The 52,133-nt window shown below is 71.4% G+C and carries 53 protein-coding genes; 32 read left to right on the forward strand and 21 right to left on the reverse strand.

Going from position 1 to position 52,133, the window contains the following annotated elements; all coding sequences use genetic code 11:
* Positions 1 to 143: 143 nt before the first annotated feature.
* Together ACTT8P_RS21305 and ACTT8P_RS21310 are read right to left on the reverse strand one after the other, a co-directional pair.
* Entirely contained in the window at positions 144 to 452 is a 309-nt protein-coding gene (locus tag ACTT8P_RS21305) for a small hydrophobic protein (RefSeq protein ID WP_442833283.1), read from the reverse strand.
* A gap of 174 nt (positions 453 to 626) precedes the next feature.
* Positions 627 to 2,234, reverse strand: coding sequence for an MFS transporter (locus ACTT8P_RS21310; protein WP_442833284.1), 1,608 nt, complete (start codon positions 2,232 to 2,234; stop codon positions 627 to 629).
* A gap of 113 nt (positions 2,235 to 2,347) precedes the next feature.
* On the opposite strand from ACTT8P_RS21310, the gene ACTT8P_RS21315 reads away from it, so the two are divergent.
* The 3 genes from ACTT8P_RS21315 (at position 2,348) to ACTT8P_RS21325 (ending at position 5,231) form a co-directional block, all read left to right on the forward strand.
* Entirely contained in the window at positions 2,348 to 3,025 is a 678-nt protein-coding gene (locus ACTT8P_RS21315; RefSeq protein ID WP_442833285.1) for a TetR family transcriptional regulator, read from the forward strand.
* A 54-nt stretch (positions 3,026 to 3,079) separates the two neighbouring features.
* Positions 3,080 to 4,297 carry an alpha/beta hydrolase gene (locus ACTT8P_RS21320; protein WP_442833286.1) on the forward strand — a complete coding sequence of 406 codons (1,218 nt, stop codon included), beginning with the start codon at positions 3,080 to 3,082 and terminating at the stop codon, positions 4,295 to 4,297.
* A gap of 67 nt (positions 4,298 to 4,364) precedes the next feature.
* Complete coding sequence (locus ACTT8P_RS21325) at positions 4,365 to 5,231, forward strand: DUF4429 domain-containing protein (RefSeq protein ID WP_442833287.1); 867 nt, start codon at positions 4,365 to 4,367, stop codon at positions 5,229 to 5,231.
* Positions 5,232 to 5,241: 10 nt separating this feature from the next.
* On the opposite strand, the gene ACTT8P_RS21330 is transcribed toward ACTT8P_RS21325, so the two are convergent.
* Positions 5,242 to 5,709, reverse strand: coding sequence for a MerR family transcriptional regulator (locus ACTT8P_RS21330; RefSeq protein ID WP_442833288.1), 468 nt, complete (start codon positions 5,707 to 5,709; stop codon positions 5,242 to 5,244).
* A gap of 95 nt (positions 5,710 to 5,804) precedes the next feature.
* On the opposite strand from ACTT8P_RS21330, the gene ACTT8P_RS21335 reads away from it, so the two are divergent.
* Genes ACTT8P_RS21335 through ACTT8P_RS21355 form a run of 5 tightly spaced genes read left to right on the forward strand, consistent with a single transcriptional unit; the run spans position 5,805 to position 9,362 of the window.
* Entirely contained in the window at positions 5,805 to 6,275 is a 471-nt protein-coding gene (locus tag ACTT8P_RS21335) for a GNAT family N-acetyltransferase (RefSeq protein WP_442833289.1), read from the forward strand.
* 19 nt (positions 6,276 to 6,294) lie between these two features.
* On the forward strand, positions 6,295 to 7,113 hold the full coding sequence (locus tag ACTT8P_RS21340; RefSeq protein WP_442833290.1) for a serine hydrolase domain-containing protein: 819 nt from the start codon (positions 6,295 to 6,297) through the stop codon (positions 7,111 to 7,113).
* A gap of 50 nt (positions 7,114 to 7,163) precedes the next feature.
* Entirely contained in the window at positions 7,164 to 8,288 is a 1,125-nt protein-coding gene (locus ACTT8P_RS21345) for a DUF5954 family protein (RefSeq protein ID WP_442833291.1), read from the forward strand.
* Positions 8,289 to 8,296: 8 nt separating this feature from the next.
* Complete coding sequence (locus ACTT8P_RS21350; RefSeq protein ID WP_442833292.1) at positions 8,297 to 9,139, forward strand: helix-turn-helix domain-containing protein; 843 nt, start codon at positions 8,297 to 8,299, stop codon at positions 9,137 to 9,139.
* Entirely contained in the window at positions 9,105 to 9,362 is a 258-nt protein-coding gene (locus tag ACTT8P_RS21355; RefSeq protein ID WP_442833293.1) for a DUF397 domain-containing protein, read from the forward strand. Before ACTT8P_RS21350 ends, ACTT8P_RS21355 begins: the two co-directional genes overlap by 35 nt.
* On the opposite strand, the gene ACTT8P_RS21360 is transcribed toward ACTT8P_RS21355, so the two are convergent.
* Complete coding sequence (locus tag ACTT8P_RS21360; RefSeq protein WP_442833334.1) at positions 9,343 to 10,008, reverse strand: pirin family protein; 666 nt, start codon at positions 10,006 to 10,008, stop codon at positions 9,343 to 9,345. The two genes, ACTT8P_RS21355 and ACTT8P_RS21360, sit on opposite strands and share 20 nt — an antisense overlap.
* Positions 10,009 to 10,069: 61 nt before the next feature.
* Here ACTT8P_RS21360 and ACTT8P_RS21365 point away from each other — a divergent pair, with 61 nt between their 5' ends.
* The 5 genes from ACTT8P_RS21365 to fabF all read left to right on the forward strand — a co-directional run bounded on the left by ACTT8P_RS21365 (position 10,070) and on the right by fabF (position 14,987).
* Positions 10,070 to 11,275, forward strand: a complete 1,206-nt coding sequence (locus ACTT8P_RS21365; protein ID WP_442833294.1) for a PucR family transcriptional regulator — start codon at positions 10,070 to 10,072, stop codon at positions 11,273 to 11,275.
* Between the two features lie 89 nt (positions 11,276 to 11,364).
* Positions 11,365 to 12,288, forward strand: coding sequence for an ACP S-malonyltransferase (locus tag ACTT8P_RS21370; protein ID WP_442833295.1), 924 nt, complete (start codon positions 11,365 to 11,367; stop codon positions 12,286 to 12,288).
* Between the two features lie 16 nt (positions 12,289 to 12,304).
* Positions 12,305 to 13,306 (forward strand): ketoacyl-ACP synthase III, encoded by a 1,002-nt coding sequence (locus ACTT8P_RS21375; protein ID WP_442833296.1) that lies wholly within the window; start codon positions 12,305 to 12,307, stop codon positions 13,304 to 13,306.
* Positions 13,307 to 13,382: 76 nt separating this feature from the next.
* On the forward strand, positions 13,383 to 13,631 hold the full coding sequence (locus ACTT8P_RS21380; RefSeq protein ID WP_361174319.1) for an acyl carrier protein: 249 nt from the start codon (positions 13,383 to 13,385) through the stop codon (positions 13,629 to 13,631).
* 84 nt (positions 13,632 to 13,715) lie between these two features.
* A complete protein-coding gene (gene fabF, locus ACTT8P_RS21385) occupies positions 13,716 to 14,987 on the forward strand; it encodes a beta-ketoacyl-ACP synthase II (RefSeq protein WP_442833297.1) in 1,272 nt (423 codons plus the stop codon).
* A 130-nt stretch (positions 14,988 to 15,117) separates the two neighbouring features.
* Here fabF and ACTT8P_RS21390 read toward each other — a convergent pair whose 3' ends face one another.
* Entirely contained in the window at positions 15,118 to 15,612 is a 495-nt protein-coding gene (locus ACTT8P_RS21390; protein ID WP_442833298.1) for a DUF3145 domain-containing protein, read from the reverse strand.
* A 255-nt stretch (positions 15,613 to 15,867) separates the two neighbouring features.
* Between ACTT8P_RS21390 and ACTT8P_RS21395 the strand changes: the two genes are divergently transcribed.
* Complete coding sequence (locus ACTT8P_RS21395; RefSeq protein ID WP_442833299.1) at positions 15,868 to 16,779, forward strand: SGNH/GDSL hydrolase family protein; 912 nt, start codon at positions 15,868 to 15,870, stop codon at positions 16,777 to 16,779.
* 25 nt (positions 16,780 to 16,804) lie between these two features.
* Positions 16,805 to 17,791: an aldose epimerase family protein gene (locus ACTT8P_RS21400; protein WP_442833300.1), complete on the forward strand. Its 987-nt coding sequence runs from the start codon at positions 16,805 to 16,807 to the stop codon at positions 17,789 to 17,791.
* 37 nt (positions 17,792 to 17,828) lie between these two features.
* Here ACTT8P_RS21400 and ACTT8P_RS21405 read toward each other — a convergent pair whose 3' ends face one another.
* Positions 17,829 to 20,327 (reverse strand): glycoside hydrolase family 3 protein, encoded by a 2,499-nt coding sequence (locus ACTT8P_RS21405; RefSeq protein ID WP_442833301.1) that lies wholly within the window; start codon positions 20,325 to 20,327, stop codon positions 17,829 to 17,831.
* A 64-nt stretch (positions 20,328 to 20,391) separates the two neighbouring features.
* Here ACTT8P_RS21405 and ACTT8P_RS21410 point away from each other — a divergent pair, with 64 nt between their 5' ends.
* Entirely contained in the window at positions 20,392 to 20,973 is a 582-nt protein-coding gene (locus ACTT8P_RS21410) for a TetR/AcrR family transcriptional regulator (RefSeq protein WP_442833302.1), read from the forward strand.
* Positions 20,974 to 21,021: 48 nt separating this feature from the next.
* Entirely contained in the window at positions 21,022 to 22,281 is a 1,260-nt protein-coding gene (locus ACTT8P_RS21415; protein ID WP_442833303.1) for a pyroglutamyl peptidase, read from the forward strand.
* Here the strand turns inward: ACTT8P_RS21415 and ACTT8P_RS21420 are convergent.
* From ACTT8P_RS21420 to ACTT8P_RS21430, 3 genes are all read right to left on the reverse strand, one after another.
* On the reverse strand, positions 22,250 to 23,056 hold the full coding sequence (locus ACTT8P_RS21420; protein ID WP_442833304.1) for an EI24 domain-containing protein: 807 nt from the start codon (positions 23,054 to 23,056) through the stop codon (positions 22,250 to 22,252). The two genes, ACTT8P_RS21415 and ACTT8P_RS21420, sit on opposite strands and share 32 nt — an antisense overlap.
* Positions 23,057 to 23,095: 39 nt before the next feature.
* Positions 23,096 to 23,518: an organic hydroperoxide resistance protein gene (locus tag ACTT8P_RS21425; RefSeq protein ID WP_442833305.1), complete on the reverse strand. Its 423-nt coding sequence runs from the start codon at positions 23,516 to 23,518 to the stop codon at positions 23,096 to 23,098.
* 73 nt (positions 23,519 to 23,591) lie between these two features.
* Positions 23,592 to 24,614, reverse strand: coding sequence for an NADP-dependent oxidoreductase (locus ACTT8P_RS21430; RefSeq protein WP_442833306.1), 1,023 nt, complete (start codon positions 24,612 to 24,614; stop codon positions 23,592 to 23,594).
* 100 nt (positions 24,615 to 24,714) lie between these two features.
* Here ACTT8P_RS21430 and ACTT8P_RS21435 point away from each other — a divergent pair, with 100 nt between their 5' ends.
* A complete protein-coding gene (locus tag ACTT8P_RS21435; protein WP_442833307.1) occupies positions 24,715 to 25,170 on the forward strand; it encodes a MarR family winged helix-turn-helix transcriptional regulator in 456 nt (151 codons plus the stop codon).
* Positions 25,171 to 25,258: 88 nt separating this feature from the next.
* On the opposite strand, the gene ACTT8P_RS21440 is transcribed toward ACTT8P_RS21435, so the two are convergent.
* Both ACTT8P_RS21440 and ACTT8P_RS21445 read right to left on the reverse strand, forming a co-directional pair.
* Positions 25,259 to 25,801, reverse strand: a complete 543-nt coding sequence (locus tag ACTT8P_RS21440; RefSeq protein ID WP_442833308.1) for a GntR family transcriptional regulator — start codon at positions 25,799 to 25,801, stop codon at positions 25,259 to 25,261.
* 136 nt (positions 25,802 to 25,937) lie between these two features.
* The gene (locus ACTT8P_RS21445; protein WP_442833309.1) at positions 25,938 to 26,993 is read right to left on the reverse strand and encodes a hypothetical protein; all 1,056 of its coding nucleotides are present in this window, start codon (positions 26,991 to 26,993) and stop codon (positions 25,938 to 25,940) included.
* 525 nt (positions 26,994 to 27,518) lie between these two features.
* Here ACTT8P_RS21445 and ACTT8P_RS21450 point away from each other — a divergent pair.
* Positions 27,519 to 28,616 carry a helix-turn-helix domain-containing protein gene (locus ACTT8P_RS21450; RefSeq protein WP_442833310.1) on the forward strand — a complete coding sequence of 366 codons (1,098 nt, stop codon included), beginning with the start codon at positions 27,519 to 27,521 and terminating at the stop codon, positions 28,614 to 28,616.
* Positions 28,617 to 28,660: 44 nt separating this feature from the next.
* On the opposite strand, the gene ACTT8P_RS21455 is transcribed toward ACTT8P_RS21450, so the two are convergent.
* Positions 28,661 to 29,554 (reverse strand): SCO2400 family protein, encoded by an 894-nt coding sequence (locus ACTT8P_RS21455; RefSeq protein WP_442833311.1) that lies wholly within the window; start codon positions 29,552 to 29,554, stop codon positions 28,661 to 28,663.
* Between the two features lie 213 nt (positions 29,555 to 29,767).
* On the opposite strand from ACTT8P_RS21455, the gene ACTT8P_RS21460 reads away from it, so the two are divergent.
* From ACTT8P_RS21460 to ACTT8P_RS21495, 8 genes are all read left to right on the forward strand, one after another.
* Positions 29,768 to 30,934 (forward strand): mandelate racemase/muconate lactonizing enzyme family protein, encoded by a 1,167-nt coding sequence (locus ACTT8P_RS21460; RefSeq protein ID WP_442833312.1) that lies wholly within the window; start codon positions 29,768 to 29,770, stop codon positions 30,932 to 30,934.
* Positions 30,931 to 31,935: a zinc-dependent alcohol dehydrogenase gene (locus tag ACTT8P_RS21465; protein ID WP_442833313.1), complete on the forward strand. Its 1,005-nt coding sequence runs from the start codon at positions 30,931 to 30,933 to the stop codon at positions 31,933 to 31,935. The genes ACTT8P_RS21460 and ACTT8P_RS21465 overlap by 4 nt, the downstream gene beginning before the upstream one ends.
* Positions 31,936 to 32,083: 148 nt before the next feature.
* Positions 32,084 to 33,052, forward strand: coding sequence for a hypothetical protein (locus ACTT8P_RS21470; protein ID WP_442833314.1), 969 nt, complete (start codon positions 32,084 to 32,086; stop codon positions 33,050 to 33,052).
* A 96-nt stretch (positions 33,053 to 33,148) separates the two neighbouring features.
* Positions 33,149 to 34,261, forward strand: a complete 1,113-nt coding sequence (chvE, locus tag ACTT8P_RS21475; protein ID WP_442833315.1) for a multiple monosaccharide ABC transporter substrate-binding protein — start codon at positions 33,149 to 33,151, stop codon at positions 34,259 to 34,261.
* Positions 34,262 to 34,293: 32 nt separating this feature from the next.
* Complete coding sequence (gene mmsA, locus ACTT8P_RS21480) at positions 34,294 to 35,844, forward strand: multiple monosaccharide ABC transporter ATP-binding protein (RefSeq protein WP_442833316.1); 1,551 nt, start codon at positions 34,294 to 34,296, stop codon at positions 35,842 to 35,844.
* Positions 35,841 to 37,085 carry a multiple monosaccharide ABC transporter permease gene (mmsB, locus tag ACTT8P_RS21485; RefSeq protein ID WP_442833317.1) on the forward strand — a complete coding sequence of 415 codons (1,245 nt, stop codon included), beginning with the start codon at positions 35,841 to 35,843 and terminating at the stop codon, positions 37,083 to 37,085. The genes mmsA and mmsB overlap by 4 nt, the downstream gene beginning before the upstream one ends.
* 61 nt (positions 37,086 to 37,146) lie before the next feature.
* On the forward strand, positions 37,147 to 38,298 hold the full coding sequence (locus tag ACTT8P_RS21490) for an aldose epimerase family protein (RefSeq protein WP_442833318.1): 1,152 nt from the start codon (positions 37,147 to 37,149) through the stop codon (positions 38,296 to 38,298).
* A gap of 111 nt (positions 38,299 to 38,409) precedes the next feature.
* Positions 38,410 to 39,936 carry a pyridoxal phosphate-dependent aminotransferase gene (locus tag ACTT8P_RS21495; protein ID WP_442833319.1) on the forward strand — a complete coding sequence of 509 codons (1,527 nt, stop codon included), beginning with the start codon at positions 38,410 to 38,412 and terminating at the stop codon, positions 39,934 to 39,936.
* Positions 39,937 to 39,941: 5 nt separating this feature from the next.
* Here ACTT8P_RS21495 and ACTT8P_RS21500 read toward each other — a convergent pair whose 3' ends face one another.
* The 4 genes from ACTT8P_RS21500 to ACTT8P_RS21515 all read right to left on the reverse strand — a co-directional run bounded on the left by ACTT8P_RS21500 (position 39,942) and on the right by ACTT8P_RS21515 (position 44,359).
* Positions 39,942 to 41,378 carry a family 43 glycosylhydrolase gene (locus ACTT8P_RS21500; RefSeq protein WP_442833320.1) on the reverse strand — a complete coding sequence of 479 codons (1,437 nt, stop codon included), beginning with the start codon at positions 41,376 to 41,378 and terminating at the stop codon, positions 39,942 to 39,944.
* Positions 41,360 to 42,328 carry an arabinan endo-1,5-alpha-L-arabinosidase gene (locus ACTT8P_RS21505; RefSeq protein WP_442833321.1) on the reverse strand — a complete coding sequence of 323 codons (969 nt, stop codon included), beginning with the start codon at positions 42,326 to 42,328 and terminating at the stop codon, positions 41,360 to 41,362. The genes ACTT8P_RS21500 and ACTT8P_RS21505 overlap by 19 nt, the downstream gene beginning before the upstream one ends.
* A gap of 131 nt (positions 42,329 to 42,459) precedes the next feature.
* Entirely contained in the window at positions 42,460 to 43,872 is a 1,413-nt protein-coding gene (locus ACTT8P_RS21510) for a DUF3500 domain-containing protein (RefSeq protein WP_442833322.1), read from the reverse strand.
* A gap of 91 nt (positions 43,873 to 43,963) precedes the next feature.
* Positions 43,964 to 44,359, reverse strand: coding sequence for a GNAT family N-acetyltransferase (locus ACTT8P_RS21515; protein ID WP_442833323.1), 396 nt, complete (start codon positions 44,357 to 44,359; stop codon positions 43,964 to 43,966).
* 41 nt (positions 44,360 to 44,400) lie between these two features.
* Here ACTT8P_RS21515 and ACTT8P_RS21520 point away from each other — a divergent pair, with 41 nt between their 5' ends.
* Entirely contained in the window at positions 44,401 to 45,219 is an 819-nt protein-coding gene (locus tag ACTT8P_RS21520; RefSeq protein ID WP_442833324.1) for a DUF1963 domain-containing protein, read from the forward strand.
* Between the two features lie 10 nt (positions 45,220 to 45,229).
* On the opposite strand, the gene ACTT8P_RS21525 is transcribed toward ACTT8P_RS21520, so the two are convergent.
* Positions 45,230 to 45,688 carry an ATP-binding protein gene (locus ACTT8P_RS21525; RefSeq protein WP_442833325.1) on the reverse strand — a complete coding sequence of 153 codons (459 nt, stop codon included), beginning with the start codon at positions 45,686 to 45,688 and terminating at the stop codon, positions 45,230 to 45,232.
* Positions 45,689 to 45,808: 120 nt separating this feature from the next.
* Between ACTT8P_RS21525 and ACTT8P_RS21530 the strand changes: the two genes are divergently transcribed.
* Together ACTT8P_RS21530 and ACTT8P_RS21535 are read left to right on the forward strand one after the other, a co-directional pair.
* Positions 45,809 to 46,627 carry a helix-turn-helix domain-containing protein gene (locus ACTT8P_RS21530; protein WP_442833326.1) on the forward strand — a complete coding sequence of 273 codons (819 nt, stop codon included), beginning with the start codon at positions 45,809 to 45,811 and terminating at the stop codon, positions 46,625 to 46,627.
* Positions 46,624 to 46,929, forward strand: coding sequence for a DUF397 domain-containing protein (locus ACTT8P_RS21535; RefSeq protein WP_442833327.1), 306 nt, complete (start codon positions 46,624 to 46,626; stop codon positions 46,927 to 46,929). Before ACTT8P_RS21530 ends, ACTT8P_RS21535 begins: the two co-directional genes overlap by 4 nt.
* Here the strand turns inward: ACTT8P_RS21535 and ACTT8P_RS21540 are convergent.
* Together ACTT8P_RS21540 and ACTT8P_RS21545 are read right to left on the reverse strand one after the other, a co-directional pair.
* Entirely contained in the window at positions 46,847 to 47,104 is a 258-nt protein-coding gene (locus tag ACTT8P_RS21540; protein ID WP_442833328.1) for a hypothetical protein, read from the reverse strand. The genes ACTT8P_RS21535 and ACTT8P_RS21540 overlap by 83 nt on opposite strands.
* Before the next feature lie 15 nt (positions 47,105 to 47,119).
* The gene (locus tag ACTT8P_RS21545) at positions 47,120 to 48,301 is read right to left on the reverse strand and encodes an MBL fold metallo-hydrolase (protein ID WP_442833329.1); all 1,182 of its coding nucleotides are present in this window, start codon (positions 48,299 to 48,301) and stop codon (positions 47,120 to 47,122) included.
* A gap of 202 nt (positions 48,302 to 48,503) precedes the next feature.
* Here ACTT8P_RS21545 and ACTT8P_RS21550 point away from each other — a divergent pair, with 202 nt between their 5' ends.
* Positions 48,504 to 49,400, forward strand: a complete 897-nt coding sequence (locus ACTT8P_RS21550; RefSeq protein WP_442833330.1) for a LysR family transcriptional regulator — start codon at positions 48,504 to 48,506, stop codon at positions 49,398 to 49,400.
* Positions 49,401 to 49,775: 375 nt separating this feature from the next.
* Here the strand turns inward: ACTT8P_RS21550 and ACTT8P_RS21555 are convergent, their stop codons facing one another.
* Positions 49,776 to 50,270: a hypothetical protein gene (locus ACTT8P_RS21555; RefSeq protein ID WP_442833331.1), complete on the reverse strand. Its 495-nt coding sequence runs from the start codon at positions 50,268 to 50,270 to the stop codon at positions 49,776 to 49,778.
* A 437-nt stretch (positions 50,271 to 50,707) separates the two neighbouring features.
* On the opposite strand from ACTT8P_RS21555, the gene ACTT8P_RS21560 reads away from it, so the two are divergent.
* The gene (locus tag ACTT8P_RS21560) at positions 50,708 to 51,475 is read left to right on the forward strand and encodes an intradiol ring-cleavage dioxygenase (protein ID WP_442833332.1); all 768 of its coding nucleotides are present in this window, start codon (positions 50,708 to 50,710) and stop codon (positions 51,473 to 51,475) included.
* Here ACTT8P_RS21560 and ACTT8P_RS21565 read toward each other — a convergent pair.
* Entirely contained in the window at positions 51,466 to 52,044 is a 579-nt protein-coding gene (locus tag ACTT8P_RS21565; protein ID WP_442833333.1) for a TetR/AcrR family transcriptional regulator, read from the reverse strand. The two genes, ACTT8P_RS21560 and ACTT8P_RS21565, sit on opposite strands and share 10 nt — an antisense overlap.
* Between the last annotated feature and the right edge of the window lie 89 nt (positions 52,045 to 52,133).

Consider the following 52,133-nt stretch of genomic DNA (forward strand, 5'->3'; position numbering starts at 1 on the left):
GGCCCGGTTCACCCCCGTAACAGGCCGATTCCGCGCCGTTCCGAGGACGGACACCCCCCGCCCCGGCCCCGACCCACCACCCCACGAGTGGGCGCTACGCGCACCCCCACCGGGGCCGCGCGGGCCGCCGCAGGCGCCCCCGGTCAGACCAGCGCGACCAGCGCGACGACCGTGTCGATCGCTCCCAGGGCCACCGCGATGACGGCCGGGAGCGGCCGGGTGCCCGCCCAGGTCCGGCCCATCGCCAGCCAGCCGCAGACGACCGCCGCGGGGCCGAGGAGAATCCCCAGCACGAAGAACCCGGCGACCGCGCACACGACCCCGATGACGGCGAGTGTCGCGCGATCCGGCCCTCCCCCAGTGCTGAACGCCTGGGGGGACCCCCACCCTGACCACGTCCGGCCACGTGAGCGAGGGTGCCTGCGCGTTCCTGGTCCGAAGCTCGTCATCATCAACTCCCTGAACTCCTACTGGAGTTCGGGTACCCCCGAGGAGACGGCCAATCCTCCCGGCAAGGCGCGCTGCCCCCCTCCAGCAGCGCGCCGCAGCCGTCATCCCCCATGTCACCTGCGACACCCACCAAAAGGGGAGGCTTCGCCGGAATTGTCACCCTGATGAGGGAACCGTCAGATATGGCCGACGCCCGCGCCCGCCTCCGCGTTCTCGCCCTTCTTCGTCAGGAACGCCACGAACACCGCCACCACGGCCACCCCCGCCGCGGTCAGCGACGCCAGGCTCATCCCGGAGATGAACGTGTCGTGCGCGACGTCCGCGATCTTCTCGGCGACCGGCGCCGGCGTCCCCGGCGGCACCGGCGCGATCCCCTGCTGCACGCCCTCCGCCGCCGCGTCCAGCTGGGCCGGCGTGAGCTTCGGCAGCCCCGCCTCGGCCCAGTTGCCCGCGAAGTCGTTGTCCACCTTGGAGGCCATCACCGCGCCCAGCACCGCCGTACCGAGGCTGCCGCCGATCTGCATCGCCGCCTGCTGGAGACCGCCGGCCACTCCGGACAGCTCCAACGGCGCGTTGCCCACGATGACTTCGGTGGCGCCGACCATGACCGGGGCCAGCCCGAGCCCCAGCAGCGCGAACCACACCGACATCGCCAGGCTGCCGGTGTCCGTCTCCAGCGTCGACATGCCGTACATCGCGATCGCGGTGAGCGCCATGCCGCCGGCCAGCGGCACCCGCGGCCCGAACTTGGTGATCATCGCGCCCGCCGCCGGCGACCCGACGATCATCATCGCGGTCAGCGGCAGCAGGTGCAGACCGGCGTCGACCGGGCTCATCCCGTGCACGTTCTGCAAGTAGAAGGTGACGAAGAACAGGCCGCCCATGAAGGCGATGGCCATCAGCACCATCAGCACCACACCGGCCGACAGCGGCACCGAGCGGAACATCGCCAGCGGGATCAGCGGTTCCCTCACCCTCGTCTCCCAGAAGGAGAAGAGGCCGAAGCCGACCACCGACACCACGATGAACAGCCACGTCCGGCCGTCGCCCCAGCCCCACTCGGGCGCCTTGATGAGCGCCCACACCAGGCAGAACATCGAGGCCGACAGCAGCACGATGCCGACGATGTCGAAGGACCGCGGCGCGTTCTCCGCGCGGTGGTCCAGCAGGATCAGTACGCCGAGCACCAGGGCCAGCACACCCACCGGCACGTTGATGAAGAACACCGACTGCCAGTTGACGTGCTCCACGAGCACGCCGCCCAGGATCGGGCCGCCGGCCGTGGACGCGCCGATGACCATGCCCCAGATGCCGATCGCCATGTTCAGCTTCTCGGCCGGGAAGGTCGCCCGCAGCAGCCCGAGCGCCGCCGGCATCAGCAGCGCCCCGAACAGGCCCTGGAAGACCCGGAAGACGATGACCGCCCCGATGCTGCCGGACAGCCCGATCGCGCCGGAGGACGCGGCGAAGCCCGCCACGCCGATCAGGAAGGTCTGCCGGTGACCGAACCGGTCGCCGAGCTTGCCCGCGGTGATCAGGGTGACCGCGAGGGCGAGGAAGTACGCGTTGGTGATCCATTGCAGCTCGGACCAGCTCGCGCCGAGGTCCTTGCCGATGGCCGGATTGGCGATGGCCACGATGGTGCCGTCGAGGGCCACCATCATGACCCCGACGGCGACGGTTATGAGCGTGACCCACGGATGGCCGCGCAGCCCCTTGGCCGGCCCGGCGTCCGACGGCCCCCGGTCTCCCGGCCCCGTCGTCTCGATGGTCTGACTAGTCATGCTTTCGAGCTTAGTGACAGCCACTGACAATTGATGAATCAATTCACAAGTCGGTAACTGACATGACACTCCCCTATAGCCTGAGCTGGGGGAAGTGTTGAAGGAGAGGCCATTTGGACACGCTGCGCGAACGCAAGAAGCAGCGCACCCGGGACGCCCTGCTGCGGGCCGCCCTCAACCTGTTCACCGCGCGGGGCTACGAGGAGACGACCGTCGACGACATCGCCGCGGCCGTCGACGTCTCGCAGCGCACCTTCTTCCGTTACTTCGCGGGCAAGCAGGACGCGGCGTTCTACGTGGCCCGCCTCGCCGAGTCGCACTTCGTCGACGCGGTCCGGGCCCGCCCGCCGCACGAGGCGCCGCTGGACGCGCTGCGCGGCGCGCTGACGGACAGCTGGGACGGCATCGGCGCGGCCATCGAGCAGCTCGTCCCGCTCGACGTGCACCTGCGCTTCTACCAGGTGATCGAGTCGACGCCGGCGCTGCTCGCCGCCCATCTGCACCGGGCCACGGAGCTGGAGGAGGAGATCGCGCGGGTGATCGCCGCGCGCGAGGGCCTGGACGTGGACACCGACCCGCGGCCCCGCGTGCTGGTGGCCGCCTTCGGCGCGGTGATGCGGGTGACGGAACGGATCTGGACGACCCGCGGCGACGCCGGCCTCATGGCGCTGCGCGACCTGACGGCCGCTCACCTGGACCACCTGGGACCGGCCCTGACCGGAGCCTGGCGCACGACCCCGACCCCGTCCTCACCCCCACCCCCATCCCCATCCGCCACGACCGAAACGTGATCCGCGCCACTTGACGCACCCGAGACCGTCTCGTTCTCCTAGTGTGTCCTCCCAGTGACTTCTTTCGACACCTCCCCGCAACTGAATGTCTGGCGGGCGCTGCTCGCGCTGGCCGTCGTGTTCGTGATGCTGGCGACCACCGGCTGGACCGCCCTGCGCAACCAGCGGGAGGCGACGGCGCTCCAGGCGTCGGTCACCGCGTGGGAGCACGGCCGCGTCGACGGACGCCGGCTGCCGGACACCGGCGCCGGCCCCGTCCGCCTCGCGCGCTTCTTCGCCTCGCTCACCAAGGCCCAGCGCTCCGCCCTGGCCCGCCGCTATCCGCTCGCCGTGGGCAACATGAACGGCGCCCCCGTGGCCCTGCGCTACCGGGCCAACCGGACCGCGCTCGCGACGGCCCGGAACCAGGAGCGCCGGCGGCTGCACGACAGCCGGCTCTCGCCCGCCGGGCAGCAGGAGGCGGCCGCCCGCATGCACCGCTACGAGCAGTTGCTGCGCCCGGGACGGCACATCCTCGCCTTCGACCCGGACGGCTCCGGCCGGGTCGCCGAGGTGTTCGGCAGCCTGAAGCGGGCCGAGCGGGTGTCCGTCGTCGTGCCCGGCTCCGACACCGACCTGCTCACCTTCCAGCGCGCCGAGCGCGGCTACTCCGCGCCGGTCGGCATGGCCAGGGCGCTGTACCGGGCCGAGCGCGCGGCGCGCCCGGCGACCCGTACGGCGGTGATCGCGTGGGCCGACTACACCGCGCCCAGCGGGCTCGGCGTGGACGCGGCCACCGCGACGCTCGCCGCGCAGGGCGCGGACCGGCTGGACGCGCTGGTGCGCGCGCTGCCGGGCCGGACCCCGGTCTCCCTGTTCTGCCACAGCTACGGCTCGGTGGTCTGCGGTCTGGCGGCCCGTTCGCTGCCCGGCCGGGTCGCCGACGTGGCGGTGGCCGGCAGCCCCGGCATGCGGGTGGAGAGCGTCGCCCGGCTGCACAGCCCGGCCCGGGTGTGGGCGATGCGGGACGCCGACGACTGGATCCAGGACGTGCCGAACCTGGAGTGGGGCGGGCTCGGGCACGGCGCCGACCCGGTCTCCGCCGCGTTCGGCGCGCGGGTGCTGTCGGCGCGTGGCGCCCAGGGCCACAGCGGCTACTTCGCCCCGGGCACGGAGAGCCTGGCGAACTTCGCCCGGATCGGGGTTGGCGCATACCGCTCGGTGGACTGCGCCGGGCAGGACGACGGCTGCCGGGCCGGTTTGTCCGCAGCGGTCAAGGCCGGACGCGCGTAGAGACGGCGGAAACCGCGGCCCGCGCGGGGATAGGACGCGGCGACCGGTGCCGCATACGATGAGCCGCATGGGTGACGTACTGGCCGGATTTCATGCCGCCTGGGAGTTCGGGTCCGACTCCGTGCTCATCCGCTACGAACGGGGGATTCGGGCACCGAAGCTCTTTCAGGCACTGGGGGAACGCCGGGTCCCCCTCGACGCGGTCGCGGGCGTGACGCTGACGCCCGGCAGACGCGGCACGGTCGTGCTGCGCATCGAGCCGCGCGCGGGCGCCGACCCGCTGATGGAGGTGGCGGCGGGACAGCTGAAGGAGTCGTCCGACCCGTACCGGCTGGTGCTGCCGGCCGAGCGCGAGGTGCTCGCCGAGTACTACGCCGACGAACTGCGCGCGCACCTGCCCGGCCCGGACGCCGACCCCGGCCCCGCCGACCGGCATCTGGTCGCCGCTCCCGAGCCGCCGCTGCACTTCAAGGCGTACGACGCGAAGGCGTCCTTCGACGGGACGGCGGTGTCCTTCCGCTGGTTCTGGACCGGGGCGTCGTCGGCGAAGTGGAAGGCCGGCGACCAGACGTTCCCGGTGGCCGCGCTCAGCGGGGTGGAGTGGCGCTCCCCCGAGGTCTTCGAGGGGTATCTGCGGCTGACGCGCCGGGACGAGCCGGATGCGCCCGCGCAGGCCGACCAGGATCCGGCGTCCGTGGTGTTCGGGCTGGGCTACGGGGCGGTGCACGAGTCGCTGCCGTTCGCCGCGGCGGTACTGGCCGCGGTGCGCGAGGCCGGTCCGGCGGCGGGACCGGCCGCGCCGCCGGACCGGTCCCGCCGCGACCCGGCCGACATCGCCGACCGCATCCGGCACCTCGGGGAACTGCACCAGGCGGGACTGGTCACGGACGAGGAGTTCGCGGAGAAGAAGGCGGAACTGCTCGCGCAGCTCTGAGCGCCCAGGATCACGCCCGGTCGTAGAAGCCGATCTTCAGGTCGAGCACGGCCAGCGCGTCCTGGAGTTCCGTGATCCGGGTCAGGACGTCCTGGCGGGTCGTCTCCAGCAGGTCGCGGCGGTCGCCGTAGGTGCTGTCGCCCGCGCGCACCAGTTCGGCGTACCGGACCATGTCGGCGACCGGCATGCCGGTCAGCCGGAGTTTGCCGACGAAGTCGAGCCAGTCCAGGTCGCGGTTGCGGTAGCGGCGCTGGCCGGTGTGCGAACGGTCGATGTCCGACATCAGGCCGATCCGCTCGTACCAGCGCAGGGTGTGCGCGGTCAGTCCGGTGTGGGCGACGACCTCGCTGATGGTGTAGTAGTCCTGGCCGTCGGGGCGCGGGTGGCGCCGGGGCCCCGAGGAGCAGGTGCCGGTGCGGGTGCGGCTGCGGGGGGTGTTCGACCGGGAGGTCACGGCCGTGCTCTGCATCACCGTCATGGCGCCCACGCTATGACCTTGGAGTGCGCTCCAGGCAAGCGGCCCGGCCGAAAATCGCCGGACAGGGCACAGGGTGGATCATTACCGTCCGGTCCATGAGTCTCGTACGCCGGGCCGTGCCCGAGGACGCCGGGGAAGTACTGCGCCTGCGTCAGGTCATGATCGATTCGATGGCGGCCGGGCCCGGCCCCGCCGCCTGGCACGCCGAGTCGCTGCCGACCCTGCGCGGGCGGCTGGCCGCCCCGGACGGGGACTTCGCGGCGTTCGTGGTCGACCACCCGGACCGGCCGGGGGCGCTGGCCGCGCTGGTGGCGGGGACGCTGGAGTACCGGATCGGCCGGGCCGGCAATCCGCACGGCCTGGTCGGGTACGTCTTCAGCGTCGCCACCGACCCGGACGCCCGGCGCCGGGGCTACGCGCGGGCGTGCATGACGGAACTGCTGGCGTGGTTCCGGTCACGGGGCGTCCCGCAGGTCGATCTGAACGCCTCCGCCGACGCCGAGCCGCTCTACGCCTCCCTCGGCTTCGTCCGCAAGCCGGACCCCTCGATGCGGCTCCAGCTCTGAGCCGCCTAGGCTCGACGGCATGTCCCTGAACAGCCTCGCGTCGATCGAGAACTGGCCGGTCCGCACCGCCGCCGCGGGTGTCGTACGGGCGGACGGCACCGTGCTCGGCACCCACGGCCCCGCCGGACACCGCTTCCCGCTGGCGTCGGTCACCAAGCCGCTCGCCGCCTACGCGGCCCTCGTCGCCTACGAGGAGGGCGCCGTCGAACTGGACGAACCCGCCGGTCCGCCCGGCTCGACGGTCCGGCAGCTGCTCGCCCACACCTCCGGGCTGGCCTTCGACGAGCACCGCGTGACGGCCGCGCCCGGCGACCGGCGGCTGTACTCGAACGCCGGTTTCGAGCAGCTCGGCGACCACCTCGCCAAGGCGACCGACATCCCGTTCGCCGAGTACGCCCGGCAGGCGGTGCTGGCACCGCTCGGCATGACGTCGACCACCCTGGCCGGCTCGCCCGCCAAGGACGGCGTCTCCACCGTCGAGGACCTGCTCCGCTTCGCCGCCGAGGTGCAGGCGCCCCGGCTGCTCGACCCGCGCACCGTCGCCGAGGCGATGACCGTGCAGTACCCGGGCGTCAAGGGCGTGCTGCCGGGCTACGGGCACCAGAACCCCAACGACTGGGGCCTCGGCTTCGAGATCCGCGACGGCAAGTCCCCGCACTGGACGGGATCGGGCTCCTCCCCGCGCACCTTCGGGCACTTCGGCCAGTCGGGCACCTTCCTGTGGATCGACCCGGACGCCGGACTGGCCTGCGCGGCGTTGACCGACCGGGCGTTCGGACCGTGGGCGGTCCAGGCGTGGCCGCCGTTCACGGACGCGGTGCTCACCGAAGCGGGCTGAATTCTCCCGTTCCCCGGCGAAACCGCCCCGCTTTCGAGCACATTGAGTGCATGAGCGGTTACGCAGACAGAGTTCCCGGTTACCTGACCTTCCGGGTCGCCCCCCAGGAAGGCCCGATCGCGGCGTTCGCCGAGCAGGAGGCGTGGGAGGCGCGGGAGCGGTATCCCCGGCTGATGGGAGTGGGCCTCGGGGAGTTCTTCCACGCCCGCGCGCTGGACACCGGCGGCTGGGAGTTGTCCGAGTACGGCAACGACACCCCGCAGGGCGCCCGGGACACCATGGGCTCGCACTTCCGGATGCGCGCCAAGGCCGCCGAGGAGGCCGGGGACACCAAGGGCCACCAGACGTGGATGGCCGCCGCGCTGCGGATGGACCGGGAGGTGGTGAACGAGCTCACGGTCGACGGTGAGCGGTTCCGGATCGTCCGGGCCTCGAAGTTCATCCGGATGGGCAACGGCGGCCCCGAACCGCCCCGGCCCTCCGACCCCGACCCGGCCGAGGTCGGCGAGGGCCACAGCGTGCCCCGGCCCACCAAGGGTTTCGTGGTCGATCCGTACACCAGCACCGGGCTCTCCGACAGCCTGCTGAAGTTCGATCTGGTCCAGTTGGTCGGCGCGGGCGCCGGTGCGCCGGACGATGTGCGGGCCGACGCGCGCCGCGCCGCCCACGAGTATCCCGGCGGGGTGCTGCTGCCTGCCGTGTTCATGGTCGCGGAGCGGGAGGACGGGGAGTGGCAGTCGCACAATCCCGGCGCCTCGCACTCCTCGCCGCAGGGCGCGCGCGACGCGCTCGCCGGGTGGCTGCGGGTCATGGCGCCGTTCACGCTGCGGCTGTCGGACGAGAAGAAGGCGGAGTACGCGCGCGGGGCCGACAAACTCGACGACAAGCGCGGCAACAGCCTCACCGTCGACGGGACGCGGTACCGGATCACCCGGGTCGAGCGGCTGGTCCGGATCGGCCCGGACGGACCGGAGGGCCCCCGGCCCAGCGACTACGACCCGGAGGACCCGATCGACGTCCAGGTCCGGAAGCTGAAGGCACAGGGCCTGTGGAAGGAAGAGGACGAACCCCTCGAACTCGACGAACGCACCCTGGAGCTGAAGGCCCTGTGGGAAGCGGAGGAGAAACGCCGCCTGGCGGTCAAGGAACAGAAGAAGAAGCAGAAGAGGAGTTGAGGTGCCCCGTGGTCAACATCCAGACACTCGACCCGACCGCGTCCCCGCTCGACTACTACGGCTGGGAACTGCGCCGCCGTCGTGAGGCGGCCGGACTCACCCTCCAGCAACTCGGCGCGATCATCTTCTGCACGGGTTCGCTGATCGGCCAGATCGAGACCACGAAGAAGGTTCCCACCCGGGACTTCTCCGAACGCGTGGACGCGGGGCTCGGCACGGACGGCCAGTTCTCCCGCCTGATCGGCCTCGTCCTGCGCAGCCAACTCCCCACCTGGTTCCAGCCGTACGCGGAGATGGAGGCGAAGGCTTCTTATATCTCCACGTATCAGGCGCAGTTGGTGTACGGGCTCTTCCAGACGGAGGAGTACGCGCGGGCGGTCCTTGCGACGGGATCGCCGGACGACCTGGAGGGGCTGCTGTCGGCCCGGATGGAACGCCAGCGCATCCTGGAACGGTTGCAGCCGCCGCTGACGTGGGTCGTCCTGGACGAGGCGGTACTGCACCGGCCGATCGGTGGGGTGGGGGTGATGCGGCGGCAGCTGCAACGGTTGCTGGAGTTCAATCGGAGTCGGTGGATGCGTATCCAGGTACTGCCGTTCTCCGCCGGTGAACACCCGGGCCTCGCCGGGGCGTTCAACATCCTGCGCTTCGAGGACCACCCGGACGTCTTCTACACCGAGGACATGATGTCCGGCCACATGACGGCCAGCCCTGAGACCATCAAGGAAGCCAGCCTCCATTACGCTCACTTGCAGGCAGCCGCCCTGTCCGTGAGCGACTCGGCGACGCTGATCGCCCGTGTGATGGAGGAACGCTATGAAGATCGAAGCGAGCAGGACACAGTGGCGTAAGTCCAGCTACAGCGGACCGAACGGCGGCGATTGCGTCGAGTGCACCGTCACCGGCGGCGCCGCCTGGCGTACGTCCTCGTACAGCGGCAACACCGGCGGCGATTGCGTCGAGGTCGCCACCTCCGCCCATGCCGTCCCCGTCCGGGACAGCAAGAACCCCACCGGCCCCGTCGTCACCGTCGGCGGAGCCGCCTGGCGGGTGTTCATAGACGGTCTGCGGTAGTCATCTCCCACACCAAGACCTCCGCGTCCGTCACCCCCTCCGCCGCCAACCCCTCCGCCCCGGTGACGCGCGCCGCGTCGCCGGGGCGGAGCTCCGTTCCGGCGAGGAGCACCGTCCCGCGTACGACATGGACGTACACGTACGCCCCGTCCGGCACCGCCGTCCGCTCCCCCGCCGTCAGGCGCCGTACGTGCAGCAGGGCGCCGGCGGCGGGGAGGGCGTACGGCGTTGAGTCGGCGATGCCGCGGACGATCTCGTAGGAGGGGCTGCCGCCGGGCTCGCGCGGGGCCAGCCACATCTGGACGAAGACCAGCGGCACCGGGCCGTCGTTGCGCTCCACGTGCCGGACGCCGGACGCCGCGCTGAGCCGTTGGACGTCCCCGGCGCGCACCGCCGTCTCCCGCCCCGTGCTGTCCCGGTGGGTCAGCTCGCCCTCGACCACCCAGGTGACGATCTCGGTGTGGCTGTGCGGGTGTTCGTCGAAGCCGGCGCCGGGCGCGAGCCGCTCCTCGTTGCAGGCGATCAGCGCACCGAAGCGGAGGTTGTCCGGGTCGTAGTGCGGGCCGAAGGAGAAGGCGTGCCGGGAGTCGATACCGGCCGCCGGGTCACCTCCCGGGTAGCGCGTCTCGGCGCGGCGTACGTCCATCACGCGGTCCACCGTAGACCCGGCGGCACAGCCAACCATCCCGATAAGGCAGTCTTGTCCCGTGCCCGAACCAGAAGCCAGCAACCCCCCGCCCGCGCGGCGCCCCGCCCATCCGCACTCGGCGACCCTGAAGCGGCTGGAGCAGTCCGCCGGGTCGCTCGCCGCGCAGGCGATCACGCGGATGGACGAGACCCTGCCCTGGTACCGGGCCATGCCGCCGGAGAACCGGTCCTGGATCGGGCTGGTCGCCCAGGCGGGCATCGCCGCGTTCACCGAGTGGTTCCGGCGCCCGGACACCCCGCAGGCCATCTCCACCGACGTCTTCGGCACCGCGCCGCGCGAGCTGACCCGGGCGATCACGCTGCGGCAGACCGTGGAGATGGTGCGCACCACCATCGAGGTGATGGAGTCCGCGATCGACGAGGTCGCGGCGCCCGGCGACGAGTCCGTGCTGCGCGAGGCGCTGCTGGTGTACGCCCGGGAGATCGCCTTCGCCACCGCCCAGGTGTACGCGCAGGCCGCCGAGGCACGCGGTGCCTGGGACGCGCGCCTGGAGTCGCTGGTGGTCAACGCGGTGCTCAGCGGGGAGGCCGACGAGGGGGCCGTGTCGCGGGCCGCCGCGCTCGGCTGGAACTCCCCGGAGCATGTGTGCGTGGTGCTGGGCACGGCGCCGGACGGCGACTCGGAGCTGACCGTGGAGGCGATCCGGCGGGCCGCCCGGCACGCCAAGCTCCAGGTGCTGACCGGGGTGCTCGGGGACCGGCTGGTGGTGATCGCGGGCGGCAGCGACAACCCGCTCGCGGTGGCGAAGTCGCTGATCGGGCCGTTCGCGCAGGGCGCGGTGGTGGCCGGTCCGGTGGTGCCGGACCTGCTCGCCGCGACCCGGTCCGCGGGGGCCGCCGCCGCCGGGCTGAAGGCGGGTTCGGCCTGGCCGGACGCGCCGCGGCCGGTGCTCGCGGACGATCTGCTGCCGGAGCGCGCGATGGCCGGCGACCCGGCGGCCCGGCTCCAGTTGGTGGAGGAGCTCTACAGACCGCTGGAAGAGGCGGGTGCGGCGCTGCTGGAGACGCTCAGCGTCTATCTCGAACAGGCGAGCAGTCTCGAAGGGGCCGCCCGGATGCTCTTCGTCCACCCCAACACCGTGCGCTACCGGCTCCGACGTGTGACTGATGTCACCGGCTGGTCACCCTCGGATGTACGATCCGCCTTCACCCTGCGGATCGCGCTGATCCTGGGACGTCTGGCCGATGGAGATCCACAACTCTAGTCTTTTGTGGAGGGTCCACAAAACCCCTCCTTGTTCTTCGTCCCTGTCCCCACGGGCGGCCACGCCCGTCCCCAAGAGAGAGTGTGAGAGTGCTCGTACTCGTCGCTCCCGGCCAGGGCGCCCAGACGCCCGGCTTCCTGACTGACTGGCTTCAGCTGCCCGGTGCGGCCGACCGCGTCGCCGCGTGGTCGGACGCCATCGGCCTCGACCTCGCCCACTACGGCACCGAGGCCGACGCCGACGCGATCCGCGACACGGCCGTCGCCCAGCCGCTGCTGGTCGCCGCCGGCCTGCTGTCGGCCGCGGCACTGGGTGCCGTCTCCGAGATCGCGCCGGGCGCGGTCGCGGGCCACAGCGTCGGCGAGATCACCGCCGCCGCGTTCGCCGGCGTGCTCGACGACACCGCCGCGCTGACCCTCGTACGCAAGCGCGGCCTGGCGATGGCCGAGGCCGCCGCCACCGTCGAGACCGGGATGTCGGCGCTGCTCGGCGGCGACCCCGAGGTGAGCGTGGCGCACCTGGAGAAGCTCGGCCTGACCCCGGCCAACGTCAACGGCGCCGGACAGATCGTCGCCGCCGGGACGATGGAGCAGCTCGCCGCGCTGGCCGAGGACAAGCCGGAGGGCGTCCGCAAGGTCGTCCCGCTGAAGGTGGCCGGCGCCTTCCACACGCACCACATGGCGCCGGCGGTGGACAAGCTCGCCGCGGCCGCCGCGGAGCTGTCCCCCGCCGATCCCGCCGTGACCTACGTCTCCAACAAGGACGGCCGGGCCGTCAGCACCGGCGCCGAGGTGCTCGACCGGCTCGTCGGCCAGGTCGCCAGCCCGGTCCGCTGGGACCTGTGCATGGAGACGTTCAAGGAGCTGGGTGTCACCGCCCTGATCGAGGTGTGCCCCGGCGGCACGCTCACCGGGCTGGCCAAGCGCGCGCTGCCCGGGGTGAAGACGCTGGCCCTCAAGTCCCCCGCCGACCTCGACGCCGCCCGCGAACTGATCGCGGAACACGGTGCGTGAGAAGGAGCCCGAGAGCATGTCGAAGATCAAGCCAAGCAAGGGAGCCCCGTACGCGCGCATCCTCGGTGTCGGCGGCTACCGCCCGACCAGGGTGGTGCCCAACGAGGTGATCCTGGAGACGATCGACTCGTCCGACGAGTGGATCCGCTCCCGCTCCGGCATCGAGACCCGGCACTGGGCGGGCCCCGAGGAGACCGTCGCCGCGATGTCCGTCGAGGCGTCCGGCAAGGCGATCGCGGACGCCGGGATCGACGCCCAGCAGATCGGCGCGGTCGTCGTGTCGACGGTGTCGCACTTCGCCCAGACCCCGGCCATCGCCACCGCCATCGCCGACCAGCTCGGCACCGACAAGGCCGCCGCGTTCGACATCTCGGCGGGCTGCGCGGGCTTCGGCTACGGGCTGACGCTGGCCAAGGGCATGATCGTCGAGGGCTCGGCGGAGTACGTACTCGTCATCGGCGTGGAGCGGCTGAGCGATCTGACCGACCTGGAGGACCGGGCCACCGCGTTCCTCTTCGGGGACGGCGCGGGCGCGGTCGTGGTCGGCCCGTCCCAGGAGCCGGCGATCGGCCCGACGGTCTGGGGCTCGGAGGGCGACAAGTCCGAGACGATCAAGCAGACCGTGCCCTGGGACCAGTACGCCGCCGAGGGCCACACCAAGTTTCCTGCGATCACGCAGGAGGGCCAGGCGGTGTTCCGCTGGGCCGTGTTCGAGATGGCGAAGGTCGCCCAGCAGGCGCTGGACGCGGCCGGAATCACCCCGGACGAACTGGACGTCTTCATCCCGCACCAGGCCAACGTGCGGATCATCGACTCGATGGTGAAGACACTGAAGCTGCCGGAGCACGTCACGGTCGCCCGTGACATCCGCACCACCGGCAACACCTCGGCCGCCTCGATCCCGCTCGCGATGGAGCGGCTCCTGGCGACCGGCGAGGCGAAGAGCGGCGACACCGCACTCGTCATCGGCTTCGGGGCGGGTCTCGTCTACGCCGCGACGGTCGTTACTCTCCCCTAGGCACTCCGTGCCGGATCATGCGTCCGGGACGGAACGCACCGCCACACCCTCTGAAACACAACGAAGGAGCGCCGTCATGGCCGCCACTCAGGAAGAGATCGTCGCCGGTCTCGCGGAGATCGTGAACGAGATCGCCGGCATCCCGGTCGAGGACGTCGAGCTGGGCAAGTCGTTCACCGACGACCTGGACGTCGACTCGCTGTCCATGGTCGAGGTCGTCGTCGCCGCCGAAGAGCGCTTCGACGTGAAGATCCCCGACGAGGACGTCAAGAACCTCAAGACGGTCGGCGACGCGACCGAGTACATCCTCAAGCACCAGGGCTGATCCGCCGATCAGCGCACTGGGCTGACTGCCCCGCCACCCGGCGGTGGCGCCGTTCGAATCCTCGTATCTGGAGAATGAATTCCCGTGAGCTCGACCAATCGCACCGTGGTCGTCACCGGTATCGGCGCAACCACACCGCTGGGTGGCGACGCAGCCTCTACCTGGGAGGGCCTGGTGGCCGGCAAGTCCGGCGTCAAGCCCCTGGAGCAGGACTGGGCCGCCGAGCAGGCGGTCCGGATCGCGGCCCCGGTGGCCGTGGAGCCGACCGAGACCATTCCGCGGCCGCAGGCCCGCCGACTGGACCGCTCCGCGCAGTTCGCGCTGGTCGCGGCGCAGGAGGCGTGGAAGGACGCCGGTTTCGAGGCCCGCGCCGGTGAGGGCGCGGACGTCGACCCCGACCGGCTGGGCACGGTCATCGCCTCCGGCATCGGCGGCGTGACCACGCTGCTCGACCAGTACGACGTGCTGAAGGAGAAGGGCGTCCGCCGGGTCTCCCCGCACACCGTGCCGATGCTGATGCCGAACGGCCCGTCCGCCAACGTCGGGCTCGCGGTGGGCGCGCGGGCGGGTGTGCACACGCCGGTCTCGGCCTGCGCGTCGGGCGCGGAGGCGATCGGTTACGCCATCGAGATGATCCGCACCGGCCGCGCCGACGTCGTCGTCGCGGGCGGCACGGAGGCGGCGATCCATCCGCTGCCCATCGCCGCGTTCGGCAACATGATGGCGATGTCCAAGAACAACGACGACCCGCAGGGCGCGTCGCGTCCCTTCGACACCGGCCGGGACGGCTTCGTGCTCGGTGAGGGCGCCGGTGTCATCGTGCTGGAGTCCGCCGAGCACGCCGCCGCGCGCGGCGCCCGGGTGTACGCGGAGGCGGTCGGGCAGGGCATCTCCGCCGACAGCCACGACATCGTGCAGCCGGAGCCGGAGGGGCGGGGCATCTCGCACGCCCTCCAGAACCTGCTGGACCGCACCGACCTGGACCCGGCGGAGATCGTGCACGTCAACGCGCACGCGACGTCGACGCCGGCCGGGGACATCGCCGAGCTGAAGGCGCTGCGGAAGGTGTTCGGGGACGACACGGATCACATGGCCGTGTCCAGCACGAAGTCGATGACGGGGCATCTGCTGGGTGGTGCGGGGGGTGTCGAGACGGTCGCGACCGTGCTCGCGCTGTACCACCGGGTGGCTCCGCCTACGATCAATGTGACCGAACTGGACCCCGAGGCTGCGGCCAACGCGGACATTGTCACGGGTGAGGCTCGGAAGTTGCCCGTGGACGGGCGGATCGCGGCGCTGAACGACTCGTTCGGGTTCGGTGGGCACAACGTGGTGCTGGCGTTCCGGACCGTGTGACGCCGTTGGTTTGATGGCCCGGGCCCCTGGTGGGGTTCGGGCCATCGTCGTGTTCGGGTGCGGGTTTCGTTGTGGCTGGGCGCGCAGTTCCCCGCGCCCCTAGGGAGATATCCTCCCCGGCGTTGAAAAGTCAGACCACCTGATGGAGCCACCGCACCGGGGCGCCCTCTCCCGCGTAGCGGAAGGGTTCCAGTTCGTCGTCCCAGGGCTTGCCCAGGAGGTGGGTGAGGTCGGTGGCCAGGTCGGTTTCACCCTGTCGGGCTCGGGTGAGGGCGGCGCGCAGGCGGTCCTCGGGGATCAGGATGTCGCCGTGGATGCCGGTGACGGCGTGGAAGATGCCGAGGTCGGGGGTGCAGCTGTAGCGCTCGCCCTCGTGCCCGGCGCAGGGCTCGGCGGTCACCTCGAAGCGCAGCAGTTGCCAGCCGCGCAGCGCGGAGGCCAGCTTGGAGGCGATGCCGGGCTGGCCCTGCCAGGAGAACTCCGAGCGCCAGGTGCCGGGGGCGGCGGGCTGCCGGATCCAGTCCAGGCTGACGCGCGTGCCGAGTACGCCCGCGACGGCCCACTCGACGTGGGGGCAGAGCGCGCGCGGAGCGGAGTGCACGTACAGAACTCCACGTGTCGTCACCGGAACCTCCGGGCAGAGCGGGACATATCAGGCGGGCGGAACGGCAGCGGCCCGGTGGGCCGTGTTGAGGGCGAGGCTACCGTGCGGGGGCGGGCGGAGTGTGACGTACCGTCGGTCCCGGCAGGGGGAAACCCGTGCCATTCACCCGGCAGGACGCTTGTACGGGTCTGAGACGTTGCTTCGCGGGGCCCCGGGAACCTTGGCGCGGTCTCATGGGTTGGAGACCTTGGCGGGCCACAGGAGGCAGGAGGAGGGATGGGGCGCGGTGTGAGGGAGCGGACCTACCGGGGGCGACGGCGGGCGCGGGCCGGGTGTGCCGTGCTGGTGGCGGCGCTGCTCGGGGTGGGTGGGTGTGACGCGGGCGGTGGTTCGGACGCGTCCGGCGGGTCGTCGTCGCCGAAGCCGTCCCCGACGCCGACGCCGGTGTGGGACCCGAGTCCGGGGTCGGTCGCGGCGGTGGGCGACTCCATCACCCGGGGTTTCGACGCCTGTGCGGTGCTGTCGGACTGCCCGGAGGTGTCGTGGGCGACCGGTGACAGCGCGAAGGTCGACAGTCTCGCCGTACGGCTGCTGGGGAAGAAGGCGGCGGCGCGGAGCTGGAACCACGCGGTGACCGGGGCCCGGATGGCGGATCTGGCCGGGCAGGTCGCGCGGGCCGCCGTGCACCGGCCGGAGCTGGTGACGGTGATGGTGGGGGCCAACGACGCCTGCCGGTCGAGTGCGGCGGCGATGACGCCGGTGGCGGAGTTCCGGGAGCAGTTCGAGGACGCGCTGCGGGCGCTGCGGGCGAAGCTGCCCGAGGCGCAGGTGTACGTGTCGAGCATTCCTGATCTGAAGCGGCTGTGGGCGCAGGGGCGGACCAGCGCCCTGGGCAAACAGGTATGGAAGCTGGGCATCTGTCCGTCCATGCTGGGCGACGCGGACGCGGTGGACGCGGCGGCGACCTCGCGGCGGGCGCGGGTGGAGCAGCGGGTGGCGGACTACAACGAGGTGCTGGCGGAGGTCTGCGAGGCGGACGAGCGGTGCCGGACGGACGGCGGCGCGGTGTACGACTACCGGTTCGGGACCGGGCAGTTGAGTCACTGGGACTGGTTCCATCCGAGTGTGGACGGGCAGGCGCGGCTGGCGGCGATCGCCTACCGGACGGTCACGGCGAAGCAGGACTGATCTTCCGTTGTCCTAGAGTTCGCACATGAACGAACTCTTCGGAACACTTCCGGACAGCACTCCGGTCCACCGCTGGACCCTGGAGCGGGCGGGCGTACGGGTCCGGGTCCTGTCGTACGGCGGGATCGTGCAGTCCGCCGAGGTCCCCGACCGGGACGGGCGGAGGGCGGACGTGGTGCTGGGGTTCGCGGAGCTGGACGGCTATCTGACGCATCCGGGGCCGTACTTCGGCGCGCTGGTGGGGCGGTACGCCAACCGGATCGCGGGCGGCCGGTTCACGCTGGACGGGCAGACGTACACCCTGGCCCGCAACAACTGGCCGAACGCGCTGCACGGCGGGGAGCGCGGCTTCGACAAGTACGTGTGGGACGCGGCGCCGGTCGAGCACGGGGTGCGGCTGCGCCGGGTCTCCCCGCACGGCGAGGAGGGCTTCCCGGGCCGCCTGGAGGTGGCGGCGACGTACACGCTGGACGCGGCGGGCGCGCTGCACATCGCCTACGAGGCGGTCACCGACGCGCCGACGGTGCTGAACCTGACCAACCACAGCTACTTCAACCTGGGCGGCCGGGGAGCCGGGCACGCGGGCGGCCACGAGCTGCGGCTCGACGCGTCCCGGATCACTCCGGTGGACGCGGACCTGATCCCGACGGGTGAGCTGGCGGACGTGGCGGGGAGCCGCTTCGACTTCCGGGCGGCGCGCAAGGTGGGGTCCGGGTACGACCACAACTTCGTGCTGGACAAGGGGGTGACCGGGGCGGCCGAGCAGGTCGCGGAGCTGTACGACCCGGCGTCCGGGCGGGTGCTGACGGTGGCGACCACCGAGCCGGGGCTCCAGCTGTACACCGCCGACCATCTGGACGAGCCGTTCGCGCCCGGGGACGGGATCGCGCTGGAGACCCAGCACTTCCCGGACTCCCCGAACCGGCCCGGCTTCCCGAGCACCGTGCTGGCGCCGGGTGCGGTGTTCCGGTCGGAGACGGTGTACGGGTTCGCGACCCGCCAGCGGTACTGAGCCCCGGCCCGGTCGTCAGGTCCGGGCCGGGGCTGTCTCAGACGGTAATCGGCGCGGTGATGCGCCGGTCCGTGATCGAGCGTCCGGCCTGGAGTTCGTACGAACCCTTCACAAACGACCAGGTGCCCGTCGTCTCGTCCCAGACCTCGAAGGCGCGGCGGGGCAGTTCGACGGTGGCCTCGGCGCGTTCGCCGGGGGCGGCCTCGACGGTGGCGAATCCGGCCAGCCAGCGGGCCGGGCGGGTGGGGTCGGGGGTGGCGGGGGCCAGGTAGAGCTGGACGACCTCGCGGCCGGGGCGGTCGCCGGTGTTGCGCAGCCGGACCTGGACGGTGGCGCCGGTGACCTGGAGGGAGTCGTAGGTCCAGTCGGTGTAGCCGAGGCCGTGGCCGAACGGGTAGGCGGGGGTGCGGCCGGCCTGCTCCCAGGCGCGGTAGCCGATGAATACGCCCTCGGTGTACGGGAGTTCGCCGTCCGCCGGGACGACCTGGGTGACCGGGGCGTCGGCCAGGGCGCCCCAGGTGGTGGGGAGCCGGCCGCCGGGCTCGTGGGCGCCGGTCAGTACGTCGGCGAGCGCGGCGCCGCCCTCCTGGCCGGGGAACCAGCTCAGCAGCACGGCGGCGACCTCGTCGCGCCAGGGCAGTTCCACCGGGGAGCCGGAGTTCACGACCACTACGGTGTTCGGGTTGGCGGCGGCGACGGCGCGGACCAGGTCGTCCTGGCGGCCGGGGAGCCTCAGGTCGGTGCGGTCGAAGCCCTCGGACTCGACGCGTTCGGTGGTGGCGACGACCACCACGGCGGTGTCGGCGCCCCGGGCCGCCTCGACCGCCTCGGCGATCAGCTCGTCCGGGTCACGGACCGGCTCGGCGTGGCAGAGCGCGAAGGTGATGACCTTCATCGGCAGGTCGGCGGGCAGGTCGACGACGTACCGGAGGCTGACGTCGACCGGGTGGCCGGCGATCAGTTCCACCTCGGCGCGGGGCTCGGGGGCGCCGAAGAAGGACAGGAACGGGTCTTCCTTGACCGGGCGCTGCACGTCGTCGAAGCACGTGGTGCCGTCGACGGTGAGGGTGAAGGCGCCCAGGCCCTTGATGCCGAAGGTGTGCGGGCCGCTCTCGCGGGGGGTGAAGGTGCCGGTGAGTTCTACGGTGCGCAGCGCCTCGTGGGTGACGCCGGCGGGGAGGTCGGAGCCCATCCACTGAATGTGGCCGTCGGCGGCGTTCGCGGTGCCGACGACCTCGCCGGCGGCGTCGCGGCAGACGGCGCTCAGGGTGAACCCCTTGGCGGCGACGGCGAGTTCGGTGTTCGGGTCGGCGCCGACGGTGTAGCTGAGGGTGCCCTCGGGGAGGGCGGCGGTGAGGCCGTCGAGGGGGGAGACGATGTGCGCCGGGAAGACGGTGGCGGAGCCGCCGCCGAGGACGCGGGCGTCGCGGGCGGCGGCGCCGATGAGGGCGACGGTGCCCCGCTTGAGGGGCAGGGCGCTGTTCTCGTTGCGGACCAGGACGAAGGAGCGGCGGGCGATCTCGCGGGCCAGCGCGTCGCCGTTCACCGGGGCCGGGAGGTCGGTGACGGCCGGTCCGGCGCCCTGGAGGAGGCCGAGCCGGGCGGCGAGCCGCAGTACGTTGCGGACCGCCGCGTCGACCTTGGCCTCCTCGACCCGGCCGTCCCGCACGGCCTGCGCGAGCGCCTCGCCGTAGACGGTGCCGGGGCCGGGCATCGCCACGTCGAGGCCGCCGTCGAGGGCGCCGGTGGTGGAGCGGGCGGCGGTCCAGTCCGAGACGTTGAAGCCGTCGAAGCCCCACTCGCCGCGCAGCACCTCGTTGACCAGGCGGTGGTGCTCGGTCATGGTCGGGCCGTTGACCGAGTTGTAGGCGGTCATGATGCCCCACGGGCGGGCGTCGGCGACGATCGCCTCGAAGGGGGCGAGGTACAGCTCGCGCAGGGCGCGCTCGGAGACCAGGTTGTTCACGGTGAAGCGGTCGGTCTCGGCGTCGTTGGCGACGAAGTGCTTCACGGTGGTGCCGACGCCGCCGGACTGGACGCCGGTGACATAGCCGGTGCCGATCCGGCCGGTCAGGTACGGGTCCTCGCTGTACGCCTCGAAGTGCCGGCCGCCGAGCGGCGAGCGGTGCAGGTTGACGGTGGGGGCGAGCAGGACGTGGACGCCCTTGCGGCGGGCCTCCTGGGCCAGCAGCACACCGGCCCGGCGGGCCAGCTCCGGGTCCCAGGTGGCGGCGAGCGCGGTCGGGGACGGCAGGGCGACGGAGGGGTCGTCGGCGGTCCAGTGCACGCCCCGGACGCCGATCGGGCCGTCGGACATCACCAGGGAGTCCAGGCCGACCTCCGGGAGCGCGGGCAGGGTCCACATGTCCTGGCCGGCCAGCAGCCGGGTCTTCGCCGCCAGGTCGAGCTTGCCGAGGGCCGCCTCGACGGCCGCTTCCCGTGCCGCTGCCTTCGCCTCTGCCTCTGCAGCTGCCTCTGTCACTGTCTCCGTCACCGCGGTGCCTCCTCGTCGAAAGCCGTTCGTCCCTCCGCTCATCCTGCCCCCGCCCCCTGGTGATCGGTAGGTTTCGTTATATATACGTTACATATGAGCCGTTCGTATGTCGTACGGTGACGCCATGACCAGCAAGGCCAGGGGCAGGAGCGGTGAACGGCGCGCGGAGATCGTGCGGGCCGCCCTGGAGGTGATCGCCGAGCGCGGATACCGGGGCGCGAGCCTGGCCGCCGTCGCCGAGCGGGTGGGGCTCACCCAGCAGGGGCTGATGCACCACTTCCCGACCAAGGAGGCGCTGCTGGTCGCGGTCCTGGCGGAACGGGACCGCTGGGACGCGCTGCCCGCCGAGGGCCTGCGGCTCGACCTGCTCGCCTCGCTGGTCGAGTACAACGCGATGCGGCCCGGTGTCATCCAGACCTTCGCCGCGCTGCTCGGGGAGAGCGTCACGGAGGGGCATCCGGCGCGCGGGTTCTTCACCGAACGGTACGGGCGGGTCCGGGAGTCGATGGCGGAGGTGCTGCGCGCCGAGTACGGCGACCGGCTGCCGGGCGGGCTGTCCCCACAGCGGGCGGCGCCGCTGGTGGTGGCGATGCTGGACGGATTGCAGTACCAGTGGCTGCTGGACCCGGAGTCGGTGGACATGGCGCAGGCGTTCCGGGACTTCCTGGCGCTGCTGGGCGACTCGTGAGCTTTGCGCCGTAGCGCACGTCACTTCCGTCACGTGATACTGCCGCCCATGACTGGTACAGGTGTGCGGATCGTGCGGATCAGTGGACTCGCCCTGGCCCTGGTGTCGGGGCTCGCGGTACCGGCGGTGGCGGCCGCGGACCCGGTGGCGCCGGCGGCCACCGTGGAGGAACAGCGACTGGACCGGGCGGTGCCCCAGGAGATCCTGCGGCGCTCCGGATTCGACTCGGTGGCACCGGCGTTCGCCCGCGCCCTCGGCCGCGCGGACTCCTGCGCCGAGGCCCGCCGCGCGGTGGCCCGGCAGGGCTCGGCGCTGTGGCAGCGGGCGGTGACCCGGGTGCAGGGGCGCGGTCCGGTGCCGGGCGACCTGCCCCGGGACGACGACCGGCCGCTGTACTGGGCCCGGCTGGGGATGACGCGGGAACTGCGGGCCTGGGAGCCCGGCTTCGACCTGACGGACCGTCAGCGAACGGCTTTGATCGAGTCCTTGGAACGCACCTCCCGCGGCCAGGAGGACATCCGGCTGCCGCGCGGTGACCGGTACCGGCGGGTCCTGGTCACCGGGTTCGACCCCTTCACCCTGGACCGGGACATCCGGATCGCCAACCCCTCCGGGGCGTCCGCGCTGGCGCTGGACGGCACGGTGATCGAGACGGCCGCCGGACCGGCCCGGGTGGAGACGGCGGTGTTCCCGGTGCGCTGGGACGACTTCGCGGCGGGCGAGGTGGAGCGGGCGCTGCGGCCGTATCTGCCGAAGGCGGACCTGTTCACGACGGTGAGCCAGGGCCGGGTGGGCCGGTTCGACGTGGAGCGGACCAACGGGGCGTGGCGCGGCGGCTTCGCGGACAACGAGAACGTCTCGCGGACCGGGCTCGTCCCGGTGCCGGCCCCGGCCACCCAGCCGCAGTGGACGACGACCACGCTGCCGTACCGGGAGATCGTGGCGGCGGACACCGGGCGGTTCCCGGTCTACGACAACACGAGTGTGACGGAGATCCCGGCGGGCGGCACCGAGCCCGTGGTCAGTCCGGACGGACCGACCCCCGGGTCGGCGGCGCGGGCCGGGGGCGGCGGGGACTACCTCTCCAACGAGATCGCCTACCGCGCCACGCTGCTCCGCGACCGCCTCGGCCTGCGCGGCAGGCTGCCGGGCGGGCACGTGCACACGCCGGTGCTCCAGTTCGCCGACGGCAACACGACTGAGGTGACCGACGCGGAGTTCGTGCGCAACCGGCGGGACATCGTGGCGCAGGTGCGGGCGATCGTGGGGGTGGCGGTCAGTACGACGTCGGGGCCGGGCCGGGGCTGACCTCGGGGGCGGTCTCGGCGCCGGCGCGGGTCTCCTCGCCCAGGAGTTCGCGGGCGAGGAGGGTGGCGCCGGCGACCGCGCCCGGCATCAGGAAGACCGCGACGAACGGGACCAGGAAGGCCAGGCCGAGCGGGGTGCCGTAGCCCCAGACCAGCATTTTGCGGGAGCGCAGCAGGGTGAGGCGGTCGCGCATCTGGACGCCGCGCCGCTGGAGGGCTACGGAGGTCAGCTCCTCGGTGAGGAAGAAGCCGGTGACGAAGAACCCGATCACGGGGACGACGGTCTGTCCGACCACGGGGATGAAGCCGAGCGCGAAGAGGAGTACGCCCCAGACGGCGGCGCGGACCAGGAGGCGCAGGCTGTCGCGGGCGGAGATCCACAGGTCCCGCCAGAGCGGCAGCTCGGACTCGGGGGCGGTGCCGTCCGGGGAGACGTCGCGGTCGACCCGTTCGGACAGGCTCTCGTAGAAGGGCTGGCCGATCAGCAGGGTCACCGCGGTGAAGGTGAGGACGGCCAGCAGCAGGGCGAGGGCGAACAGCACGGCGGTGAGGAACCCGCGGAACAGGCCGAGCCAGGGGCTGGACCAGTCGTCGGCGAAGGGGGTGGCCCAGCCGACGAAGTCCGCGCCCCACAGGGCGAGGGCCACCAGCGCCGCCGCGTACAGGACCAGGGTGATCAGCCCTGGCAGCAGGCCGAAGCCGTAGCTCTTGCCGTGCCGGGCCACCCAGCGCTGGCCCTGCAGAAGATGGCCGAATCCCGCCCCAAGATCACGCATGGGGGAACTCTATCGGCCGGGCCCGGCGCCCCGGGACCGTCAAGGGGCAAGCGTGACCGTGATGTTGCCGCGGGTCGCCTTGGAGTACGGGCAGACCTGGTGGGCCTGGGCGAGGAGGCCGCGGGCGGTGGCGGCGTCCACGGTCGGGATGGCGGCGGATATCTCGACGATCAGGCCGAAGCCGTCGTCGTTCCTGCCGATGCCGACCTTGGCGGTGACGGTGGAGCCGGTGAGGTCGACGCCCTCCTGGCGGGCGACGACGCCGAGGGCGCCCTGGAAGCAGGCGCTGTAACCGGCGGCGAAGAGCTGCTCGGGGTTGGTGCCGGCGCCGCTGCCGCCCATCTCCTTGGGCGGGTTGACGACGACGTCGAGCTTGCCGTCGTCGGTGGCGACGCGGCCGTCGCGGCCGTTCTCGGCGGTGGCGACGGCGGTGTACTGGACGTCGGACTGCTGGATCGGCATGCGGGTGCCTTCCGCTCGGCTTTCGCTGACCGGAATGAAGTTACCGCATGCCGAAACCTCCGGGAAGGTGCCGTCAGAGCTTGACGATCATCTTTCCGGTGTTGTCGCCGCGCAGCACGCCGAAGAAAGCGTCCAGGTTGTTCTCGATGCCCTCGACGACGGTCTCGCGGTACTTGAGCCGGCCCTCGCGCACCCAGGGGCCGACCTCCTCGACGAACTGCGGCTGGAGGTCATAGTGGTCGCCGACCAGGAAGCCCTCGATGCGGCCGCGGGTCTGGATGAGGCGGGCGAGGTTCTTCGGGCCGGGGGCGGGCTCGGTGTTGTTGTAGACCGAGATCATGCCGCAGACGGCGATCCGGCCGTCCCGGTTGAGGGAGCCGATGGCGGCCTCCAGGTGGTCGCCGCCGACGTTGTCGAAGTAGACGTCGATCCCGTCCGGGGCGGCGGCCCGGAGCTGACGGCTGACGTCGCCGTCCTTGTAGTTGAAGGCGGCGTCGAACCCGTACTCCTCCGTCAGCAGCTTGACCTTCTCCGCCGACCCGGCCGACCCGATGACCCGCGAGGCGCCCTTCAGCTTGGCGAGCTGCCCGACCTGGCCGCCCACGGCACCCGCGGCGCCGGAGACGAAGACCGCGTCGCCCTCCTTGAAGGAGGCGGTGCGCAGCAGCCCGGCGTAGGCGGTGAGGCCGGTCATGCCGAGCACACCGAGGTACGTCGACAGCGGCGCGGCCTCGGGGTCGACCTGGACGGCGTTCCTGGCGTCCACGACGGCGTACTCGCGCCAGCCGAAGAAGTGCAGGACGTGGTCGCCGACGGCGATGTTCTCGGCTTTCGAGGCGACGACCTCGCCGACCGCGCCGCCCTGCATGGGCTTGCCCAGCTCGTAGGGGGCGACGTAGGACTTGGCGGCGCTCATCCTCCCGCGCATGTACGGGTCGACGGAGACGTACTTGTTGCGGACCAGCACCTGGCCCGCGCCGGGGGTGGGGAGGTCCGCCTCGACCAGCGCGAAGTCCTCCTCCTTGGGCCAGCCGACCGGGCGGCTGAGCAGGTGCCATTCGCGGTTGACGGAGGGGAGGGCGGGGGACTCGGTCATGTGCGGGTGCCTTTCCGGAAGTGAGCGGTGGTAGTTAAGGACCTGAAACAACCATGCAGCTGAACATTTCAGGTTGTCAAACAATAGGTACCCTGTATGTATGGCCGCCCCGCATCAGACCCGCCGTCCGGACCCGCTGACCCTGGAAGTGGTCCAGCTCATCGGCGAGGCGGTGGCCCGGTTCCACGCGGACTACGAGGAGGCGGCGGCGGAGCACGCGCTGACCGGCGCGCAGGCGCGGCTGCTGAGCCTGCTGTCACTGGAGCCGCTGCCGATGCGCAGGCTGGCCCGCAAGCTGCGCTGCGAGCCGTCCAACGTCACGGGCATCGTGGACCGGCTGGCGGCGCGGGGCCTGGTGGAACGACGCTCCGACCCCGGCGACCGCCGGGTGAAGGTGGCGGCGGTCACGGCGGAGGGCGCGCGGGTGGCGCGGAGTCTGCGGGGGGCGCTGCGATTCGCCCGCGAACCGCTGGCCGGGTTGTCGGAGGAGCAGCGGGGGGCGTTGCGGGACGCGTTGCGGTTGATGGTGGGGGTGGAGGAGGGGGCGGAGGGGTGACGCGGGGGGGGCGGTTACGCGTCGGACTCGTACTGGGGCTCGTGCGGGGAGCGGCGGTCGGCGCCTTCCGGTTCCGCTTGGGGCACGGTCATCCGATCCTGATCTGGTAGCGCAGACTCTGCCGTTGGGCAGGCATCACCATACGGTCGGCCTGGACCGGGCGGTCGTCGCGGTCGACGGTGAGGCGGGTGAGGCGGAGGACCGGCTCGTCCGGCGCGGTTTCCAGCATCCGGCGCTCCTCCTCGTCGGGCATCGCGGCCACCACGTCCTCGGTCACCAGGACGCCGACGTGCCCGAGCTCGGCGAGGAGGGAGACGGCTCCGCCCCGGATTCTGCCGGTCCGGGCCAGGGCGGTGCCCTGGGCGATGGCCAGCGGGTAGTAGGTGTCGGTCAGCTCGTTCGGCCGCTCGTCGAGGAGGATCAGTCGGCGGCGCACGACGACCGGTTCCCCCTCGGTGATGCCGAGCAGCGCCGCGATCTCGGCCGGTGCGGGGGTCTCGCCGGCGTGCAGGATGCGCTGGGCGCCCCGGCGTCCTTGCGCCGCGGCCTCGGCGGCCCAGGCATCGCCCCGGCCCTTCTCCTGCGGCGTCAGATACGGCAGAGATGTGCTGATCCAGCTGCTCGCACCCATGAAGCCCTCCTCGCGGCCGGTGTGCCGGGCCCAGCGGGGCTCCACAGTAGGTGACTTCGCTCAGGTGCGGCGCGGTTTCCTGACCGTCCCACCGGACTGCTCGCCCGGCCCGACCGGTGGCGGGGCCGGGCGCGGGTCACGGTCGGACCAGGAGTGTGGGCACGGGGCAGAAGCGCGTTTCTCCGGATTCCCCGGCCACGCTCTTCCTCCAGAAGCCGGTGCACGCCTCCCGTATCACCTCGGTGATCCCGCCGTAGCGGCTCGCGAATTCGGTCAGCGCGGTGAAGGACCGGTTCGCGTCACCGAGATCGGCGAAGTGCGCCGTGTACAGGAAGTTGCCCGACTGCGAGATCTGCTCGTAGTAGCCCAATTCCCCGAGGATCTCACCGAGCCGCAGTTCGACGGGATTGCGGGAGCGGGCGTGCTGGGCGATGCGCTGTTCCAGCGGTCCCGGGGACCAGGGGCCGGCCCGGCCGGGGATCTTGAGGTGAATGTCCGCGGCCCGGCCGCAGTCCAGGGACACGCCACTGCGCAGCGCCTCCTGAGCCGTCGTCGGCACCGTCACCTTGCGAAAGGTGAGGGCCTGGTGAGGCACGTGGTCCAGGGTTTCGGAGGTCGGCGGGCGCGCGGGCAGGTGCCGGGCGTAATCGCCGCGGTACACCTCGGACTCGATGAACCCGAGTGCCTCGGGGTGGCTGTCGACGAGTTCACGTGCCCTGTCGGTCCTCTCTTCGAGGAGCGCCACCAGACGGCTCCGGCCGGCCCGGGAGCCGTCCACCACGAACTGCTGGGTGAAGTTGTGGTGGTACCCGGTCGGCTGAGGGCCGGCGAAGTCGTGCGGCTCGAAACCGAGGGCGACGAGCCCCGACACAAGTCCCGGGTCCACTGTCGTGAGCCCGACATGCGCCTCGAACGTCGTGTGGTCCGGCGGGTCGGCGACGCGCTGCCCGGTGATCTGGCGGGTCACGTCGGTCAGCCTGCCGCGCCTTTCGGGAACGGCGAGTGCCTCCCGGGCGATTTCGCCGCACAGTTCGTCGGAGAATTGTGCGAACGGCTGCCTCTCCTCACACAACGGAAGTGTTTCCGGAGAGTAGGTGAACGTTTTCATCGCGGCGATGACAGCGGAGAGGCGCAGGTTTTGCCCGGCGCCGATCATTTCGTCGCCCGCTTCCCACGTATGTACACGGATCACTTTCTCGCTCCTTTTGTGCGTCCGGTGAGAAGAAGGCTGGCAGACAGCCGGGACGACAGCCAGATCCTTCAGGCACCTGAAGACCTTTGAAGACGGCAGGCCGCTCATACGCCGCCCGGCGAACGCCAACACTGTGAGACATGGCGAACACAAAGCAGACGTGGTGGTGGAGGCAGTGGGGATGGCGCCGGACGGCCGCGGTGATCGGCTGCGCGATCGGCCTGATGCTGTCGTGGTGGGGCGCTCGGTCCGAGGGCTATTCTGGTTTGTCCGGCAACGTTCTGGGCCAGATTCTCGGTGACGCACTCGTGGCCGCGATCGTCCTGGCGAGGAACGGCTCGTGTGCCGAGCCGGACCGGCGTCCGCGCGGTCGGCGCCACCAGCGACCGGTGTCCCACTCCGCGCGTCACCGGACAGACCAGCGCAACACCGCGGGGCCAGGGGGTACCCGCGGCCGACCCGCGCGCCGGACGCCGTGCGCTCGGCCGGCACGGCACATCGGCGTCTTCACACGGGGGCGGTGGCATGGAGTCCTTCGGTCAACTGCTGCGGCGACTGCGGCAGGAGGCAGGTCTCTCGCTGGCCGCCCTCGCCACCCGCTCGGACGTCTCCAAGTCGCATATCGGCAACCTCGAATCCGGCGTCCGGCAGCCGACTCCGGCCGTCGCCCGCGCACTGGACAAGGCGTTGGGCGCCGGTGGCTTCCTGGTGGCAGTGGCCGCGGGAGCTGATCCGGTGAAGCGCCGCACGATGCTGGCCGGCATGGGCCTCGTGCTCGGGGCCGAGGCGGCGGGCGGGGACGTGACGTCGCTCGCCGAGCAGGTGCGTCAGTCGCTGATGGCGTCGCTCGGGGCCACCGTCGACGACTGGCACGAGATCGCCGAGGCCCACGGCCGCGACTACATGCTGGTGAGCGCCCCGGAGTTGCAGGGCCGGCTGCTCGGGGACCTGGCCGCGCTCAGGACCGCGCTGCCCGAGAACGCCGCACTGTGGTCGGTCGCGTGTCGTCTTTCGGCGCTGGAGGCCATGACGTCGACGTCGCTCGGCGACCCAACGGCGGGCGACCGCTGGTGGCGCACGGCCCGACTCGCCGCCTCCAGGTCCGGTGACGCGTCGGTGCTGTCATGGCTGCTGGGCCGCGAGGCCTTCCGGGCGGCGCACGAGGAAGTCCCGCCCCTGACCGTGCTGCGCATGGCGGAGGATGTCGAAGCGGTCGAGGCCCACGCGGCCCGGGCGTGGGCGTTCGCCCGGCTGGGCGACCGCAGGGCCGCGACGACGGCCATCGGCGCCGCGCACCGGGCTCTTGCCCGTCTGCCGGTCACCGCCCGTCCCACGATGTACCGGATGCCGACGTGGCGGCTGGGCCTGGCCGAGGGCCGGGTCTTCGCCTTGCTGGGTGACACCCGCTCGATGTGGTCCGCGCTCGCCGAAGTCCCGCCGCACCTGACCGAGTGGGTCGCCCAGCGCGAGATCTGCATAGCCCTGGCGGAGTCGGCGAGCGGAGACCGGCCTTCCGCACTGGCCCGGACAGAGGCCGCCCTTGCCGCCCTGCCCGAGGTGAGACAGGTCTCGGTGGTCCGCAGCCTGGCCCGGGAAGTGGCCCTCGTCGAGCCCGGCGAATGACCGGACCGCCGGACACGGCCGCGCGCCATCGCATCCCCCGCGCACTACGAACACCACCACAGCCACTGGCTGCACGTCTCCGAAGCCGAAGGCTCCGGGTCGGAGGTCGAGGGGTCCGGGTCGGAGGCGGCCGGGGTGGAAGGGGAGTCGTCCGCCGGGGTGGTCGCCGCGGGGGGTGTCGAGGAGGCTCCCGGGGTGGTGGCCCGGGAGGTGGTCGGGTCCGTGCCGGTGTCGTCTTCCGGAGCGCCGGAGTCCGTCGCGTCCGTCGTGTCCGACGCGTCCGGGTCGGCCGAGGTCGGGGCCGAGGCGTCCGGGGACGCCGTACCCGTCGCGCCGGCGGACGTCGCGTCGTCCAGGGGGGCGGCCGTGGTGCCCGGCGAGGCGGACTGGTCCGCGCCGGACTCGGGGGCCTCCTCGTCGGAGGTGACCGGCTTGGAGGACGGGAAGCCGGGGACGTCGGTGCCGAGTTCGGCCAGGCTCAGGCCGCCGGCCGCGAGGACGAACCCGGCGGCGATGAGCAACGTACGGCGGCGGCGTCTGCGGTGGGCCGCCGCCTTGCGGTCGCGCCGGCCGGTGTCGCTGTCGGCGGGCCCGGCGACGGCGGGGCCGTGCTCCCGGCTCCGGCGACCGCCGGACCGCTCCTCGCGACGCCGGGCGGCGCGGCCCTGCGGGGCGGCCGGGGCCGCGCCGAGGCCGCCGAGATCCGCCGCCTCGTCCGCGTCCCCCGGCCGCGAGGCCGGTATGTCCCCGCCGCCTCGCCCGCCACGGTCCCGCACTGCCGCTGCCGCTGCCGCGGCGTCGGCTCCGGGTTCCCCCGCCGCCCCCGCCGCCTCGGCGGAGTCGGGGGCCGAGTCCGGTGCCGGCGCGGCCGGCGTGCCGCAGCCCGGGCAGGCCAGGGCGCCGTTGAGGTGCCGTTGGCACGGGTCGCAGTAGTCCATGTCGGTGGAAGGTTAAGTTCCGCGCCGACCCGCTTCCTAGTGCCGCCTGTGAAGGTTGTGTGGGAACCGGCCACCGTGAAGCCCCACGAGGTTTCGAAACTCCCGAAACCGTTATGTGTCCGACCCATTGACACTCCCGCCGCCCCGTCCTTACTGTCACGCCAGCATTTCGAACGAGTGACGAAATATCGAACGTAGCGAAGGGCAACTGTCGTGCGCATCACCGGAATCAGCACGCACGTGGTCGGAACGCCGTGGCGCAACCTGACCTACGTCCAGGTGCACACCGACGAGGGCCTCACCGGAGTCGGCGAGACCCGGATGCTGGGGCACACCGACGCGCTGCTGGGGTACTTGAAGGAGGCCGAGGTCAATCACATTCTCGGCTCCGATCCGTTCGCTGTCGAGGACCTCGTCCGGCGCATGAAGTACGGCGACTACGGGCGGGCCGGCGAGATCGTGATGTCCGGGATCGCCGTGATCGAGACGGCCTGCTGGGACATCAAGGGCAAGGCCCTCGGGGTGCCGGTGTGGCAGCTGCTCGGCGGCAAGGTCACCGACAAGGTCAAGGCGTACGCCAATGGGTGGTACACCACCGAGCGGACGCCGGAGGCGTATCACAAGGCCGCCGAGGGGGTCGTGGCGCGCGGGTACCGGGCGCTGAAGATCGACCCGTTCGGGACCGGGCACTTCGAGCTGGACCACGCGCAGACGCTGTACGCCGTGTCGCTGATCGAGGCCGTGCGGGACGCCATCGGGCCGGACGCCGAGCTGATGCTGGAGATGCACGGCCGGTTCTCGCCCTCGACGGCGGTCCGGCTCGCGCGCGAGCTCGCGCCGTTCAAGCCGGCCTGGCTGGAGGAGCCGGTGCCGCCGGAGAACCTCCGGGCGCTGAAGAAGGTCGCCGAGAAGGTGGACATCCCGGTGGCCACCGGTGAGCGGATCCATGACCGGATCGAGTTCCGGGAGCTGTTCGAGGACCAGTCCGTCGACATCATCCAGCCGGACGTCGGCCACATCGGTGGTATCTGGGAGACCCGCAAGCTGGCCGCCACCGCCGAGACGCACTACACGCTCGTCGCGCCGCACAACGTCGGCGGGCCGGTGCTCACCGCCGCCTCGCTCCAGGTCGGGTTCACCTCGCCCAACTTCAAGATCCTCGAACACTTCAACGACTTCGCGGACGCGGAGATCAAGAAGGTCGTCAAGGGCGCCCCGTACGTGGACCCGGAGGACGGGTGCTTCCACCTGTCCGACGCGCCGGGGCTCGGGGTCGAGCTGGACACCGACGCCGCCGCCGAGTTCCCGCAGCAGCAGGCCCGGTTCGACCTGTGGGCCGAGGGCTGGGAGCAGCGCAAGCCGAAGGGCACGCAGCAGTGAGCAGCGCCGTCGTCGTCCGGGCGCCCGGCGCGCACGAGCTGGTCCCGCACGAGCCGCGCGACCCGGCGGCCGGCGAGGCGCTGGTGCGCGTCCACGCGGCCGGGATCTGCGGCAGCGACCGTGAGGTGTACCAGGGCAACCGGCCCGAGGGGTACGTCCGTTATCCGCTGGTTCCCGGGCACGAGTGGTCCGGGACCGTCGAGGCGGTCGGGGCCGGGGTGCCGGTCTCGCTGGTCGGGCGGAAGGTCGTCGGCGAGGGGTTCCGCAACTGCCAGGTCTGCGACCGGTGCCACGCGGGCGAGACAACGTTGTGCGGCGCCGGGTACGAGGAGACCGGGTTCACCCAGCCCGGCGCGATGGCGCCGACGCTGACCCTGCCGGCCCGGCTGCTGCACGTGCTGCCGGACGACGCGGACCTGACCGCCGCCGCCCTGCTGGAACCGGCCGCCTGCATCGCCGCCGCCGCGCTCAAGGCCCAGGCCCGGCCGGGCGAGCGGGTGGCCGTGGTCGGCACCGGCACGCTCGGGATGTTCGCGGTGCAGTTCCTGGCCGCCGGATCGCCCGGTGAGCTGCTGGTGGTCGGCACCCGGGACGACCGTCGCGCGCTCGCCCTCCAGTACGGGGCGAGTGACTTCCGTACGAAGGACCAGGAGCTGCCCGGCGACTTCGACGTCGTCATCGAGACCGCCGGGTCCGCCGACGCCGCCCGGACCGCCGCCGCGCTGCTCAGGCGCGGCGGGCGGCTGGTGCTGACCGGCATCCCGGCGGCCGGGGCCGACGGGCTGGACCCCACCGACCTGGTGGTGCGGCAACTGGAGGTGCACACCGTCTTCGGGGCGCCGCCGGACGCCTGGGCGCACACCGTCCGGGTGTTCGCCGCCGGGCTGCTCGACCCGCTGCCGCTGGTGACGCACGAGTTGCCGCTCGCCGAGTTCGGCCACGCCATCGAGCTGGTCGGGTCCGGCGATCCCAAGGTCGGCAAGGTCCTGCTGCGTCCATAGCCGTACGCCGGTACGGGGGCGACCTGACGGTCCCCGTACCGGCGTACACCCACTGTCTTCCCCCGCAAGCCGCCGTACGCCGCGAACCCGGTACGGCCTATCGAACCGGTTTTGCCGAACCGGTCTTATCGACCACGAAGGACATCCTGTGACCGACGCTTCCGCCACGGCAGCCCGCCGGCCCGGTGAGCAGGCGCTCACCGCCCTCGGCCTGGGCGCGCCCGCCCTCGACCCCGCCGACGCCTCGCCGCACACCTTCCCCGGGGGCGGCCGCTGGCGCACCGAGGTTCCCTCCTGCGAGGGGCCCGAGGCGCTGGCGGTGGTGCTGAAGGAGTCCTCGCGCCTGGATGTGCCGATCCACCGGATCAGCCAGGGCAGCGGCGTGTGGATGCTCTCCGACGCCGAGATCACCGAGATGGTCGAGGCCACCGCCGAACGCGACATCGAGCTGTGCCTGTTCACCGGCCCGCGCGGCACCTGGGACATCGGCGGGTCCACCCGGACCGACTCCGGCGGCGGGGGGCTCAGGGCGCGCGGCCACGACGCCGTCGCCGGATGCGTCGAAGACGCCGTACGGGCCACCGAGCTGGGGGTGAAGTGCCTGCTCGTCGCCGACGAGGGGGTGCTGTGGACGCTGCACCGGGCGCGGGTCGCGGGGATCATCCCCGCCGACACGACCCTCAAGGTCTCCGCGCTCATCGGGCCGGTCAACCCGGCCGCCTTCGCCGTCTACGAGCGACTCGGCGCCGACTCCGTCAACGTGCCCAGCGATCTGACGCTGGATCATCTCACGGAGATCCGCCGGGTGTCGGCGGCGCCGATGGACATGTACATCGAGGCGCCCGACGACCTGGGCGGATATGTGCGGATGTACGAGGTGGCCGAACTGATCCGGCGCGGCGCGCCGCTGTACCTGAAGTTCGGCCTGTCGAAGTCGCCGGGGATCTACCCGTACGGCCACCACCTGCGCGACCTCACCCTGGCCACCGCCAAGGAGCGGGTGCGGCGCGGGCGGCTGGCGCTGGATCTGCTGCAACGGCACGGCGCCGAGGGGGAGATGGCCGCGCCCGGCACCCGGCTGCCCGGGTCGCTCAACCGGTTCGAGATCTCGTCATAACGTTCTGGAAACTCTCTTCTCAAAACAAGACACGACCGCGCACAATCCGACACACCTCGTCTCGGTTTCCCCTCGCACACATCAAGGATGATGATCATGCGTAACCGCAGAGCCGCACTCGCCGCGATGGCCTCGGCCGCCTCCCTCGCCCTGACCCTGTCCGCCTGCGGCCAGAGCAGCGAGGGCGGCAGCGAGGAGGACAAGGGCGACAGCAAGGGCGCCACCATCGGCATCGCGATGCCGACCAAGTCCTCCGAGCGCTGGATCGCCGATGGCGCCAACGTGGTCAAGGAGCTGGAGTCCAAGGGCTACAAGACCAAGCTGGTCTACGGCGAGGACGACCCCGACCAGCAGGTCTCCCAGATCGAGAACCTGATCACGCAGGGCGTGAAGGCGCTGATCATCGCGGCCATCGACAACAAGTCGATGAACAACGTGGTGCAGCAGGCCAAGGACGCCGACATCCCGGTGATCTCCTACGACCGGCTGATCCTGGGCACCGAGAACGTCGACTACTACGCCTCCTTCGACAACGAGAAGGTCGGTGAGCTCCAGGGCAACTACATCCTGGAGAAGCTCGGTCTGAAGGACGGCAGCGAGAAGGGCCCGTTCAACATCGAGCTGTTCGCCGGCTCGAACGACGACAACAACACCCGCTACTTCTTCAACGGCGCGATGAAGGTGCTCAAGCCCTACATCGACAAGAAGCAGCTCGTCATCCGCTCGGGGCAGACCGCCCTGAACCAGGTCACCACCCTGCGCTGGGACGGCGGCACCGCCCAGAAGCGGATGGACGACATCCTGACGTCGGCGTACAAGAGCGAGCGGGTGGACGCGGTCCTGTCGCCGTACGACGGCATCTCGATCGGCATCCTGTCCGCCCTGAAGTCCGACGACTACGGCTCCAAGAGCAAGCCGCTGCCGATCGTCACCGGCCAGGACGCCGAGCTGGCCTCGGTGAAGTCGATCATCGCCGACGAGCAGTCGATGACGGTGTACAAGGACCTGCGCCAGCTGGCGAAGGTGTCCGCGAACATGGTCGACGGCCTGCTCAACGACAAGAAGCCCGAAGTCAACGACACCAAGACGTATGACAACGGTGCCAAGGTCGTGCCGGCCTACCTGCTTGAGCCGGTCGCCGTCGACAAGGACAACTACCAGAAGGAGCTCGTCGACTCCGGCTACATCAAGGCCGACGACCTCAAGTAACCGCCGGCACCGAGTGATTGGAAGGCACGACCATGGCGGGACCCGTCCTGGAAATGCGCTCGATCGTCAAGACCTTTCCCGGCGTCAAGGCGCTGTCGGACGTCAATCTGACCGTCCGGCAGGGCGAGGTCCACGCCATCTGCGGGGAGAACGGCGCCGGCAAGTCGACGCTGATGAAGGTGCTCTCCGGCGTTCATCCGCACGGCACCTACGAGGGCGACATCCTCTTCGAGGGACAGCCCTGCTCCTTCAAGGACATCCGGGCCAGTGAGCAGCACGGCATCGTGATCATCCACCAGGAGCTGGCGCTGGTGCCCTATCTCCCCATCGCGGAGAACATCTTCCTCGGCAACGAGCACGCCGCCCGCGGCTTCATCAACTGGAACGACACCCTGCGGCACGCCACCGAGCTGCTGCGCCGGGTCGGTCTGGACGAGCACCCGGAGACCCGGGTGGCGGACATCGGCGTCGGCAAGCAGCAGCTCGTCGAGATCGCCAAGGCGCTGTCGAAGAAGGTGAAGCTGCTCATCCTCGACGAGCCGACCGCGGCGCTGAACGACGAGGACAGCGGCAAACTGCTCGACCTGATCCTCCAGTTGAAGGAACAGGGCATCACCTCGATCATCATCTCGCACAAGCTGAACGAGATCCGCCGGGTCGCCGACTCGGTGACCATCCTGCGGGACGGGCGGACCATCGAGACGCTGGATGTGAAGGCCGCGGAGACCACCGAGGACCGGATCATCTCCGGGATGGTCGGCCGGGACCTGGAGCACCGCTTCCCGGAGCGCTCCCCGCACCAGCCGGAGGCCGGGCAGGCACCGGCCCTGGAGATCCGCGGCTGGACCGTGCACCACCCCATCGACCAGCAGCGCAAGGTGGTCGACGACGTCTCGCTGAACGTCCGGCGCGGCGAGATCGTCGGCATCGCGGGCCTGATGGGCGCCGGGCGCACCGAACTGGCGATGAGCGTCTTCGGCCGCACCTACGGCCGGTACGCGGGCGGCACGGTGCTGAAGGACGGCACGGAGATCCGTACCAAGACCGTCCCGGAGGCGGTCAAGCACGGGATCGCGTACGTCACCGAGGACCGCAAGCACTACGGGCTCAACCTCATCGACACCATCGGGCGCAACATCTCGCTCAGCGCCCTGGGCAAGGTGGCCAAGCGCGGGGTGGTGGACGAGCACGGCGAGCGGCAGGTCGCCGAGGGCTTCCGCAAGTCGATGAACATCAAGGCGCCGACCGTGTTCGAGCCGGTGGGCAAGTTGTCCGGCGGCAACCAGCAGAAGGTCGTGCTCAGCAAGTGGATCTTCGCGGGTCCGGACGTGCTGATCCTGGACGAGCCGACGCGCGGCATCGACGTCGGCGCGAAGTACGAGATCTACACGGTCATCGACCAACTGGCCGCCCAGGGCAAGGCGGTCGTCTTCATCTCCTCCGAGCTGCCGGAGCTGCTCGGCATGTGCGACCGCATCTACACCATGGCCGCGGGGCGGCTGACCGGTGAGTTCTCGCGGGCCGAGGCCTCGCAGGAATCGCTGATGCGGCAGATGACGAAGGACAAAGAGGTAACCCGATGAGCACGGATGTGACCGCCAAGTCGCCGGCCCCCGCGCCGGCCGGGAAGGGCGGGCCGGCCGGCGGCGACGGCCTGCTCCAGCTGATGCTGGACGGCATGCGCCGCAACATGCGGCAGTACGGCATGCTGTTCGCCCTCGGCCTGATCGTGGTGCTGTTCGCGGTCTGGACCGGCGGCGACCTGCTGCTGCCGCGCAACGTCTCCAACCTGGTGCTGCAGAACAGCTACATCCTGATCCTCGCGATCGGCATGATGCTGGTGATCATCGCGGGCCACATCGACCTGTCGGTCGGCTCGCTGACGGCGTTCATCGGCTCGATGGCCGCCGTGTTCATGGTCAAACACGATCTGCCCTGGCCCCTCGCGCTGGTCCTGTGCCTCCTCATGGGCGCGATCGCGGGCGCGGTGCAAGGGTTCTTCATCGCGTACGGCGGCATACCGTCGTTCATCGTGACCCTGGCCGGGATGCTGATCTTCCGCGGGCTGACCGAGATCTTCCTGGAGGGGCAGACCCTCGGCCCGTTCCCGGAGGGCCTGCAGAAGGTCGCCAACGGCTTCATGCCCGAGGTCGGCCCGGACACCAATTACCACAACCTCACCCTGCTGCTGGGCATCGCGCTGATCGCGTTCGTGGTCTTCCAGGAGCTGCGGGACCGCAAGCGGCAGCAGGAGTTCGACCTGGACGTGCTGCCGGCCAAGCTGTTCGGCCTGAAGCTGGTGGCGCTGGCCGCCGCGGTCCTCGTCGTCACGATGCTGCTCGCCAGCTACAAGGGCGCCCCGATCGTGCTGCTGATCCTGGGCGTGCTGCTGGTCGGCTTCGGCTATGTGATGCGCAACGCGATCATCGGCCGGCACATCTACGCCATCGGCGGCAACCTCCCGGCGGCCAAGCTGTCGGGGGTGCGGGACAAGAAGGTCACCTTCCTGGTCTTCGTGAACATGGGCATGCTCGCGGCCCTGGCGGGTCTGGTGTTCGCCGCCCGCTTCAACGCGGCCTCGCCCAAGGCGGGCCTCAACTTCGAGCTGGAGGCCATCGCCGCCTCGTTCATCGGCGGGGCGTCGATGAGCGGCGGCGTGGGCACGGTCCTCGGCGCGATCATCGGCGGTCTGGTCCTGGGCGTGCTGAACAACGGCATGAACCTCGTCGGCATCGGCACCGACTGGCAGCAGGTCATCAAGGGCCTGGTGCTGCTGGCGGCGGTCGGCTTCGACGTGTGGAACAAGCGCAAGGTCGGTTCGTAGGTCAGTTCGGGGCCCGGTCCGGCAGCGGACCGGGCCCCTTTCCTTGTCAAGGGAGAGCCGCATGGAACTGAGCAGACGTACGGTCATCGCGGGCGCCGCGGCGGCGGGGGTCGCCGCCACGGCGGTCGGCGGCACGGCGCAGGCAGCGGGGGGAGGCAGGAAGCCGGTGAAGGAGCTCTTCGGCACGCTCGCCGACGGGACGAAGGTGTACCGCTGGTCGCTGGCGAACGGCGGCACCCGGATGAAGGTGCTGTCATACGGCGGTGTCGTGCAGTCCCTGGAGATACCGGACCGGCGCGGCCGGTACGCGAACGTCTCCCTGGGCTTCGACAACCTCGACGACTACGTGGCCCGCAGCCCGCACTTCGGCGCGCTGATCGGCCGCTACGGCAACCGCATCGCGGGGGGCCGCTTCACCCTGGACGGCACCGCCTACCAGCTCTCCGTCAACGACGGCGAGAACTCGCTGCACGGCGGCGCGCTCGGCTTCGACTACCGGGTGTGGGACGTGGAGCCATTCACGTCCGGCTCGGACGTCGGCCTGGTGCTGCACTACACCAGCGTCGACGGCGAGATGGGCTACCCGGGCACCCTGAAGTCCACCGTCACCTACACCCTCACCCGGGCCGGCGACTGGCGCATCGACTACGCGGCCACCACCGACAAGGCCACCGTCGTCAACCTCACCAGCCACGTCTACTGGAACCTGGCCGGCGAGGGCAGCGGCACCATCGAGGACCACGAGCTGTCCATCGCCGCGTCCCGGTTCACCCCCACCGACGCCGGTCTGATCCCCACCGGCGAGCTGGCGAAGACCGGCGGCACCCCCTTCGACTTCCGCCGCGCCAAGCCGATCGGCCGGGACATCCGCGCCGCGCACGAGCAACTGGTCCTCGCCAAGGGCTTCGACCACAACTGGGTGCTCGACAAGGGCAGCACCGCCCGGCCCGAGCACATCGCCACCCTGCGCGACCCGTCCTCCGGCCGCTCCCTGAAGATCGCCACCGACCAGCCCGGCCTGCAGTTCTACTCGGGCAACTTCCTCGACGGCACCCTCACCGGCACCGGCGGCCGGCTCTACCGGCAGGGCGACGCGCTGTGCCTGGAGACCCAGCACTACCCGGACTCGCCGAACCAGCCGTCGTTCCCGTCGACGGTCCTGCGGCCCGGCGAGACCTACCGCACGTCGACGGTCCACTCGTTCGGTTCCTGAACCCTTGCCGTCACCGTTTCTCCACATGAGCTGAACGGCGGCGCACACCGGTCCGTACTCAGGGGCGGCCCGCGCTCCCCCGCGCGGGCCGCCCCTGCTACGGAGGTTCCCTTGGCCGGCAACGTCACCTCGCTGTTCCGCTCCACCGCGGCCCACAGCCCGTCGATGGCGGCCCTGGCCCGGGAGAGCGACGGCGCGGGACCGGTGGACTTCTGCATCCCGTGCAACCCGTACTTCCCGACACCGCAGATGTTCGAGGCGATGGCGAGCCGCCTGCGGGACATCATCACGTACTACCCGAGCGGCGCCGACACCATCACGGCCGAGCTGTGCGGGCTGCTGCGGCTGCCGCCGCAGTGCGTGGCGATGGGCAACGGCTCCACCGAACTGATCACCTGGATCGACCATCTGCTGGTCCGCGAGTCGCTCGCCGTGCCGGTGCCCACCTTCGGCCGCTGGACCGACCAGCCGATGGAGACCGGCAAGCGGGTCGACATGTTCCCGCTCCAGGAGTCCAGCGGCTTCGCCCTGGACCTCGCGCAGTACGCCGAGTTCATCCGGGCCCGCGGCACCCGGGTGGCCGTCATCTGCAACCCCAACAACCCCGACGGCGGCTACCAGCACAAGCAGACGCTGGTGCAGTTCATGGACGCGATGGCCGACCTGGACCTGGTGGTGATCGACGAGTCGTTCCTGGAGTTCGCCGACGCGGAGGCGGAACCGTCCGTGGTGCAGGAGGCCATGCTCCGCCCCAACGTCATCGTGCTGCGCAGCCTCGGCAAGAACTTCGGCCTGCACGGCATCCGGTTCGGCTACCTGGTCGCCAACCCGGCGCTGGCCGGCAAGGTCCGCGCCATGCTCCCCAAGTGGAACCTCAACTCCTTCGCCGAGCACGTGGTGTTCATGCTGCGCGACCACGGCACGGAGTACGCGCGGAGCCTGCTGCAGGTCCGCCGGGACCGCCTGGAGATGTCCAGCCAGCTCTCCTCGCTGCCCGGCCTGACCGTCTACCCCTCCCAGGGCAACTTCCTCTTCGTGCGGCTGCCCGTCGGCGCCGAGGGCACCGTGGTCCGGGACCGGCTGCTCACCGAACACCGGGTCCTGGTCCGCGAGTGCGGCAACAAGATCGGCTCCTCCAGCCGCTTCCTGCGGCTCGTGGTGCGCCCCCAGAGCGACGTGCACCGCCTGGTGTCCGGCCTGGAACAGGTGCTCTACGGCACCCGGAGAGGAGCCGCCGGGCCCGAGCAGACCACCGGGACCGGCTACAGCTCGGGCACCGCGGCGGTGGACCGGCTGGTGGGCGAGACGAACGGCGCGGGGACGCCGATGCCGATGCCGATGCCGGCGGTGCCGCAGCAGATACCGCAGCAGGTGCCCCCGTACCACCCGCAGCCGATACCGCAGCAGCCCGCGCCGCAGCCCATCGCGGCCCCGGCGGCGCAGGCCGTACCGCAGCCCTTGCCGCAGCCGGCGGCGTTCCCGCCCGCCACGGGCCCCACCCCGCCGGGCGTCCCCGCCCGCGGCGGCCTCACCGCCGCGCAGGTGCGGGGCACCAACGGCCTGGAGGCGGCCCCGGCCACAGGCTGGCCGGGGCCGCAGAACTGGCCGAACGCGGCGGGCATGGGCCAGACCGGTTAGGCCGGTCAGACCGGGTTGAGCCGCCACTGCTGGCAGGTGTTGTTCAGCCAGGTCCACTGGCGGACGTCGGCCGAGTCCGCGGTCGAGCAGTCGGCCACGTCCGCGACCTTGCCGGTGGCCTGGTTGGTGATACGGACGTAGCCGCTGTCCGTGGCGAGGAAGCGGAACCGCTGGCAGGTGTTGTCCAGCCAGCCCCACTGCCGCAGGTCGGCGCCGTCGGCCGCCGAGCAGTCGGCGGTGTCCAGTACCTTCCCGGTGCCGGCGTTGAGCAGCCGGTGGGTGTCGTCGCCGAGGTCCTGGAGCCGCCAGCGCTGGTGGGCGCCGCCGTCGCAGGTGTACTGCGCGACATTGGCTCCGTCCGCCGTGGAACCGCCGGTCACCTCCAGGCACTTGCCGCTGTTGCGGTTGGTGAGGGTGTAGGTGGCGGCGACCCCGGAGGGCTCCCCGGAGGGTCCGGCCTGGCTTGCCCCGAGGGCCACCGGGGTGCCGAGGTTCGGGGTGCCGTCGGCGTTCCAGGTGAACTTCTGCGCTCTGGTGGTCCGCCCGTTGTCGCAGCCGTCGGAGGCCGAGTCGTTGGCGTGGTAGACGATCCAGTTCTCGGTGCCGTCCGGCGAGGTGAAGAAGCCGTTGTGGCCCGGCCCGTACACCCCGCCCGCGTCACCGCGCTGGAAGACGGGGGTCGGCTTCTTCGTCCAGGACGCCGCGGACGCGGGGTTCGTCCCGGTCAGCTCCAGCTGTCCCAGCTTGTAGTCCGGGGTCCAGCAGCCGCTGGCCGAGTAGACCAGGAAGGTCCGGCCGCCGCGCTGGAGGATCTCCGGCCCCTCGTTGACCGTGCCGCCGACCCGTTCCCAGTCGTACGTCGGGGTCGACACCGTCGTGAACGACGAACTCACCGTGTACGGGTTGGACATCCGCGCGGCGACGAGGTTCTGCGTCCCGCCGCCGCTCGCGCTGCCGAACAGGTAGAGCTGCCCGTTGATGGTCGCCACCGTCGGGTCCAGCATCCAGGAGGAGCCCAGTTGCCCCTTGTAGGTGTACGGGCCGAGCGGATCGGACCCGGCGCTCTCCAGGACGTGGCTGCGCTGGGTGGGGTTGTAGTCGGAGACGTTCTGCCCGGCCACGTAGTACAGGTACCAGTGGCCGTTCAGGTAGTGCAGTTCGGGCGCCCAGATGTTGCAGCAGCGCGAGGACGCGTCGCCCTGCCACACCTGCACGCTGGGCGCGGTGGCCAGGCCGGCCAGGGTCGGGGCCTTGCGGACGGTGATGACGTCGGTCCAGCTCGTCGACACCAGGTAGTAGTTGCCGTCGTGGTACGAGATCCAGGGGTCGGCGCCCTTGACGGACTTGACGGGGTTGGCGAACGTGGCGGCGCTCGCGGCGGACTGCCCGAGCGAGAGGGCCAGCAGGAGGGCCGCCACCAGGGTCAGTAGGCGACGGGCCATCCGCTGCTCCAGTTCAGGAGGTTGATGCCGAGCTTCGGGGTGCCGTTGTCGTTGCCGTCGTAGTAGTGGTAGACGATCAGGTCGCCGTCGGAGTCGTTCATGATCGACTGGCCGCCGGGGCCGATGACGCTGCCGTGCGACTCCAGGACGGGCGTGCCGCCGTTGTTCATCATCGACACGCCGTTCTTGTCGTAGTACGGCCCGGTGACGGAGGTGGCCCGGCCGACCTTGACCTTGTACGTGGAGCTGGCGCCGGCGCAGCAGGTGTCGTACGAGGCGAAGAGGTAGTAGTACCCGTTCCGCTTGACGACGTACGGGGCCTCGACGGCCTTGGTCCCGGTGGGGCGGGAGGCGAGCGAGTAGCGGGTGGTGTTGGAGGAGAGCTGCTTGCCGGTGGCCGGGTTGATCTGGATCATCTTGATGCCGGTCCACCAACTGCCGAAGGACAGCCACCACTTGCCGTCGTCGTCGACGAAGAGGTTGGGGTCGATGGCGTTGTAGTCGCTGGAGCTGTTCGAGGTGTAGACGACGCCGTAGTCGGTCCAGGAGCCCGGCTGGCCGGTGGTGGAGCCCGCCAGTCCGATGGCGGAGGTGTTCACGCCGAACTTTGAGACGGAGTAGTACATCAGGTACTTGCCGCCGTGGTACGAGATGTCCGGCGCCCAGGACTCCGGGACCGAGGAGTACGTCGACCACCAGCTCGGTTTGGCCGAGAAGGCGTCGGCGCCCGCGCTGAAGGCGGTGCGGTCGGTGGACGACTTGCTGGCGATGCCGCCGCCGGTGGCGTAGAGCAGGTACTGGCCGGACGAGGTGCGGATCATCGTCGGGTCGTGGGTGACGACCGAGCCGGTGACGTAGCCGGGGTTCGGGTACGCCTGAGCCGTGCTCGGCAGCAGGGCGAGCAGGGCGGCTGCGGGGAGGGCGAGGAGAGCGGTGCGTTTGCGGCTCATGCGGGTCTCCTTGCGGAAGGGGGTGCACAAGACGGTCCCGTTCGAAATGACGAACATTAGCCGTCAGTTCGAACGGGACCGTAGAATCGAACCCCTTGCGCGTCAATGGTTCGCGCAGCCCCGCTCGTTCGTCAGTGGTCGGTCTCCAGGTGGAGCTTGAGGAGGTCGACGCCGTAGTCGTTGCCGTTGGGGGTGCGGATCATGGTGTGGATGTGTTCCTGGGTGGGGGTGCCGCCGCCCATGCCCATGCCGCCGCCGGGGCCGCCGCTGGGCATGCCGGACGGCTGGCCGCTGGGCATACCGGAGGGCTGGCCGCTGGGCATACCGGAGGGCTGACCGCTCGGCTGACCGCTCGGCATGCCGCCACCCGCGCCCGCCGAGTCGGTGCCGTAGAACAGCGGTGACTGGGCGTCGTACTCGATGAGCACGACCGGGCTGTGCACGCGGTAGTAGAACGCGGAGGAGTCCTTGGTCCCGCCGAGCCAGTAGAAGTAGGTCTCGTCGATGTGGTCCGCCACCTCCTTCAGCTTCACCGCGGCGTGCCCGTCGTCCATGTAGCCGACGTAGACGCCGACCAGGTCGAGCAGTTTCTGCTGCTGCGCGTCGGTCATCTCGGCGCCGGCCAGGCCCGCGTAGGGCAGTTCCAGGTTGTCCGCGCCGGCCCCCGCGATCATGTCGGTGCCGCTCTTCTCCTTGGTGGAGTCGATGACCTTGGCGCGCTGGGCCGACGTCAGTGCGCGGATCATCGCGAGTCCGGCCTTGGTCTCCGGCTTGAACAGGGAGATCTTCTCGCCCTGGTACGTCTTCTCGGTCGGCTCGGAGCCCATGAAGGTCGGGGTCATGACGACCTGGTCGCCGAGGACGAAGTAGTTGATGGCCACGTGGTGGCCCTCGAACTGGAAACCCCACGGCTTGGTGGTCGAGGGGGTGCCCATGAAGGTGAAGAAGTAGGCGCCCTCCTCCAGGGTTTCGCGGTTGCCGCCGTTGTACTCGCCGAGGAACCCGTTGAGTTTCATGATGCCGCGGGTCTGCTTGAGGCCGTCGGCGGAGAGGGCGGCGCCGAGCAGGGCGTAGCCGAGTTCCTGCTGCTTGTCGGTCAGGTCGCCCATCCGGGCGCCCTCGCGTTCGTAGCCGTCGACGTTGCTCCAGGCCAGCCATTCGTCGTCGTCTACGTCGAAGACGGACGCCTTGCGCTCCTTGGCGGTCAGCCCGTCCAGGAACTTCTGCGCGGCCTGCACCACCTTGTCGGTGGAGACGTCGGTGGAGTGGATCGAGTACAGGTCGTCGACGACCTTGCCGTCGGTGGTGACCCCGACGAAGTCGGCGTACTTCACCTCGGTGGCGCCGGGCCCCATGCCGCCGCCGGCGCCGCCCGGACCGCCGGACGGCATACCGCTGGAGGTGGCGGTGCCCGTCTCCGAGGTGCCGGGGGAACAGCCCGTCATGGCGGCCACCGCGGCACCGCCGCCGAGCAGCAGCGACCGGTTCATGAACCAGCGGCGGGTGCGCTCGGTCTCGGGGGTGCGTGGTCTGTGTGCGTGCATGGGCGCCAAGTTCCCCCGGCCGCCTGATTTTTCCGTGAGATGTGGCTGTGAGCCACCCATGAGTCCGCCCGGCGGGGCGAGTTGTCAGGTGTCACAGGGCGATGAGCCCCGCCGCCGTCTCCCGGAAGCCGCAGCCGTCGAGGTAGAACGGGCGCAGCCGCTCCTCGAAGTCGACGTGCAGCCACTCGCACCGCGCGGCGCGGGCCCCTTCGGCCGCCCTGGTGACGAGCGCGACCCCGACACCGCTCCCCCGGTACCGCCGGCCGACCACCGTGTCCAGCAGGAAGGCGTGCGCCCCGCCGTCCCAGGCGACATTGACGAACCCGGCCAGCGCCGCGCCGTCCCGGGCGCAGACCCATCCGAGGCTGTGCCGTTCCAGCCGGGCCCGCCAGTCGGTCGCGGCGGCCGGGTGGCCGAACCCCTCGGCGTGCAGCGCGTCGAGGGAGGCGTTGGCGAAGTCGCCGCGCCACTGGTACTCGATCGTCACGGTCCGCTCCTCATGTCAGTGCCCGGCGCTAAGTTCCCCGCATGAAACCCGAGATGCTCGACCGGCTCCACCGGTTCCGGCAGAAGGCGCTGGCGCATGGTGTCCCGGCCGCCGAGGTGGAGCGGTGGCTGGCGGCCGCCCGGCCGTGCGCGACGCTCACGCCGCACGGGGACGGCCCGGTCGTGGGCCGTTTCGGCGGGCCCGCGGCGCTGCCCGCCGGCCATCCCGCCGTCCCGCCGCGTACGTACCTCATCGCCTCCCTCGACCTCGCGGCACTGCCCGGGGACGCCACGACGCTGCCGCTGCCGCCGGACGGCGGGCTCCTGCTGTTCGCCCGGTCCTACGACCAGGGCATGGACGCGGGCGGCGAGGCGGTGTACGTGCCGGCCGGGACGCCCGTGGTGGAACGGGACCTGGAGTCCGGCCACTCGCCCGACGACCCCTGGGCGCTCCTGGACCGCCCGAGCTCTCCGGGGGACGAGATCCTGCGCCTGACCTACGACGTCTCCCTCCCGGACAACGAGTCGCTCTACGACCGCGCCGCACACCCCCACGCCCGGCAACTGCGCGACGCCTGGCAGGACGTGCGACGCGAGGACGGCCGCCACGGCCCCCACTTCCAGCTCGACGGGTACACCCAGGACCCCTACGGCGAGACCGACATGCTCACCGCGTCCGCCTGGATGGCGGCCAACCGGAGCGGGGAGCCGCCCCGGTTCGAGGACTGGGCCCTGCTCGTCCAGTGGTACGGCGGCCGCTACGTCGACGGCGACGTCTACTGGACGATCGACCGCCATGACGCGGCCCGGCGGCGCTTCGGAGAGGTCACCGTCCTGGGCTTCTTCGAGGGTCCGCCGTGACCCGGCGGGCTCAGCCGGGGTCCGGCGCCGGCTGACCTCCCACGGCGAGGACCGCCCGTACCGTCTTGGCGGGCGGCTCCCCCTCCACCACCTCCCAGCGGTCCGCCAACGCGTCGACGAGGAACAGCCCCCGGCCGTGCTCGTCGAGCGGCCCGGCGGGACGTACGGCCGGGCGGGGCGGACCGCTGTGCGTGTCCGTCACCTCGATCCGGAGCACCGCCGGGCCGAGCGTGAGGGTCAGTTCGAAGTCCCGGCCGGGCACCCGGCCGTGGGTCACGGCGTTGGCGGCCAGTTCCGCGACGATCACGGCGGCGCGGTCGGAGACGTCCGACCCGTAGGGGATGCCCCAGGCTTCCAGTTGGCTCCCGGTGAGCCGCCGGGCGAGGCGGGCGCCGCGCGGGGTGGCACTGAGCCGCTGGGTGAACACACGTACGGTAACGGCCGCCCGGCGGGCCGATGGTGCTGTCATGTGCCCAATCTGGGGCCAGTGGGCCCCGCTTCACCAGGCAAACACCGCGTACTCTCACGCGGAGTACGCGGTGACTGACTGGACAGTACTCGTCACATGCCGTGACCATGGGGGTGGGAGGTGACGGACGTGGTCGATGAGTCGTCGGACAGTCTGCGGACGTTCGGAGCGGTGGTGCAGGCCCTGCGGGAACACGCGGGGCTCAGCAGGGTGGAGTTCGCGCGCCGGGTGCGGTTCTCCAAACATACGGTGGCGTCCGTGGAGTTGGGCAGACGGATGCCGGATGTCTTCTTCGTGGAGCGGGGTGAGGAGGCCACGGGCAACACGGGGGCATTGCGGAAGGCTTCGGCTCATCTGGTGCGGCAGCCGGGGTTGGCGGCGTGGTTTCGCCGGTGGGCTCAGTTGGAAGGGATGGCCATCGCCCTGTGCACGTATGAGTGCCGGATGGTTCCTGGCCTGTTGCAGACCGAAGCGTACGTACGCGCTCTGTCCACGGCGGCGGTGCCACCGTTGGGTGACGACCAGATCGAGGAACGGTGGGCCGCTCGGGCCGAGAGGCAGAAGTTGCTGCGGGAGCGCCCGAACACCGCGTTCAGTTTCATCCTGGAAGAGCATGTGTTCCTGCGTCGCACGGGTGGCGCCGAGGTGATGCGCGGACAGATCGATCACATCTTGGACATCGCCGAACTGCGGAACGTCCAGATTCAGGTCATGCCCCTGGTACGGGAGACGCACGCCGGGTTGCAAGGGCCCATCCACCTGCTGGAGACGCCCGAGAGCGAGTGGCTCGCCTATAACGAGGGGCAGAAGAGCGGCCAGTTGATCACGGACCGAAAAGTAGTCAGCGTGCTGCAGAAGCGGTATGCCAGTATGCGTTCGCAGGCTCTCACCGTCCCGGACTCCGTGAGCCTGCTGCGGCGGATGCGAGGGGATCTATGAGTACCGACCAGCTCGCCTGGTTCAAGTCCAGCTTCAGCAGCAGCAGCGATGGCGACTGCGTCGAAGTCGCCCTCACCTGGCGCAAATCCAGCTACAGCAGCAGCGGGTCCGGCGACTGCGTAGAGATAGCCCCCCTCCCCCAGACCCTCCACGTCCGCGACTCCAAGGACAAGGACGGCCCCCGCCTCACCCTCTCCCCCGCCGCCTGGCGCGACTTCCTCACCCGGTTGTCTGCTGACGGCTCCGGCGTTCTTTGCGCTGGTGTGCCAGGAGGCCCAGGAACCCGGCGAGGAAACCGCTGATCAGTCCGGAGACGGCGTGGTTGACCGCGTTCGCCGCCGCGTCGGAGGGCATGCCGACCACGAGATAGTTGGCCAGAGCGCTCATCACCGCCCCGATGACTCCTCCGATCACGCCGCTGATCACCGCCCCGGAGGCCGCCGGCTTGCTGCTGGTGGTGCTGTCAGAGAACGGCATCATCATTGATCCCTTTCAGGAGTGGTGGTCGGAGCGGACCGGGACCCGCATGAGGTCCTCGCCGAGGACCATGCCGCCGTGGAAGTCGGCCGAGCGGGCGCTGGCACGCAGCGACTTGCGCCACTGCGCGTCGGACCGCACGGTCGGATCCCCCGGCGTCAGGTGGCTGGCCATGAGGGTCCGTACGCCCGCCTCGGCGGCGATGCCGCCGAGCAGCGTGACGTCGGTGTGCACGGCGCGGATGTGGTCGATCGTGGCCGTGGGATAGCCCAGCTCGGGCAGCGCGGCCATGTCCGCCGCCTCGTGCACCAGAACGTCCGCCCCCTTGGCCAGGCGGGGAATGTTGGGCGTCGGCCCGGTGTCGCCGGAGAAGACCACGCTGCCGTACTCGGTGTCGAACCGATAGGCGTACGCCGGGTAGACCGCCCCGTGCGGTACCAGGATCGCCGACACCTTGACGTCGTCGTTCTCCATGACGGTGAACGGCGCCATGCCGGTCGGCGCCGTGTTCGCCGACGACGCGCCGACCGAGTCGGGCGGCATGATCTCGTGGACGTCGAGCAGCGTCGCCGGGTCCACGCCGAAGTGTTCGGCGAGGAAGAACGTCGTGGAGGCGGCGGCGGAGCGGTTCGCGAGCCGGGTCAGCTCGGCGAGTCCGGGGGTGGTGGCGCCGGCCGAGTCCGTGAGGAGGGAGGGGAGGCCGGACGGTCCCGGGCCGTACACGTCGACCGCCGACTGGAAGCCCTGTTCGCCGGTGACGCCGGCGCACAGCAGGGGGAAGGAGAAGTAGTCGGCGGTGTGGTCGGCGTGCAGATGGGTGAGGAAGATGCCGGCCAGTGACGGCATCGAAAGACCGGCGCGCATGTACTGGCTCACGGCGCCGCGTCCGCAGTCGACGACGTAGGTGCGTCCGTTGACGACGAGCGCGCTGGAGATGCCGAACCGGGCGGCCAGCGGCGGCGGGCCGCCGAGCGTCCCGAGCAGGGTGAGCGACAGCCGTTCGGAACCGGCCGTACCGGTGGCGGCGGTGGACGCGCCGGCAGTCGTCACCAGGCCGGGCAGGCCACCGGCCGTCACGGCCGCGGCGGACGCGGCGAACGCCCCCATGACGCCGCGGCGCGACAGGCCCCGGCGCTCGGCCGGGGCGGCGGCCCCGGCCGGGTCGGAGCAGGATGTGGTTGCGGGCAGGTCGCACATGGACAAGGGACTCCTTGCTCGTGGGCGCCAGCCAGGTCGTGAGGACGACAGGATGGACACCGTTGGCCACTGATCGTGTGCGCAGAACAGTGCTCATCGGACCGGGGTCTGGGCAAGAAGGACCTGGCTAGGTACCGTTCGGAAAGTCCTAAGAGTGCAGGTCATCGGGCAGGTCGGCCCGGTCGGGAGCGGAGGGGAAGCCGTGGACGTGTCCGCCCACGCCTTGCGCTACTTCGTGGCGCTCGCCGAGGAGGGGCAGGTGGGGCGGGCCGCGCAGCGGCTTCACCTGGCCCCGCCGTCACTCAGCCAGCAGATCAGCCGCCTGGAGCGGCTGGTGCACGCGCGGCTGTTCACGCGGACCCAGCGGGGGGTCGAACTCACCGCTGCCGGCAGGGAACTGCTGCCACTGGCACGGGCCGCCACCCAGGCGCACGAGGCGGTGGCCCTGTGGGCCGCGGGGCAGGCCGCCGCGCCGCCGGGCGAGGTCCGGGTCGGGGTGTTCGCCGCCGCGGCCGACGAGCTGCGGGCGGCGGTCATCGCACGGATGGCCGAGCGGCACCCGGAGGTGCGGGTGGTCACCCGCCGGACCGGCATCGACGGTGCCCTCGCGGCGCTGCGCGCGGGCAGCCTGGATGTGCTGTACCTGCCCGAGCCGCTGCCGCCGGTCGGGCCGTCCGTGCGGTGGGTCACGGTCGGGCGGCAGCCGCGCCTGCTCGGTGTGCCGTCCGGTCACCGGCTGGCCGGCCGCGACGCCGTCAGCATCGAGGAGACCAATACCGAAGTCTTCCTCGGCATCGCCGACGCACCGGAGGTCGCGACGGACTGGTGGCTGGTCGACCCGCGGGCCGACGGCTCCCGTCCCGCCCGCGGCCCGCGGGCCAGTGACTTCGACGAGTTGCTGGACCTGTGCGCCGCCGGGCGCGGGCTGTGCATCGCGGCGTCCTCGGCGGCGTCGCACTACCAGCGTCCGGGCGTCATCTTCGTCCCCCTGAGCGATGTCGAGGAGGCCCGTACGGCGCTGTGCTGGCAGCCCGGCCAGCGCGACCCCGGCGTCCTCGCGTACATCACCACCGCCCGGGAGCGCGCCGCCGCGTCCTAGGCTTCCGGCGCGACCCGGCGTGCCGTGGGGCGCCGGAGCCGGTGTGGAGACAGCCACCCGGCCTGGGAGCTCTCCCTCCACCACCTCCCCACCCCCCTCCAAAACGCATGACACTTCAACCCGAAGTGTCATCCATTTCCAGGACTCGTCCGGGCGCCCACCGTCTCGACTGTCCCGCATGTGGTTCAGAACGTCTTCCGTCACATCGCCCCGCCCCATGTCCGGACACGTCTTTAGTCGAGGCGCCCACCCACCGCTGGCCGCCGAGACGGCCCGGCGCGCAGGCGAGACACGAGCGCGCGACCATCACGCCGGACACGGCCCGGCCCACCCAAGGGCCCGTCGCCGCCGGGGACCCCGTTCCGTTCCCCCCAGTCACACCCTCGACGCCCTCGACGCCCTCAACGCCCCCAGAACCACCGGCGCGTCGCGCCGCCGCGTGGCCACGAGTACCGTCTGCTCCCCGTCCCGGCACTCGACGGCCACGCCGGTCCACTCGTACATCTGGAACCAGCCCTCGGGATCCTCACCGATCCGGAAACCCCGTACGCCTTCCACCACCAGCGTCCCCGGCAGCTCCTTGAGGGCGAAGCGGCCCGCCGGGTCCGGCGTCGCCGCCGGGCGGCCGTCGCCGACCACCACCCGGCGCCCGGCCGGCGCGACCGGGACGATGTCCCCGGTGCTCCCCGCCCTGCGCAGCCGCCGTGCCGCCGCCAGCCACACGAACAGGCCGCTCACGGCCGCTGCCCCCGGCGCCCCGCCCGCCGCCACCAGCAGCACCCCCGGCACTCCGCTGCCGAGCGTGCTCGCGAAAAGGCTCCACGCGCCCCACAGCACGGCGGTCGGCCATGCCGCCGCGACGACCCACACGTACCGCCCAGCGGCATCCGCCAGCCACCGCGCGGGCCGGCGCAGGTGGCCTGCCGGAGGCCGTCGGTGCCCATGCTCACCGCGCGGATCTCGCCGCGCCAGTAGGTCACCGTGACGCGGTCGCCGGGCTCGACGGACCGGTAGACAGGGCCGGCGGGCTCGTCCATGCGAACGCGGCGCGCGGTGTCCGAGCCGGACACGACGAGATGGAGCCAGTCCCGGTCGCGGACGCGCCGCCACCGTGCTCCTTCTGCTCCACCGTGGCCGCTACGGACGTCGTGCAGTCGTCCGCGCGGGTACGCAACCGCGCCCGGGTGAGGAAGCGCGGGGTGCCCGGAAGGCGGCCGTCCGCCTGTGACCGGTCCGGGACTTGACATCCCGTCACTTTGCCCAACTCACAGCCCGCTGCCAGGCGACCTCCTTACGGTGCCGTGCCCATGACAGAAAACACCAACCCCCACACCACCAACCCCCACATCCGGCGCCGCACCGTCCTCCTCGGCACCGGTGCCACCGCCGCCGCCCTCACCGTCGGCGCCACGACCGCCGACACCAACGCACCGCAGACCCCCACGACCACCCCCGTCGCCGCCGCGGCCGTCTGCACCCTCACCAAGGAGCTGACGGAAGGCCCGTACTACCTCGACGGCGCACTCGTACGCGCCGACCTCACCGAGGACAAACCCGGCATCCCGCTGGAACTGGTCCTCACCGTCGTCGACGACGCCACCTGCGCCCCGCTCAGCGAGGCGCTCGTGGAGCTGTGGCACTGCGACGCGCTCGGCGAGTACTCCGGCTTCGTCGGCAACAACGGCCACAACGAGCCCGACAACGGCACCTTCCTGCGCGGCGGCATCCTCACCGGCAGCGACGGTGTCGCCCGCGTCAGCACCCTCTACCCCGGCTGGTACCGCGGCCGGTGCGTGCACATCCACGTCAAGGTGCACACGGACGTCACCCTCACCTCGGACGGCTCGTTCAGCGGCGGGCAGGAACTGCACACCGGGCAGCTCTTCTGCGCCGAGGCGATCACCACCGCGGTCGCCACCGTCTCCCCGTACTCGACCAACACCGTGCCGCGCACCACGCTCGCCCAGGACGGCATCTACGGGAACGGCGGCGCCGCGGCCGGCCTGATGACCGTGACCGGCTCCACCACGGCCGGCTACACCGCCACCCTGGCCCTGGGCGTCGATCAGAGCTGAGCCGCGCCACCGGCCAGGGTCAGCAGTTCCCGGTACACCTCGGCCACGATGTCCTCGAAGGACCGCTGCTCGCCGTCACCCACCCAGCGCGTGAAAGCGATGCCGAACACCGCGACGGCCGTCCGGGCCGCCACGGTGGCCGCGAGATCGGCCACGCCACGCGCACGGAGGGTGTCGGCGAGCGTCGCGCCGAGGTCGGCCATCTTGCGCAGTTCACGCTCCTGAAGAGCGGGGTTCTCGTCGATCACGGCCTGGCGCATACGGGCCTGGGGCCGGCGCTCCGCCGGGAAGTACGACGCCCCGGACCGCAGCGCGCGGGCGACGGTGTCGAGGGCGGACGCGTCGGGCGGCGCCGCGCGCACCCCGTCCAGGAACGCCTGGGCCAGCGGGTGCTGCCCGTGGAAGAGAACCTCGCGCTTGTCACTGAAGTGCCGGAAGAACGTCCGCTCGGTCAGCCCGACGGACTGCGCGATCTCCGTGGCGGTCGTGCGCTCGTAGCCGCGGGTCGCGAACAGTTCCAGCGCGGCCGCCTGCAGCCGCTCCGCGGTCCCGGGTTTCCATCTCGCCATACGAGGAGTTTAGACACGGCGCGCCTAGTGATGACAGCGACTGACGTTCAGGCGTACAGTGATGTCTGTGACTGACGTCAGTCACAGAC

Source organism: Streptomyces sp. JW3 (assembly GCF_052216785.1).
GTDB lineage: Bacteria > Actinomycetota > Actinomycetes > Streptomycetales > Streptomycetaceae > Streptomyces.

Coding starts and splice junctions, on each gene's coding strand:
- ACTT8P_RS21305 (WP_442833283.1), bottom strand. CDS start 452: ATGATGACGAGCTTCGGACCAGGAACGCGCAGGCACCCTCGCTCACGT.
- ACTT8P_RS21310 (WP_442833284.1), bottom strand. CDS start 2,234: ATGACTAGTCAGACCATCGAGACGACGGGGCCGGGAGACCGGGGGCCG.
- ACTT8P_RS21325 (WP_442833287.1), top strand. CDS start 4,365: ATGGGTGACGTACTGGCCGGATTTCATGCCGCCTGGGAGTTCGGGTCC.
- ACTT8P_RS21330 (WP_442833288.1), bottom strand. CDS start 5,709: ATGACGGTGATGCAGAGCACGGCCGTGACCTCCCGGTCGAACACCCCC.
- ACTT8P_RS21335 (WP_442833289.1), top strand. CDS start 5,805: ATGAGTCTCGTACGCCGGGCCGTGCCCGAGGACGCCGGGGAAGTACTG.
- ACTT8P_RS21340 (WP_442833290.1), top strand. CDS start 6,295: ATGTCCCTGAACAGCCTCGCGTCGATCGAGAACTGGCCGGTCCGCACC.
- ACTT8P_RS21345 (WP_442833291.1), top strand. CDS start 7,164: ATGAGCGGTTACGCAGACAGAGTTCCCGGTTACCTGACCTTCCGGGTC.
- ACTT8P_RS21355 (WP_442833293.1), top strand. CDS start 9,105: ATGAAGATCGAAGCGAGCAGGACACAGTGGCGTAAGTCCAGCTACAGC.
- ACTT8P_RS21360 (WP_442833334.1), bottom strand. CDS start 10,008: ATGGACGTACGCCGCGCCGAGACGCGCTACCCGGGAGGTGACCCGGCG.
- ACTT8P_RS21375 (WP_442833296.1), top strand. CDS start 12,305: ATGTCGAAGATCAAGCCAAGCAAGGGAGCCCCGTACGCGCGCATCCTC.
- ACTT8P_RS21380 (WP_361174319.1), top strand. CDS start 13,383: ATGGCCGCCACTCAGGAAGAGATCGTCGCCGGTCTCGCGGAGATCGTG.
- ACTT8P_RS21395 (WP_442833299.1), top strand. CDS start 15,868: ATGGGGCGCGGTGTGAGGGAGCGGACCTACCGGGGGCGACGGCGGGCG.
- ACTT8P_RS21400 (WP_442833300.1), top strand. CDS start 16,805: ATGAACGAACTCTTCGGAACACTTCCGGACAGCACTCCGGTCCACCGC.
- ACTT8P_RS21405 (WP_442833301.1), bottom strand. CDS start 20,327: ATGAGCGGAGGGACGAACGGCTTTCGACGAGGAGGCACCGCGGTGACG.
- ACTT8P_RS21410 (WP_442833302.1), top strand. CDS start 20,392: ATGTCGTACGGTGACGCCATGACCAGCAAGGCCAGGGGCAGGAGCGGT.
- ACTT8P_RS21415 (WP_442833303.1), top strand. CDS start 21,022: ATGACTGGTACAGGTGTGCGGATCGTGCGGATCAGTGGACTCGCCCTG.
- ACTT8P_RS21420 (WP_442833304.1), bottom strand. CDS start 23,056: ATGCGTGATCTTGGGGCGGGATTCGGCCATCTTCTGCAGGGCCAGCGC.
- ACTT8P_RS21425 (WP_442833305.1), bottom strand. CDS start 23,518: ATGCCGATCCAGCAGTCCGACGTCCAGTACACCGCCGTCGCCACCGCC.
- ACTT8P_RS21430 (WP_442833306.1), bottom strand. CDS start 24,614: ATGACCGAGTCCCCCGCCCTCCCCTCCGTCAACCGCGAATGGCACCTG.
- ACTT8P_RS21435 (WP_442833307.1), top strand. CDS start 24,715: ATGGCCGCCCCGCATCAGACCCGCCGTCCGGACCCGCTGACCCTGGAA.
- ACTT8P_RS21440 (WP_442833308.1), bottom strand. CDS start 25,801: ATGGGTGCGAGCAGCTGGATCAGCACATCTCTGCCGTATCTGACGCCG.
- ACTT8P_RS21450 (WP_442833310.1), top strand. CDS start 27,519: ATGGAGTCCTTCGGTCAACTGCTGCGGCGACTGCGGCAGGAGGCAGGT.
- ACTT8P_RS21455 (WP_442833311.1), bottom strand. CDS start 29,554: ATGGACTACTGCGACCCGTGCCAACGGCACCTCAACGGCGCCCTGGCC.
- chvE (WP_442833315.1), top strand. CDS start 33,149: ATGCGTAACCGCAGAGCCGCACTCGCCGCGATGGCCTCGGCCGCCTCC.
- mmsA (WP_442833316.1), top strand. CDS start 34,294: ATGGCGGGACCCGTCCTGGAAATGCGCTCGATCGTCAAGACCTTTCCC.
- mmsB (WP_442833317.1), top strand. CDS start 35,841: ATGAGCACGGATGTGACCGCCAAGTCGCCGGCCCCCGCGCCGGCCGGG.
- ACTT8P_RS21490 (WP_442833318.1), top strand. CDS start 37,147: ATGGAACTGAGCAGACGTACGGTCATCGCGGGCGCCGCGGCGGCGGGG.
- ACTT8P_RS21500 (WP_442833320.1), bottom strand. CDS start 41,378: ATGGCCCGTCGCCTACTGACCCTGGTGGCGGCCCTCCTGCTGGCCCTC.
- ACTT8P_RS21505 (WP_442833321.1), bottom strand. CDS start 42,328: ATGAGCCGCAAACGCACCGCTCTCCTCGCCCTCCCCGCAGCCGCCCTG.
- ACTT8P_RS21510 (WP_442833322.1), bottom strand. CDS start 43,872: ATGCACGCACACAGACCACGCACCCCCGAGACCGAGCGCACCCGCCGC.
- ACTT8P_RS21520 (WP_442833324.1), top strand. CDS start 44,401: ATGAAACCCGAGATGCTCGACCGGCTCCACCGGTTCCGGCAGAAGGCG.
- ACTT8P_RS21525 (WP_442833325.1), bottom strand. CDS start 45,688: ATGACAGCACCATCGGCCCGCCGGGCGGCCGTTACCGTACGTGTGTTC.
- ACTT8P_RS21535 (WP_442833327.1), top strand. CDS start 46,624: ATGAGTACCGACCAGCTCGCCTGGTTCAAGTCCAGCTTCAGCAGCAGC.
- ACTT8P_RS21540 (WP_442833328.1), bottom strand. CDS start 47,104: ATGCCGTTCTCTGACAGCACCACCAGCAGCAAGCCGGCGGCCTCCGGG.
- ACTT8P_RS21545 (WP_442833329.1), bottom strand. CDS start 48,301: ATGTGCGACCTGCCCGCAACCACATCCTGCTCCGACCCGGCCGGGGCC.
- ACTT8P_RS21560 (WP_442833332.1), top strand. CDS start 50,708: ATGACAGAAAACACCAACCCCCACACCACCAACCCCCACATCCGGCGC.
- ACTT8P_RS21565 (WP_442833333.1), bottom strand. CDS start 52,044: ATGGCGAGATGGAAACCCGGGACCGCGGAGCGGCTGCAGGCGGCCGCG.